Origin of the sequence: Ensifer sp. PDNC004 (assembly GCF_016919405.1) — a bacterium.
Classification (GTDB): Bacteria; Pseudomonadota; Alphaproteobacteria; order Rhizobiales; family Rhizobiaceae; genus Ensifer.
Window position 1 is genome coordinate 1,541,335 of record NZ_CP070352.1, and the last position, 54,963, is coordinate 1,596,297.

Here is a 54,963-nt window from a genome sequence, read left to right on the forward strand (position 1 = left end):
TGGCTATACTCGACCTTGCCGGAGATGTTTTCGGTGAACCCCATCTCGGCGCCGGCGCCATAGGTCCAGCCGGTGTGCCAGCGATCGCCGGAGGTCACGGTGCCCTTGCCCTCGAAGCGCGCGGTGGTGACGCCGACAGTGCCGTAGAGCAAGATGTTGTCGAGTGCGTAGCCGGCCTTGGCCCGGGCGGTGCCGCTCCAGGTTTGCTGCAAGGCGCCGCCCTTGCCGACCTGATACTGCAGGCCGCCGGCGCGCGCCGCCTCGATCTCGCCGCCCACCACGAACTGGCCGATCTGCTGGTTGTAGCCGACCTGGACGCCGCCGTTGATCTTGTTCTTGCTGCCCTTCTGGTTCGAGGAGCCGGTGCCGATGTGGCCACCCGCGTAGGTCCCCGTCCAACGATCCACATTGGCAAAGTCGACGCCCGAATTGTTGAAATCAGCGGCCTGCGCCGTCGGAGCGGCTGCGGCAACGCTCAGAGCAAGCGCGGCCGTCTTGAAGTTGAGTGTCATCGATCGTTTCCTTTATTGTCGCGGACCGGTCCGGCCCGTTCAATGCGATCGGTTTGCCTCATCTGCTTGCAGGTTCCGCGCAGAGTTCATCCGGGTTTCATGGAGAGAGTACGCTTTGCGCGCCTCTGCTTCCGCAGTCGGTCGGCAAGGCGATTTCAAAGGTCATGCCGCCGAACTCGTTTCGCTTCGCGCTGGTCGAACCTCCATGGGCTTCGGCGATCGCACGAACGACCGAGAGGCCGAGGCCGCTGCCGCCGCTCGCACGGGATCGGGAATCGTCCGCGCGCCAGAACCGATCAAACGCGTGTTCGATGTCGAGATCGGACATGCCTGGCCCCGAATCCTGGCATTGGAAGATGGCTTCCGAACCTCTCATCCGCGCCACGATGGAGAGCCGGGTGCCCGGTGCATAGCGAGTGGCATTGTGCATGATTGCCAGCAGGGCCTGTCGAACCTTGGCGCGATCAAGCGTCATCGGCGCCCGGCTGAGGTCGAGCGATACAGGCATCCCCGCCTTGTCGAACTCGCCGAGCATCGCGGCGACGGCAGTCTCGACCTCCTCGCCCATGTCGCCCGGCTCCAGGCGGAGCTCCAGCCGCCCCACATTCGAGAGCGCCAGGATGCGAAGATCCTCGACGATGCTGGTCAGGTGATCGATCTGGCCGATCAAGCCATCGTAAAGTTTGGTGGTTGGCTCGAAGAGGCCGTCGCGCATTCCTTGCAGGCGGCCACGCAGCACCGTTAGCGGCGTTCGCAGTTCATGGGCGATGGCGTTGTTCTGGTACTGCAACTCCTTCTCCGCGCTCTCCAGCAGTTCGGCCATGCGATTGAAATGGTCGATCACGTCGTCGACCTCCCCCAGTCGTCGCGATCGAACCGGCACGCGGGTGGAGAAGTTTCCCATCGCAATCGCCTTTGCGGCATCGCGGATGAGCACCAGTGCGTTCACGATCCGGTGGCTGAGGCGACCGCCGATGATCGCAGCGATGATCAGGCTGACGGCGAGCACCGCGGCCATCACCAGGAGCTCGACCAGGGTCACCGGTTCGAGCACCGCGTCCGAGTGCATCAGGTAGAGGACGTACATGTAAATGAACGATCCCGATGTCAGTACCCCAATGGTGGCTGTCACCGCCAGAAACATGTGCTTCGTCAGAAGCCAGTTGAAGCCTCCGATCGGCCATTCCCTTTTCTTGGGATGGCTGCCCGGGACTGGGCCGACGGCAAGGTCTGTCGTTTGGGGATCGCTCATGGTGGTTCTCGAAGTTTCGCTGCAATCAGCGGTGCAACCGGCAGGCACAGGATTCGTTGAGGCCGTGTGTGGGTTGCGTGGAGAGGGCGCCGAAATCGGAGGAGCAATCGTTGGAGGATCCATGCCATTCCTGCGCAGCCACGGCCGGCTGGATCGGTTTGCGGTGCTTTGCAAAGAATCTGTCGGGTAACCGCAAAGGTTGCGGGTGCGCCTTCCCGAAGCGCGCGAAGGTAGGTTCGTCGGGGCGTGTGGCGGGTGGCCTGCAGGGCAGGGAGCCCATCCGCAACCAGGTAGCATCGGCCATTGCAGACCCTTGCAAAGATTCTTGCACTGCTATTATTGACGGCATGGAAAATTGCAGGAACGATGGATCCTGCAAATGAACTTGCGGGGGCGTCATGACGATACTCGATCGCATTAAGACGCATTCCAGGCGGCTTACCGATGCGGATCAAAAGCTGATCACGACCATGCTGGAAAACCGGGCGGAGGCCGCGTTCCTGTCGGGCCCGCAGATTTCCCAGCGCGCTTCCGTTCATGAGGCCACCGCCACGCGGCTGGCGCAGAAGCTCGGCTACAAGGGCTTTCCGGACCTCCGCGCCCAGTTGCAGCGCGAGGTGCTGGACGACCAAGACGCGGCCAACCGCATGCGCCGCTCGGTCTCGAAGGTCGAGCATGGCGACTACCTGACCGATCTGATCGCAGCCGAGATCAGCGCGCTCGAAACGCTCGCCCGCTCGGTCGAGCAGGCGGATATCGACAGGGCCGCGGACATGATCTTTTCGGCGCGCCGCGTCTTCATCTTCGGGCAGGGGCACGCGCAATCGGTCGCCGGTTTCCTGCAGCGTCGCCTCGACCGCTTCGGCATGACCACGATCCAGCTGACGGGCCGCGGCCGGGACATCGCCGAGCGCCTGGTAGGCATGGAGGCGGGGGACCTCGTGGTGGCGCTTGCCTTTCGCAAGCAGCCGCAAAGCTACGGTCCGCTGGTGCGGCACGCGACGCGGGTCGGTGCGCAATCGATCCTCGTTTCCGATCTGGTCGGGCCGCTGATGGAGCCCGCAGCCGATCTGATGCTCGCAGCGCCGAGGGGGCGCTCGGGCAGCGAATTTCAGACACCGACGATCCCGTTTGCGATCGTCAACGCCATCGTGCTCACGATCGCCGGCCGCCATCAGGGGCAGGTGATCGGCAGGCTGGAGAAGCTGTCGGAGTTGTTCAACGACTTCGACTAGAGCGCTGCGCGTTCATACGCACGAAGGACGCTAATGCTTTGATTCTAGTGCATCTTTACGCCAGAAGGTGATCCCACTTGAAGGCAGGATGCTCTAGCGGGGAAATACAAAGGGAGGAGAACGAAATGCTGAAGAAACTGACCAGTGCCGCGCTTGCCGCATGTTTCGCATTGCCATCCTTGGCGATGGCGTCCGATCTCGACGGCCTGACGCCGCAGCAATTGCTGCCGCTCGCACAGAAGGAGGGGAGCGTCACCGTCTTCTCGCTGTCGAGCCGCATCGCCAAGATCGAAAAGGCCTTCGAGGAAGCCTATCCGGGCATCGACCTCATCGGCCTCGACATGAGCTCGACCAAGCAGATCGCCCGCATCGAGGCGGAACAGCAGGCCGGCGTGCATGCGGTCGACGTGCTCTATATCGCCGATACGCCTGTCGTGTTCACCAAGCTTCTGGAGGGAAAGCGGATCGTGAACTACGTGCCGCCGCGGGTCGCGAACGAACTGGAGGACCGCTACAAGGCGCCGCTTTTGACGCAGCGCCTCTCGACCAAGGTGCTGATGTACAACGAGAAGGCCTTTCCTGACGGTTCGCCCGTCAGCAATCTCTGGCAGCTCACCCAGCCGGAGTGGCAGGGAAGGGTGCTGATGGTCGATCCGAGCCAGCGTGGCGAACTGCTCGACCTCCTGACCGAGATCGCGCTACATCCGGACGAGATGGCAGCCGCCTACAAGGCCCATTTCGGCAAGGATATCGAAGTGGAAGGCGATCTCCAGGGTGCCGGCGAGCAGTTCATCAAGGACCTCTTCGCCAACGACCTGATCCTGGTTCCCAACAGCGACGTGCTCAACAAGTCGGTGGGCGACGTCAACGCCAAGAACCCGCCGGTCGGTTTCGGCACCTATTCCGACCGTCGCGACAACGCGAAGGAAGGCTGGGCGCTGCAGATCGCCAACAATGTCGAGCCGGCCAACGGCATCCTCTTTCCGGCGGTTCTGACGGTCGCCGACAAGGCGCCTCATCCGGCAGCCGCTCGTTTGCTGATCGACTTCATGTTCGGCGACGACACGCCGACCGGCGGGGCGGGCTTCGAGCCCTTCAACGTCCCCGGCGACTACGCAACCCGCAAGACCATCGCCCACCATCCGGACTCGGTGAAACTCGATGACTTGAAGGCCTGGACGATCGATCCGGCAAAGACGGCCGCCGCGCGCGGACGCATCGCCGACCTGATCATCACGCTCCAGTAACGGAAACCGTCTGTCGGCATGCTCTACACCGGGCGTGCCGACAGACGCCGAGGCCCTGACATGACATCCCTATCGATATCCGCACCATCGGGCAGCCGGCTGCTCCGATCGGGCTTCCTCCTGCCGGCACTTCTCGTCGCCATCGTCGCGATCCTGGTCGTCGCTCCGCTCTTGCGCATCCTCTTCACGACGCTGACGCCCGAGGGCATCGCGGCCTGGAAGGCGGTGCTTGCCAGCCCGCTCTCCGCCAATCTCTGGTGGCGACCGCTTCTCAACACCATGATCCTCGGCTTCAGCGTCGGTGCCGGCTGCCTGCTCATCGGCGGCTTCCTCGCCTGGCTCGTGGTTCTGACGGACGTCCCGGGCCGCCGTTTCCTCGGCCTGATGGCGTCGCTGCCCTACATGATCCCGAGCTTTGCCGCAGCCCTTGCCTGGGGCACGCTGTTTCGCAATTCGCGTCTCGGCGGTTCGGCCGGCTTCTTCGAGACCAGCGGCCTGGCCATTCCCGACTGGCTCGCCTGGGGTCTGATCCCGACGGCGATCGTGCTGATCGCGCACTATTATTCGCTCGCCTATACGATCATCGCCGCGGCCCTGAGTTCGGTCGGTGCCGATCTCGTCGAGGCAGGCCAGATGGCCGGCGCCAAGCGCCCGCGCATCTTCTTCGGCATCATCCTGCCGGTCGTCACGCCGGCGCTGATTGCGGCCGCATCGCTGACTTTCGCCGGGGCTGTCGCCAATTTCGCAGCCCCCGCCTTGCTCGGCCTCCCGGTGCGCATGCAGACGCTTTCCACGCGCCTCTTCGGCATGATCGAGACGGGCCAGAACGAACGCGGCTTCGTGCTTGCGCTGCTGCTCATTGCGGTCTCGGCGCTGTTCCTGTGGCTCTCCGATCGCATCGTCTCCGGCCGCAAGGCCTTCATCACCGTGACCGGCAAAGGCGGGCGGACCAAGCGCTTCCCGCTCGGCGCCTGGCGCTGGCCACTCTTTGCCATCGCCGTCGTCATCGGGCTTTTGACCACGGTGCTGCCGGTTCTCGTGCTGGCCGCATCGAGCCTGGCACCGCAAAGCGGCGCGCTGTTCTCCAATTGGACGCTGCATTTCTGGATCGGTGAAGGCGGCGGCGAGATGGCGCAGGGGCAGGCGGGGATCTTCCGCAATCCGGTGCTGATCGACGCCATCTGGAACACGATCCGTCTCGGGCTGGTCGTCGCCTTCACCACGATGCTGCTCGGTCTGGCGCTGGCCTATACCATCGTGCAGCGCCGCGGCAGCCTGCTTGCGACGCTGCTGAGCCAGCTCGCCTTCCTGCCGCTCCTGGTGCCGAGCATCGCCTTTGCCGCCGCGTATATCGCACTCTTCGGCGCGCCGATCGGGCCGTTGCCTTCGCTCTACGGCACTTTTGCGCTGCTGGTCATTGCGGCATCCGCGCACAATCTGCCCTTTGCCGTGCAGTCGGGGCGCTCGGTGCTCGGCCAGATCTCCGCCGACATCGAGGAAAGTGCAAGGCTGACCGGTGCGGGACTGAGCCGTCGCCTGTTCGCGATCATCTTTCCGCTCGCGATCCGGGGCCTCTTTGCCGGCGCGATCCTCGTCTTCGTCAAGATGGTGCGGGACCTCTCGCTGGTCGTGCTGCTGTTCACCGCCACCTCGCCGGTGCTGAGCATGGTCGCCTATCGCTATGCCGCGGAAGGCTTCATGCAGTTCGCCAATGCCATCACCCTCGTCATCCTCGTCGTCTGCCTGGCTGCCTCCTTCGTGGCCCACAGCCTGCAGAACCGTGTCCAGAAATGGAAAGCACCATGAATGCCTTAGCAACCGGCACCGCGGACGCCATCAAGATCCGCAGTCTCGTCAAACGCTTCGGCGCCTTTACCGCCGTCAAGGACGTCAACATCTCGGTACCAGCGGGGTCCTTCCTCGTGCTCGTCGGCCCCTCCGGCTGCGGCAAGTCGACCCTTCTGCGCATGCTGGCCGGGCTTGAAAGCCCGAGCGAGGGCGAAATCGCCTTCGTCGGGCAGACCGTGTCGAGCGGTGCGGGCGGCGTGATTGCCGACGCCGGCAAGCGCAATGCCGGGCTTGTGTTCCAGAGCTACGCACTCTGGCCGCACATGACGGTCGCCGGCAACATCGCCTGGCCGCTGAAGGTCGCCAGATGGCCGCGCGACAAGCGCGAGCAGCGTGTGCGGGAAGTGCTTTCGCTTCTCGGCATCGACATGCTGGCCGAACGGTATCCGGCCGAGATCTCCGGCGGCCAGCAGCAGCGCGTGGCGATCGCCCGCACGATCGCACCGCAGCCGAGCATCCTCCTGTTCGACGAGCCGCTGTCGAACCTCGACGCCAAGCTCCGGATCGAGATGCGCAGCGAGTTGATGCGCATCCACCGGGCGACCGGGGCGACATCGGTCTACGTCACCCACGACCAGGTCGAGGCGATGACCATGGCGACCCATGTCGCTGTGCTCAACAACGGCCGCGTCGAACAGTTTGGCAAACCGATCGACCTCCTGCGCAACCCGCAGACTACGTTCGTTGCGACGTTCCTCGGCACGCCGCCGGCAATCCTGATACCGGTGCACCGCGCCGGCGACGGCCTCGTCTTCGGCGATATGGTGCTCGCTCCGGCTTCCCTGGCCGCCGGCCGCGACGATGCGCAACTGCTCTACCGCGCCGAAGACGTGAGCGTCGGCGCGGTCGCAGGAGCGCCGTCGCTTACGGCCCGCTTTGCCGAAGCGGCCCCGATCGCGGGCCGAACCATGGTGACCGCCATGGTCGGCGAACTGCGCATCACTGCGATGGCCGACAGCTACTTCACCGCCACGCCGGGGGAGCCGATCCCCCTTTCCTTCATTCGCACACCCGATGCGGTTTTCGCCGCCACCGGAGAAAGGATCCAACAATGAGGCTCATCCTCATGCGCCACGGCGAGACCCAGTGGAACGCCGAACAACGCCTCCAGGGACAGGACAACTCGCTTCTGTCCGAGCGCGGGGTCGCGCAGGTCAGGCGCTTTCGCCCCTACGCCAAGGCGTTGAAGCCGGTTCGCATAATTGCCTCGGACCTCGGCCGCACCCGGCAGACGGTCGCCCTCATCGGTCACCCGGACGCACCGACCGACGAGCGCTTCCGTGAGCTGGACATGGGCGAATGGACGGGACGGCGCAAGCCGGACCTGATCGCCGAACGGCCGGAAGAATATGCCGCCTGGCGGGCCGGTACCTTCACGCCGGCCAATGGCGAGACCTGGGGCGCCTTCCGCGGCCGCGTGGCCGAAGGCGTGCACGACTGGATGTCCCGCACCGAAGGGGACCTGCTCGTCGTTGCCCATGGTGGGGTGGTGCGCGCCGCCTGCCACGAATTCCTCGACCTTCCGCCCTCACGCGTCGTTCCGGTGACGCCGGGCACGGCGACCATCCTGCATTTCCCGCGGCGCGGCAGCATGACCGCGCAGCTCGAGGGCTACAACATCGGATCTGTCGCACCCGACGATTTCGTCGCCGACTGAGACTTGCGGCGAGGGGCATGAGATGAACTCCGGAACATTGGTTATCCTGGAACTTCTGGGTGGCGTGGCGCTGCTTCTGTGGGGCGTTCGCATGGTGCGCACCGGCGTTATGCGCGGCTGGGGCGATCGGCTGCAGCGCTTTGTCGAAGAGCGCCTGTCGAACCGGCTTACCGCCTTCGGCGGCGGGGTCCTTGCGACCGCCGTGCTCGGCAGCGCCACGGCGATGGCGCTGATCGTTGCCGGGCTCGCGGGCGCAGGCGCGATTTCGGCCCAGACCGGGCTTGCCGTCCTGCTCGGGGCGGATATCGGCTCGGCGCTCGTCTCCGGCCTCCTTGCCTCCGGCTCGTCGCTGGCGGGCGTGCTCGCTCCGCTGTTTCTCCTGACCGGTTATGTCGCATTCAGCGTGTCCGGCGAATTCCGACCGCGAAACGCCGGCCGTATCCTGATGGGCCTCGGGCTGATGCTGATGGCGCTGAAGGTGATCGTGTCGGCGACGGCACCGCTGCGCGAAGCCACGCTCTTCCACGACGTCCTGGAGGCGGTCGCGACGGAACCGGTGCTCGCTTTCCTCGTCGGTGCGATGCTTGCCTGGCTGTTTCATTCGACGCTTGCCGTCATCCTGCTCGTCGCTTCGCTACTGATGAACGGCAGCCTCGAAGTCGCCGGCGCCGTCCCGCTCATCCTCGGGATCAATTTCGGTGGCGGCCTTCCGGCAGTCAGTGCCACGCTCGACCAACCGCCATCCGCCCGCAAGCTGCCGATCGCCAATCTTTTCTGCCGCGGTCTTCTGGCCGTGTCGCTGCTGCCCTTCGCGCGGCAGATCGTGGACATTGCCGGTCGTCTACCCACGGATCCGTTGCACGTCGCCGTCGGTCTTCACGTTGCCTTCAACCTAGTGGTTGCCGCCTTGTTCCTGCCGCTGTCGTCTTTCGTCGTCAGCCTTGTGGAGCGGTTGGTTCCACAGGCGCCGATCGCCGCCGATCCCCTGGCGTCCCCGCGTTATCTCGACAGCATGTCGCTGGAGACGCCGGCAATCGCGCTCAGCAATGCGACGACCGAAACGATCCGCATGAGCGAATTGCTGGAGCGCATGTTCCGGATGGCGCTTACATCGCTGCAGGCCGGCAGGCTCGAAAACCTGAAGGAACTGTTGCCCGTGGATGCGCGGCTCGGCAACTACATGGCCTCGGTGCACGCCTATCTCGGACATTTGACACAGGACGGTTTGCCGGCCGGAGAGACCAGCCGGGCCCAAGAGATCATGTTGTTTGCGAGCAATCTCGAACATGCGGGCGACGTCATCAAGCTGAGCCTCGCCGATCGCATTCGGGCAACGATAAAACAGGACATCCAGTTTTCGGCGAGCCAGCGCGCGGCGATCGAGGCGCTCTCCGAGGTGATCGTGGCCTCGTTGAGACTGCTGCCGGCGGCTCTCTCGTCCAGGGATGTTGCGGCCGCATCGCGGCTCGCGGCACAAAAGGACCGTTTTCGCGAACTCGAAGACGAAATCGTCCGGCGGCATCTTGGTGGCGAGCACGTGGAGACGGCGGCCGGTGCGAGAGACAATGCCCTCTTCATCGATCTCGTGCGCGACCTCCACCGGATCAATTCCGATATCGCAGCCGCCGGCTATCCGCTGGTGCAGGCGGCCGGCCTATTGAGCAGCAGCCGGATTATGAATGTAGGAGCGGTTGCCGTTGCGAGATAACGGCAACCGGTCGACCTGCTGGATCGATAGGCGACGGGTTCGCCGTCGCCTGCCGCGCGGCGCCGATCGATCCCGCGCCTAGAGCTTGGACGAGACTGCCGTCGCCGCCTCGCGAATGGTCTGTATCAGAAGCGAGAGGGCGAGCGTGGGTGCTGCGTCGGCGCGCATGGTCAGGCCAACAGGACCTTTCGTTTCGCTGGTGTCGATCGGCAGGATTGCGATCGTGCCGTCGTCGACATCGGCGGCGACGACGCCGGCGGAAATGATCCAGATCGCATCGCTCGCCCGCACGAAGGCGCGGCCGAAGGCGTCGGACACGGTCTCGATCTGGTTCGGCAGGCTGGCGATGCCGTTGGTGATCAGGAAGCGTTCGACGAAGGGGCGGATGATCGAGGCCCGTGTCGGCATCAGCACCGGGAAATCCGCAAGCCGCGCGAACGTCGAATGCGCACCGGCAAGCAGCGGATGCCCGGCCCTGACGGCAAAGACCACCTGTTCCGAATAAAGATGCTCGAAGGAAAAGCCGGTCATCTTTTCCGGCGCCGCAAGCCGCCCGACGACCAGATCGAGATCGCCGACGCGCAGCTGCTCGAGGAGGACTGCGTTCTCGCCGGTGACGATCTTGATGCGGGCGCCGGTCTCTTCCTTGAGAAACAGCGTCATGGCGTGCGGCATGATCCGCGTCGAGACCGTCGGCAACGCGCCGATGCGGACCGGGACGCCGTCGCCGGACCGCTCCTGCGAGACGGAATCGAGTCCCTGGCGAAGCGCCGTTAGCGCCGCACCGGCGTGACGCAGGAACACCTCGCCATAGCGGGTTATCTTGATGCCGCGCCCGTCGCGCTCGAAGACCGCGACGCCAAGCACCTCTTCGAGTTCGCGGATCGTCTTGGTCACGGCCGGCTGGCTGACATGCAGCAGCTCGGCCGCCTTCATCACGCTCTTCTGCCGGGAGACCTCGACAAATGTCTGTAGATGGCGAAACTTGACCCGGGCGTCGATCATGGAATTCATAACCCTCAAGTTAATGAAATGCCATGAAATATCATTTTACCTAACCAGATTAAATATCCAGTTTGGTGACGGAGGAGAGAGCCCGTGCAGTTTGCCCGTATCAACGACATCACGATCCACTATCAGGTGATCGGCGCCACCGGCGACCGGCCGGTGCTGGTTTTCGCCAATTCGCTCGGCACGGATTTTCGCATCTGGCGCGACGTCATCGTCCGGCTGGCCGGCGATTACGCCATCGTTCTCTACGACAAACGCGGCCACGGTCTCTCGGACATCGGCCCGGTGCCTTACGCGATCGAGGACCATGCCAACGACCTGGCCGGCCTGCTCGACATGCTCTCGGTCAAACAGGCGATCATCTGCGGCCTTTCGGTCGGCGGCCTGATTGCGCAGTCGCTCTACCAGCGGCGGGCGGATCTGGTGCGGGCGCTCGTCCTCTGCGACACGGCGCACAAGATCGGTACGGCCGAGACCTGGGCGGCACGCATCGCAGCGGTCGAGGAGAAGGGCATCGAGGCGATTGCCGACAGCGTGCTCGAGCGTTGGTTCACGCCCGCCTTTCGCCGCCCGGAAAACACTGACCTTTCCGGCTACCGCAACATGCTCGTCAGACAGCCGGTGACCGGTTACGTCGCCACCTGTGCCGCCATCCGTGATGCCGACTATACCGAGGCGGCTGCGCGCATCGCCGTGCCGACGCTTTGCGTCGTCGGCGATCAGGACGGCTCGACGCCGCCGGATGTCGTGCTGGCGACCGCCCGCCTCATTCCCGGTGCGCGCTACGAAGTCATCCGCGATGCCGGTCATATTCCCTGCGTCGAAAACCCGGAAGCCTTGACTGCGGTGCTTCGCGCCTTCTTCGAAATTGCAATGCATGGAGACAGGACCCATGAGTGACGCTTCTGCGCCCTCCGACCGCTATCGCCAGGGCATGGCCACACGCCGTGCGGTGCTCGGCGACAATCACGTGGATCGGACGCAGTCGGTTTCCACCGAATTCGACCGCCCCTTCCAGGAACTGATTACCGAAGCGGCGTGGGGCCATGTCTGGTCGCGGCCAACCTGGACGAAGCGCGAGCGCTCGATCGTGACGATCGCGTTGCTCGCCGCCCTCGGCCAGGACGACGAGGTCGCCATGCATGTGCGCGCGACCGCCAACACCGGCGCGACGCGCGAGGATATCTGCGAGGCTCTGCTGCACGTGGCGATCTATGCCGGCGTGCCGGCGGCCAATCATGCGATCAAGATCGCCAAGCAGGTCTTTGCCGAGATCGATGCCGGCAAGGCGGCCTGACGGGAGGAAGCGATGTCCGACAGAACCAACGGAAGACCGGAGACGGGCGCCTTTTTCGCGCGCGACCGTGGGTGGCACGCACCGGCGCTGACGCCGGGCTACAAGACCTCGGTGCTGCGCTCGCCGCAGAAGGCGCTGCTTTCGCTCGACGGGACGATTTCGGAAATCACCGGCCCGGTCTTCGGGCATTCGATCATCGGCGAACTCGACAACGACCTCATCCACAATTTCGCCAGGGCCGGTGAGAGTGCTATCGGCGAGCGCATCATCGTGCATGGCCGGGTGCTTGACGAGCGCGGCCGCGCCGTGCCCGGGGCGCTGCTCGAATTCTGGCAGGCCAATGCCGGAGGTCGCTACCGCCACAAGAAGGAAAGCTATCTCGCGCCGCTCGATCCTAATTTCGGCGGTTGTGGCCGCGCGATCACCGATGCGGAAGGGGGCTATGCTTTCCGCACGATCAAGCCCGGCCCCTATCCCTGGCCGAACGGCGTCAACGACTGGCGCCCGGCGCATATCCATTTCTCGGTCTTCGGCCACGGCTTCGCGCAGCGGCTGATCACCCAGATGTATTTCGAGGGCGATCCGATGATCTGGAAGTGTCCGATCGTCAACACCATCCCGGACCGGCAGGCGGTCGAACAATTGATCGCCCCGCTCGACTGGGCAAACACGATCCCCTTCGACGCGCGCGCCTACAAGTTCGACATCGTGCTGCGGGGGCGCCGCTCGACGCTGTTCGAGAACCGGATGGAGGGCAACTGATGGTTCAGCAACTCGGCTACCTCAAGGAGACGCCCTCGCAGACGGCCGGTCCCTATGTGCATATCGGACTCACCCCGAACTTTTGCGGCATTGGCGGCGTCTACGAGGCCGACCTCGGATCGCGGATGGTGAACGGCGAGACGCGTGGCGAGCGCATCACGATCACCGGACGGGTGATCGACGGCGCCGGCGCGCCGCTGAAGGACGCGCTCGTCGAGATCTGGCAGGCGGACGCCGCCGGGCTCTACAATTCGCCGACCGAGATACGCGGTTCTGCCGACGCCAACTTCGCCGGTTGGGGGCGCTGTTCAACCGGTGCCGACGACGGGGTCTTTTCCTTCGAGACGATCAAGCCTGGGCAGGTTCCCTACAGCCACGACCGGCAGATGGCACCCCACATCACCTTCTGGATCGTGGCGCGCGGCATTAATGTGGGGCTTCACACCCGGATGTATTTCCCGGACGAGGCGGAAGCCAACGCCGCCGACCCGCTGCTTGCGCGCATCGAGCATCGCCATCGCGTCGCCACGCTTGTCGCGACCGGAACGGCGCCTAATTATGTCTTCGACATTCACCTGCAGGGTGAGAAGGAAACCGTCTTCCTCGACATCTGAACAGGAATGTCACGCCTGGACACCGAGCGCCGCACGGTTGGCGCTTCGGGCAGCAGGTGGCATTTCGTTCGGCGAGCCGCATCCGCGACCAGAAACGGGGAAATCATGACCTATTCCGCCTTCGACCACCCTTATCTCTCCGGGTTGCTGGGGGATGAGGCGGTTGCCGCCGAGTTCTCGGCCTCCGCCGATATCCATGCGATGCTCGCCTTCGAGGCGGCGCTCGCGCGGGCCGAGGCCGTGCACGGCATCATCCCGGCCAAGGCTGCCGACCGGATCACCGAGGCCTGCCGTGCCTTCTCGCCCGATGTCAGTGCGCTGCGGCGGGCGGTGGCGGCCGATGGGGTGGTGGTTCCGGAACTCGTGCGGCAGTTGCGGGCGATCGTCGGCGGCGAGGCGGCGGACCATGTGCATTATGGCGCCACCAGCCAGGATGTCATCGACACCAGCCTGATGCTGCGGATGAAGGCGGTCGCCGAGCTTTTCGCCGTCCGGCTCGGCAGCATCGTCACGGTGCTCGAGGAGTGCGACAACGAATGGGGCGAGCGCATCCTTATGGGGCGCACCCGTATGCAGGCGGCGATCCCGATCACCGTGTCGGACCGGCTGCGCAGCTGGATCGAGCCGCTGCTCGATCACAAGGACCGGCTGGAAGCCATGGACCGCGATCTCTTCGCCGTTCAGTTCGGCGGTGCCGCCGGCACGCTGGAGAAGCTCGGGGACCGCGCAGACGACGTGCGCGCGACACTTGCCGAGGAGCTCGGCCTTGCCGACTTTCCGCAATGGCACAGCCAGCGCTCGGAGGTGGCGGATTTCGCCAACGCGCTGTCGCTGATCACAGGCAGCCTCGGCAAGTTCGGTCAGGACGTCGCCTTGATGGCGCAGCAGGGCGACGAGATCGAACTTGCGGGCGGCGGCGGCTCGTCGGCCATGCCGCACAAGCAGAACCCGGTGGCAGCCGAGGTTCTGGTGGCGCTCGCGCGGTTCAACGCGACCCAGCTTTCCGGCATGCACCATGCGCTGGTCCACGAGCAGGAACGCTCCGGCGCCGCCTGGACACTGGAATGGCTGGTCATGCCGCAGATGGCCGGTGCGACGGCGGCGGCGCTTCGTCTGGCTGGCGAACTCGTCGGCAATATTCGCAGGCTCGGCCGCGCCTGAGCGGGCTCGCGGCCGGTTCCTTCAGCGGGCCGCGCGCAACATCGAACGGTAGCGCACCTGGCTGTTCTTGAGGTGCTGTCGCATGGCGCTGCGTGCCCCGTCTTCGTCTCCATCCTGGATGGCGATGAGGATGGCCTCGTGCTCCGCGATCAATCGCGACAGTTCAGCCGACGCCAGAACGGTTTCCTCGCCGCTCTCTGAAACCGCGCGCCGGGGGATGAGCGCCGTGCCCAGCATCTGGAGGAACTCGCTGAAGCGCGGGTTGTTCGTTGCCTGGGCGATTGCCAGATGGAAGTTGAAATCGGCCTCCGCCGTTGGCCGTCCCTCCGCTGCACTGGCGCAGAAGCTGTCGAAGGCTTCGGCGATCTTTTCTTCCTGGGCCGGTGAGCGGCGAAGGGCGGCAAGCGCTGCGGCATCGCCCTCGACGGCGGTTCGCAACTCCAGCATCTCAATCAGCGAGGAGACGCGCGCAAGATCGATGCCGTGGAACGGCAGAGGGGTCGAAGGTGCAGGTTCCAGCACGAAAACGCCGATGCCATGCCGCGCTTCGACAAGCCCGCCGGAGCGCAGTGCCGCGATCGCTTCGCGCACCACTGTGCGGCTCACGCCGAACTCCTGGGTCAGTTGCGCTTCCGAAGGCAGGCGGTCCCCCGGCTTGTAATGCCCGGTGCCGATCTGGCCGCTGAGGGCGTCCGTCACCTTGGCCACCAGCGTCTTGCCTTGAGGGGCGGGTGTGTCGGGGGCGGTGACGTTGCTCATGGGTTTGGCCGTTTCTGCGACTTGGATGTTGTGTGTCTGGATACGCCATTGCCGATCGAGGGCGCAATCCATGGCTGGCTGCAATGCGCCGGAACCAGGGGCGATGTCTCAATAAATCGGATCATCGACGAAGGCGCCGCCCTGATAACGCACGAGACTATCTCCTGGCTGCGGTTTGGGGGTGTTTTCAGCGATCTTCTGACGGAACACCTCGGCATTGTCCTTCGGGCGCCAGCCGAGCCAGGAAACATGCGAATTGTCCCACCAGCCGGCGTCGTTGGCCGATGCGCCCCAGATGAGCGGGCAACCGAGAACCGGCACACGGAAGACGGCCTCGACGAGCGATACGAAGTCTTGATGGGAAAGCCAGGTGGAGAGCATGCGGTAGTTGACGGGCTCGGGTAGGCAGGAGCCGATGCGGACCAGGGCAGTCTCCTGGCCGAACTTCTCGAAATACATGCGCGCCAGCGCTTCGCCGAAGCACTTCGATACGCCGTAGAGCCCGTCGGGCCGATAGGGCGCGTTCGGGCCGAGCCGTTCGCCTTGCGGATAGTAGCCGATCGTGTGGTTGGTGCTGGCAAAGAGGATGCGCGGCCTGTTGTGGGCGCGCGCCGCCTCATAGAGATTGTAGAGGCCGAGAATGTTGCCGTCGAGGATTTCCGAGAAGGGGCGTTCGACCGAGATGCCGCCCAGATGCACGATCGCGTCACAGCCGGCGACAAGCTCGTCGACGGCGCCGCGGTCTGCCAGGTCGCACTGAACGCATTCCTCGTTTTCACCCGGCGGATCGAGCGGTGCGCGGTCTGACAGGCGGATCGTCCTTGCCACCGGGGCCAGCATTTGGCGCATGACGCGGCCCAACTGGCCCGCTGCGCCGGTGATCAGAAGTCGTTCCATCGCCTGTCCTCCTTCACGCCGGCGCCAACGCTCTCGGCGAGTGCTAACCTGCATGTCATATGATGACCGCTAACATATAATATATCTATATTGCAACGCTCATCGGGGCAGGTGTTCGCTCGTTCGTTCGAGAGTCACGCGGAATTGCGCGTCGAGCCAAGTTCTTCCTCGGTCAGTGGTCGAGGGAAATCTCGATATCTCATATGATGACTTGTATTATGACATATTGACATGCGTGTGATGACTTGCTTAGTAGGTCTTGTCGAGTTTGAGGGAGGGCCCGCACGAAATGACCCCTGAGCAAATCAAGGCCGCACTTGGATCGGGCCTGCTTTCGTTCCCGGTGACGCATTTCGATGCGGAGGGTCGTTTTGCGCCCGACAGCTACCGGGCGCATGTCGAGTGGCTGGCCGGCTACAAGGCGCCGGTGCTGTTTGCCGCCGGCGGCACGGGCGAGTTCTTCTCGCTGAAGCCGGACGAGATCCCCGGCATCGTCCGGGCGGCCAAGGATGTTGCCGGCGACACGGCGATCGTATCGGGCTGCGGCTATGGCACCGAGATGGCGGTCGAGATCGCCCGCTCGGTCGAGCGCGTCGGCGCCGACGGCATCCTGCTTCTGCCGCATTATCTGATCGATGCGCCGCAGGAAGGGCTTTACGCCCATGTGAAGACGATCTGCCAGTCGGTCGGCATCGGCGTCATGGTCTATAACCGCGACAACGCGGTGTTGCAGGCCGACACGCTGGCGCGGCTCTGCGACGAATGCCCGAACCTGATCGGCTTCAAGGATGGCACCGGCGATATCGGGCTGGTGCGCCAGGTCACCGCCAAGATGGGCGACCGGCTGATGTATCTCGGCGGCATGCCGACGGCGGAACTGTTTGCCGAGGCCTATCTCGGTGCCGGCTTCACCACCTATTCCTCGGCCGTCTTCAACTTCGTGCCGGGCCTTGCCAATGAGTTCTATGCCGCGCTTCGCGCCGGCGAGCGCGCCACCTGCGAGCGCATCCTCAACGAGTTCTTCTATCCGTTCATGGCCATCCGCAACCGCGCCAAGGGCTATGCTGTCTCGGCGATCAAGGCCGGCGTGCGGCTGCAGGGTTTTGATGCCGGTCCGGTGCGTGCGCCGCTGAAAGACCTGACCGAGGAGGAAGTCGCCATGCTCGACGCGCTCATCGGTGCGAACAAGCGTCGGAAATGAGCGTATTGCGAGGATAGCCCATGAAGATCGTCGCCGTCCGTACCCATCTTCTCGAACATCGGCTGGCCGTACCGTTCGAAAGCGCCTCCATGCGTTTTGACCGTCGCGCCCATGTGCTGGTCGAGATCGAATGCGACGACGGCACGATCGGTTGGGGCGAATGCCTCGGGCCGGCGCGGCCGAACGCGGCGGTGGTGGCCGCCTATACGCCCTGGCTGATCGGCCAGGACCCGCGCCAGACGGAAAAGCTCTGGGCGATCCTCTACAATGCGCTGCGCGATCAAGGCCAGCGCGGGCTTGCGATCACGGCGCTGTCCGGCATCGACATCGCGCTCTGGGACATCAAGGGCAAACACTATCGTGCCTCCGTCTCCATGCTGCTTGGCGGGCGCTGGCGCGAGAGCGTGCGGGCCTATGCGACCGGCAGTTTCAAGCGCGACGGCGTCGACCGGGTTTCCGACAATGCGCTGGAGATGGCGGAGCGCCGGGCGCAAGGGTTCCACGCCTGCAAGATCAAGATCGGCTTTGGCATCGACGAAGACCTGCGGGTCATCCGGGCGGTGCGCGAGGCGATCGGCGACGAGATGCGGCTGATGATCGACGCCAATCACGGCTATACCGTCACCGAGGCGATCCGGCTTGGCAGGGCGGCCGCCGACTACGATATCGACTGGTTCGAGGAGCCGGTCGTACCGGAACAGCTTTCCGCCTATCGCGAGGTCAGGGCGGGCCAGCCGATCCCGGTTGCCGGCGGCGAGACCTGGCACACGCGCTACGGCATGTGGCCGGTGATCGAAAGCCGCGCCGTCGATATCCTGCAGCCGGACCTCTGCGGCTGTGGCGGTTTTTCCGAAATGGCGAAGATCGCAAGCCTTGCGACGCTTCACGGCGTGCGCATCGTGCCGCATGTCTGGGGCACCGGCGTGCACATCGCCGCCGCACTACAGTTCATGGCGGCGATGACGCCGGATCCGGTGCGGGTGAGCCCGATCGAGCCGATCCTGGAGTTCGACCGGACGGAAAACCCGTTCCGCCAGGCGGTGCTGAAGACGCCGATCGAGGCGGTGGGCGGTGTCGTTGCCATTCCCGACGCACCCGGCCTTGGCATCGAGATCGACCGCGACGCACTCGCCCAGTTCAAGATGCCCGAGAGCGCACAATGATCGAGCGAACCCTGACCGGCCGCCCGCCTGAACCGCGCCAGCCGAAGGGCACGGTCGACGCGCAGATGCACATGTATCTCCCGGGGTTTCCGTCGCTTGCCGGAGGGCCGCCCTTGCCGGCCGAGCCGTTGCCGGATGCTGCGGCCTACCGCCAGGTCATGGACTGGCTAGGCATAAACAGGGTGATCATCACCCAGGGCAACGCCCATCAGAAGGACAACGCCAACCTGCTCGCTTGCCTCGCCGAAATGGGCGATGTCGCCCGCGGTGTCGCCGTCATCGACGAAACCACGTCGGACGTGGATATGGGCGCGCTTAGCGAAGCGGGTGTTGTCGGCGCCCGTATCATGGATCTGCCTGGTGGGGCGGTGGGGCTCGATGCATTGGAGGCGGTCGATGCGCGGGCATATGCCGCGGACTGGATGATCGCCGTACAGTTCGACGGCAACCGGCTGCTCGACCATCTGCCGCGGCTGGCGCGCATCCGCTCGCGCTGGGTGTTCGATCATCACGGCAAGTTCTTCGCCGGTGTCGATCCGGATGGGCCGGAGATTGCGGCTCTCTTGACGCTGATCGATCGCGGCAATGTCTGGTTCAAGTTCGCCGGCGTCTACGAGAGTTCGCGCGACGGGTGGCCCTATGAGGATGTGGCCGCCGTCTCCAGGAAGATTGCCGCGCATGCGCCGGAGCGGATCGTCTGGGGCTCGAACTGGCCGCACAACATGATCCGCAAGACGGAAGACTATCCCGACGATGCGCGGCTGGCAGACCTCGTGCTCGGCTGGCTTGCCGACGACCGGGCCAGACATCTGGCCCTCGTCGAGAACCCGGAACGCTTGTTCAAGCTGCCGGCCTTCGCCGCGACGTAGTTGCCGCGGGTGCTGGGAGGCGCCCGTGGAACCCATGACATGAGGATTTCGCATGCCGGCCCGGATGGGCGGAAACTCGGTCTTGGGAGAGGCCGAAGCACGACTAGAGGAGGAGGAAAACATGAAGAAAATTGCAAGCATGCTTTGCGTCGCCATGGGGCTGGCGTTTGCCGGCACAGCGGCGCAGGCGCAGGAAATCACCCTGCGTTCGGCCGACATCCATCCGGATGGCTACCCGACCGTCGATGCGGTCAAATACATGGGGCAACTGCTCTCCGAGCGCACCAACGGCCGCATCAAGATCGAGGTCATGAACAACGGCGTGCTCGGCGGCGAAAAGGACACGATCGAGCAGACCCGCTTCGGCGTCATCGACATGAACCGGGTCAACGCGGCACCGTTCAACAACCTCGTCAAGGAGACGATGGTGCTGGGCATGCCGTTCCTGTTCCGCTCGACGGAGCATATGCACAAGACCGTCGACGGTCCGATCGGCGACGAGATCCTGGCCGCCTTCGAGCCGCACGGGCTGATCGGTCTTGCCTTCTACGATAGCGGCGCGCGCTCCTTCTACACGACCAAGAAGCCGATCGAGAAACTCGCCGACCTCAAGGGCCTGAAGATCCGCGTGCAGCAGTCCGATCTCTGGATCGCGATGATGCAGGCCTTCGGCGCCAATCCGACGCCGATGCCGATGGGCGAGGTCTATTCTTCGCTCGAGACGGGCGTCGTCGATGGTGCCGAGAACAATTGGCCGTCCTACGAATCCGCCCGTCATTTCGAAGTGGCCAAGAATTACTCGCTGACCGAACACTCCCTCAATCCGGAAATCCTCGTCATTTCCAAGATGAGCTGGGACAAGCTTTCCCCTGAAGACCAGACACTGCTCCGCCAGGCGGCCAAGGACAGTGTCGGCAAGATGCGCGAGCTTTGGAGCGCGCGCGAAAAGGCTTCCGAGGAGAAGGTTCGCGCTGCCGGTGCGAACGTGATCAAGGTCAACAAGGAGGAGTTCGCAGCCGCCATGGGGCCGGTCTACGACCAGTTCGTCAGCGACCCGAAGCTGAAAGACCTTCTCGAAAGGGTGAAGGCGGTCAAGTGACAGCGGTGAGGCCGGCTCCGGGATCGGGGCCGGCCTTCGCAACTGTTCACCGGATCGCCCTTGCGGAGGAGGAAGACACATGCGTCGTTTCATGCGGACGATACGTCCGTTTCTAGGCGCGCTGAGCCGCGCTTCGCTCTACATCGCCGGCATCGGCATGGTCGCAATGACCCTGATCGTCGGCTGGCAGGTCTTTGCCCGCTATATCCTGAACGACTCGCCGAGTTGGTCGGAGCCCTTGGCTCTCCATCTCATGGCCTGGTTCATCATGCTCGGTGCTGCCGTCGGCGTGCGCGAAAGCGTGCATCTCGGCCTCGATGTCGTCCGACACGTGATGAAGCCCTCGGTGCAGCTGGCCATGGATCTGGCGAGCCTCGGGCTGATCGTCGTCTTCGGGCTGGCGATGGCCTACTACGGCCTGCTCCTTTCGGCCGGCACCTGGACGGCGACCATTCCGGTCCTCGGATGGCCAGGCGGCGTCGACTTTTTCCCGCTCATCGTCGGCGGCGCAATGATCGCCCTTTTTGCGGCGGAGCGCTTTCTCGACCAGTTTCTCGGTGTCGAACTCGCGGCCGATGTCGTCGTGCAGGAGATGGCCTGAATGGCTTACACTATCCTCTTCGGGGTCTTTACCCTCCTGATGCTCATCGGCATGCCGATCGCCTTCTGCCTCGGCATCGCTTCGTTCGCGACCGTGCTCTATCTCGGCCTGCCGCCGGTGGTGGTGTTCCAGCAGCTGAATTCGGGCATGAACGTCTTTGCCATGATGGCAATCCCGTTCTTCATCTTTGCCGGCGACTTGATGGTGCGCGGCGGCATCGCCAACCGGCTGATCCAGTTTGCCGCCGGGCTCGTCGGCCACCTGCGCGGCGGCCTCGGCCAGGTCAACATCGTGGCCTCGACGCTTTTCGGCGGCATTTCCGGCTCGGCGGTCGCCGACGCCTCGGCGGTCGGCGGCCTGATGATCCCGCAGATGGCCAAGCGCGGCTATGACCGCGACTATGCCGTCAACGTCACGGTCAATGCGGCGATCATCGCGCTGATGGTTCCGCCGTCGCACAACATGATCCTCTATTCGATCGCCGCCGGCGGCAATGTTTCGGTCGCCGATCTCTTTACCGCCGGCATCATCCCGGGGCTCTTGCTCGCGCTTGCACTGATGGTGACGGCCTATGTCGTTGCCAGGCGCCGGGGCTATCCGTCCGAACCGTTTCCGGGCTTTGCCAAGGTCTTCTACTACCTGCTCGCCTCGTTCCCCGGCATCGTCTTGATCGGCATCATCTTCGGCGGCGTGCGCTCCGGCGTCTTCACTGCCACGGAAAGCTCGTGCATTGCCGTGCTTTATGCCTTCCTCGTCGCCATGCTGGTCTATCGCGAACTCAACTGGGCCGGCTTCGTCGAAGCGGTGATGGGGGCGGTGCGCACGACGGCCATGGTGCTGCTCGTTATCGGCATGGCGGCGTCCTTCGGCTGGCTGATGGCCTTTCTGCAGGTGCAGGCACTGATGATCAGCGCCATCGGCGCGATCTCGGAAAACCCGATCATCGTGCTGCTCGTCATCAACATCATCCTTTTGATCCTCGGCACCTTCATGGACATGGCGCCGATGGTGATCATCTGCACGCCGGTGCTGTTGCCCGTGGTCAAGGCCTTCGGCATCGATCCGGTGCATTTCGGGGTAGTGATGATCCTGAACGCCGGCATCGGACTCAACACGCCGCCGGTTGGAACCGTGCTCTTCGTCGGCTGCGCTGTCGGCGGGATTACCATTCGCGAAGCGATGCGCACGATCTGGCCGTTCTTCGGCGCCAGCATCGCGGTGCTGATGGCGGTCACCTACATTCCGGCGCTGTCACTCTGGCTGCCCTCGGTCTTCCGGTGAACTGATCGCTGGCGATACCTCTAGGCTCGGCATGGCCTGCCGGGCCTCCATCCTAATCGAGGGCCGGCTATTCGTTTCCGTTGGCGGCGAGACACTGGCGCTCGAGGCGTTTCAGGAAGACGCCGATTTCCTTTGCCGCCTGCAGATCGCCCTTCCGCTCGGCGACCGTACGGCCCTCGCGCCAGACCGCAATCGCCTCCTGGTGGCGGCCGAGCTTGAGGAGGATCGCGCCGCGCAGCTTCCATGCTGCCGAATAGTCCGGATCGAAGGCGAGCGCCCGCTCGACATGGGCCAAGGCCGTATCTAAGTCCGCCTCCTGGAGGCAGATGCTGCCGAGCGTGAAGCGTAAAAGGGCGTCGTCCTTGCCGTCCTGTAAGAGCTTTTCGAGCACTTGCCGCATGGCTTCCTCCTCGGCGATCGCCGGTTCAAGCCGCAGGCTTGCTTGGGCTCAGGGGCGCATGCCCATTGCTCGCCAGCGTCGGCAGCGATCTCGTCCTGTCGAGAGACTGATACCGGCGGCGGCCCCAGATCAAGGGGTCGGCATGGGCAGACGTCTCGGTTGCGACAATTGTTCCCACGAACAGCATATGGTCGCCCACCTCGACCGAAGCGCTGAGCAGGCAGTCGAGCGTAGCAGCCGCGCCGAGCAGCCTTGGCCGTCCGCTCGGCCAGTCCGCCCAGATGCCGACGAGATAGCGCTTCGATGCTTCGATCTTGCCGGCAAAGGCATCTGCGATCAGTTCCTGGCCCTCAGCCAGCATGGCAAGCGAAAACCCCCGCTCGGCGGCAATCAGCGCGGCAAGCGGACTGTCCGCCTTGATCGAAACGACGATCGAGGGCGGGTTGGCGGAGAGCGAGAAGGTTGCCGTCACCGTCCGGCCAAGACTGTCGGCACCCTTGCCGGCGCTCGCCACGCAGACGGTCGCGGCGAGATGCGACAGGGTATCGGCGAACTCCGGTTTCGACACGGCGAGGGCCGCATGGGCGTCGATGGCAAGGGAGGGCGGAGATGTCTGGCGCATGGGGCTTCTTCCAAGATGAAATAGCCCGTGGCGGCGGGGAGACGCCACGGGATTTGCAGAAGCCTGAGCTCAAGGCGGGGGCGAGCGGCTGCTGCAACTCTTCGACCGATCGGCGCGCGAACTCTTTCCAGTCCGCGGCGTGCTTCAGTCGGTCAGGCGGACGTAAGTTCCGCTTCGGCAAACTCGTAGTTGGCAAGCTTGTCGAGGAAGTTCGAGGCGTAGTCCGGGCGACGGTTGCGGTAGTCGATGTAATAGGCGTGTTCCCAGACATCGAGGCCGAGCAGCGCCTTGCCCTCGTTGGTCGCGACCGGGTTGGAGCCATTGGCGGTCTTCGTCACTTTCAACTTGCCGTCCTGGCCGAGTACCAGCCAGGCCCAGCCCGAACCGAACTGGCCGGTGGCGGCTGCCTTGAAGGCATCCTTGAAGGCAGCGACGCTGCCGAAATCTTCGGTGATCTTCTTTTCGAGCGCGCCGGGGATCTGGCCGCCCTTCGGCGAAAGGTTGTTCCAGAACAGGATGTGGTTCCAGTGCTGGCCGGCATTGTTGAAGACCGGTGCGAGTTCCGCCTTGCCATGGCTGAGGCGAATGATCTCTTCCAGCGACAGGCCTGCAAGCGAGGCATCCTTCTCGACGAAGCCGTTCAGCGCCGTGACATAGGCCTGGTGATGCTTGCCGTGGTGAAACTCGATCGTCTCGGCGCTCATGCCGTTTTCCGAGAGTGCTGTGGCGGCGTAGGGAAGGGCGGGAAGTTCGAAGGCCATGGTCAAATCCTTTGCGGGCGGGCACTCTCGGATCACTTGTCTGCGAACGGAGGAGAGTGTATTTAGCAAGACAATTCTTTGTAAATCTGCGCGCGGGAATATGTCAAGCGATCCCTTGTTAAATCCAGAGCAAAGCGCCGGCCGCACCCCGGGCGAGCGCATCATGCTGGCCCTCAAGCTTCACGGGCCGCAGACCGCGGCCGCGCTCGGCAAACGCCTGGCGATCACCGGCGAGGCCGTGCGCCAGCAGTTGGTGCGTCTCGCCGAGGAAGGGCTGGCCACGTCGTGGTCCGAGGCAAAAGGCGTCGGTCGTCCGTCGCAATTCTGGGGGCTGACGGCTGCCGGCCACGCGGAGTTTCCGGATACGCATGCGGAGCTGACCGTCCAGTTGTTGCGCACCATCCGGCAGACGCTTGGCGAAGACGCGATCGACCGGCTGATCGCCGCGCGTGAGGACGAGACGCGCCAGAACTATCGTGCGGCGATGGTAGAGAAAGAGAGCCTGCGCGAACGGGTCGACGTGCTCGTTCGACTGCGGTCGCAGGAAGGTTATATGGCGGCTTGCGAGGATCCGGGCGACGGTACGCTGCTGTTCGTCGAGAACCATTGTCCGATCTGCGCCGCCGCGACCAGCTGCCAGGGCTTTTGCCGGGCAGAACTGAGCGTGTTCCGCGCGGTGCTCGGCCCCGGTGTCGAGGTCGAGCGCGCCGAGCATATCCTGGCCGGCGCGCGACGGTGTGCCTATGTGGTCAAGCCGGCCGCTCGGGCCGCCTGATCCCGTCAGGGCAACGGCCTGGCGCACGCCCGTCGACGGGCGCCGCCATCTCCAATCGTTTCAGCGTGCGCCCATGCGCAGGGCGCCGTCGAGCCGGATGACCTCGCCGTTCAGCATGCGGTTTTCGCAGATGTGCTGGACGAGTGCCGCGAATTCGTCCGGTTTGCCGAGGCGCTGCGGGAAGGGCACGCTCTTGCCGAGCGAATCCTGTACTTCCTGCGGCATGCCGGACATCATCGGCGTTTCGAAGATGCCAGGCGCAATGGCGACGACGCGGATACCGTAGCGCGCGAGTTCGCGGGCAATCGGCAGCGTCATCGAGACGACGCCGCCCTTGGAAGCGGCATAGGCGGCCTGGCCGATCTGTCCGTCGAAGGCGGCAACCGAGGCGGTGTTGACGATCACCCCGCGCTCGCCATCTTCGCCGGGCTCTTCGCGCTGGATCGCTTCGGAGGCGAGCCGCAGCATGTTGAAGGTGCCGACGAGGTTGATCGCGACCGCGCGCGAAAAGCTGTCAAGCCGATGCGGGCCGTCGCGGCCAAGCACTTTTTCGCCAGGCGCGATGCCGGCACAGTTTATCAGCCCGTGCAGATGTCCGAACCGATCGAGAGCCGCTGCCACGGCGGCGGCGCCATCAGCCTCGCTGGTGACATCCGTCTTCTGGAAAAGCGCGTTGCTGCCGAGTTCGCCGGCCATCTGCTGGCCGGCTGCGGCGTTGACGTCGGCGAGAACCACGCGGGCGCCCGCGCTATGCAGCCGCCGGGCGACGGCCGCCCCCAGACCCGAACCGCCACCGGTAACGATAAAGACTTTTCCATCGATCAGCATATGAGGCTCCTCCCGTACCGGATCGTGTCGTTGAACTACCGACATAGCCTTGCTGGCCGTGGAAGCCAAGTTCCGCTGACGATGAGCCGCCTTGCGCCGCGGAGCCTATTGGGCGCCGATCGGGGAGATTTCGATGATCTTGATGCCGATGGCGTTGGTGGCTTCGTCGAAGACGATCTCGCCGCGGCCGATGACCATGCCGTTGACCTTGAGCTCCACCGGTTCGCCGAAGTTGCGATCGAGATGGATCGTGTCGTCCTGGTGGAGTTTCGAGATCTGCGACACCGTCAGCTTGGCGCGTCCGATGACCGCTTCGATTGCGAGCGGAATGCCCTGAACTGCGCGTTCGCTCATGACGGAACGGCCTTCGAACGCAGGGCTTTCGTCGAGCTCGACCAGCTCATCCTGTAGCTTCTTGTTAATCATTCTGCACCATCCAAAGCACTGATTCACGACTCTTTAACAAAGAGTTGCGCCAGTTCGCCCTGGGTGGCAACCGTGGCTAAATGGGGGTTCCCCGTGCCTTGCAAGCGAGCGTTAACAAAGCGTTAACATCCACAATGTGGAGGCGGTGAAAGCTGTCAAAGCGTCACCGCAGCCCAGTTTCCGTCCCGTTTCTGGAATCCGATCATGCGGCGGCCATTCGGCAATTTGTCGCCGAGTCGCACGACATAGACGTAACCCTCGTAGACCATCAGCCCGCGATCGCCGTCGCTGAAGAGGATCTGGAAGTTCGGCGACTGCATCATCGCGGCGTCGACCTCGGCCGTCACAGCCGGGGCGACAGCTGCGATCTCCGACGAAGGCTCTTTCACTCCACGCATGTAGTAGAGCGATGCCGCGGCGGCTGTAACGAAAAGCAGCAGGCCGCCTGCCAAAGGCAACAGGCGGCGCTTGAAACGTGTCGGGTTCGGTTGAGAGGCGGCAACACTCAAGGTCAACTTCCTGATTCGCTGTATTTTCCGAACGGATCCGGTCACAGGTGGAAAGCGACTGATCTCTCCGGCCGATAAAAGTGCCGGATATCTTGCCAAATCTACCTAGTGGAACCGTTCCGTACTTCAAGCCGAGAAGTCACTTGCTTCTCCGACTCGACAGCATGCCCACTCGCCGATTTCAGGGACATATGCGCTTCGGCGTTTCCACATCTTTTGCGTGCCGTGCGACGATAGCATGTCGCTGGATGATTTCTCAGCTCCCGACGCCCGCAACTGACAGGCGCCGAGAGCGAAGACCAATCGCTTAGCTCTTTCTGATGTCGATCAGTTTCAGCCAGGGCTGAAGGTGAAAGGCGCCCATCAGCAGATACATGGCGGTCATTCCGCCGGTCACTGTTTGTCCGGCGTCGCCGCACAGCATCGAATCGGCACCGGCGGTTCCCATGTTCGAAAGAACGGCCATCAAGGCGAAGGTGGGGGCGGCGGCAAGCGCCAACCCCGCCGCTATCAAACGGGCGAGGGAGGGCGCCCGCCCGTCGCGCTCACCGGAGCGGGCGCCGAAGCTCATGGCTTCGCGCTCGTGTCGGAAGCGCGCATAGCGGCCTCGCCGGCGTCCGATACCTCGACCCATCTCTTGTCGGGGGCAGCGCCTTCGACGTAGCTGTCGTTCCAGTTCCACCACTTGTAGGTCGGGGTCTGCGGATAGCCGGCCGGCGAATCCTCCCACACTTCCTGTCGGCCGAGCGGGGTGATGTCGAGATAGTTCCAGGTGCCGCCCATCTGTTCGTCGCCGCGGCTGTTGACGAGGTAGGTGCGAAACAGCTGTTCGCCGTCGCGGAAGAAAACATTGTGGCCGTGCCACTCGCCCACGTCGAAATCGGCATCGAAGCTGTCGGTGATGGTGTACCAGGGCATGGTCCAGCCCATCCGCGCCTTCAGCCTGATAATGTCCGCCTGCGGGGCGCGCGAGGCAAAGACCAGGGTCGTGTCGCGGGCGTTGAGGTGCGACAGATGCGCGACCTGGTCGGCGACCATCGAGCAGCCTCGGCAGCCGTGATCGGGCCAGCCATGCACGCCCGGCTCATAGAAGGCGCGGTAAACGATCAACTGGCGCCTGCCGGCAAAGAGGTCATGCAGGCTCGCCTTGCCGTCGGGGCCCTCGAGCACGTAGTTCTTGGTCACGGCCATCCAGGGCATCCGCCGACGCTCGGCGGCCAACGCATCGCGGGCGCGGGTGTGCGCCTTTTCCTTTACCAGCATTTCCTGCCTGGCTGCTTCCCATTCCTGCGCCGAAACCACCGAAGGCTTCTGCATCGTCGGCTGGGCGTCCGCGCGACCGTTGTCGCGTTTCTCGATTGTCTGGGTCATGGTGCCGTGTCTCCTCGTTTCAGCAAAGCTTCTCAACGCAAGGCCGATGCCTTGCAGTTCTGGAGAGCTTGACACCGCAAGAGGATCGGCGGGAGTAACAAGTGTGGCGGTGTTTTCGAGCCGGAACCGTTGCAACTGGACAGCGGTGCGGGAGTTCGCCGATCAAGCTCCTTTTTAGTTGTCGCTGTTGTAATTCCTCGAAGTTGAGCGAGTATGCTTGTCGCAACCACGCGCGGGAGGACGGCATGCATTTCGTTTCGGATGCGGTTGGCGGGTACAAGGTCTTTGCCGTGTCGGGGGTCAACACGGTTTCGTTCGCGATCGACTATCACAACGCCGACACCAGCGGGCTTCTCGGTTTTGCAGTCGAGCGGCATGATCCCGCGGAAGGCGAGCGGTACTACATGTACGGCTTCAAGGTCTTCGAGACGGTGATCTCCCATCCCAACGAGGATACCGTCGTCCTGACCTACGACCATCCCGTCCAGAGTTTCGTCTGGGACGACTTCACGGCCAAGCCCGGTCGGCGTTACGACTATTACTTCCATCCGCTGACGGGTATGGCGAAGAACATCAGCCGGTCAGCACCTGGCATCAGAATCGGTATCAAAACCGAACCGCTCTTCAGTGAGGAGACGCACGACGTTTTCTTCAACCGCGGTGTCGCGAGCAGCCAGGCCTACCGACGCCGTTTCGGAAACAAGCCGCCGGATAAGCTGGAAACGCCCGAAAAGACGCTCGAGGCGCTGCAATGGTTGAGCCGGGACCTCGACGAAGCGCTGCTGCGTTTCATCGACGAGGCGGAAGCCGGCGACACCCTGCTTGGCTGCTTCTATGAATTCAGGTATCGCCCCGTCGTGGAAATGCTGAAGGCTGCCTTCGAGCGCGGCGTGGACGTGAGGCTCGTGCTCGACGCGAAGGAAAATGCCTATACCGACAAGAAGGGCAAGTTCCACGAGAGCTTTCCGCGCGAGGAAAACAAGGAATTAGTTCGCACCGTAGGGCTTCCGAAGGCGGCGATCGCACGCTGGCGCGAGAACAATCCCGCCGACATACAGCACAACAAGTTCATGGTGCTGCTGCCCAAGGATCAGAGCCGAAAGCCGCAGGTCTGGACCGGCTCGACGAACCTCTCGATGGGCGGGGTGCATGGCCAGACCAATGTTGGGCATTGGGTCCGCGACGCCGATCTCGCCAAGGCGTTCGAAAGCTATTGGAAATTGCTCGCCGGCGATCCCGGCGCGGCAAAGACCGACAATGCTGCCGCGAGCAGGGCAAAGCGAAAAGCCTTCCGCACGGCGGTTTCCGACCTCGCCGAAGTGCCGCAGGCGCGCGCGGATATTCCAGGCGGCGTGACCTCGATCTTCAGTCCGCGTGCCGGAAGCGCTGTCCTTGATATGTATGTGAAGGCGCTGGACGAGGCTCGCTCCTATGGCGGTGTGACGCTCGCCTTCGGGATCAACGATCGCTTCAAGCAGGCGTTTCTCGACAATAGTGCCCAGTCCGGCGTGCATCCGGTGCTCTTCCTACTACTCGAAAAGCGCGACCAGCCGAAGGCCAAGGCCAAGAAGCCGTTCATTCCGCTCACGGCGCGACAGAACGTCTATCAGGCTTGGGGCTCGTATCTGCGCGATCCGGTCTATCAGTGGGCGCGCGAAACCAATGCGCGGGCGCTCGGGCTCAACACTCACGTCGCCTATGTGCATTCGAAGTTTCTGCTGGCCGATCCCCTGGGTGCGGATCCGATGGTCGTTACCGGTTCGGCGAACTTCTCGGATGCGTCAACCAACGACAACGACGAAAACATGCTGCTCATCCGTGGCGATCGGCGCGCCGCCGACATCTACTTCACGGAGTTCAACCGGCTGTTCAACCACTATTATTTCCGCTCTGTCCGCGAGGCGACAGCAAAGAAGAAGTCCGACCGGGACAAGGCAGCGCGCTTCGGGACGTCGGAGGGCGCCGGGGGCAGTCTTTTCCTCGATGAAACGGGCGAGTGGCTGAAGAAGTACGAGCCCGGCAAGTTGCGAGCCAAGCGCGTTCAGGTCTTCATCGACATGGCGCAGCCGGAAAACCTCCCGCCGATCTAGATAGGCAGCATCGATAGGCTGCGAACCCGCGATCGCGCCGCCACGGTGTCGTTTGCTATGCTCCCTGGTGTTGATCGCAATGGGCTGGCGCGCGTGCGGGAACGTGCGTGTCATGCGCTGGGGATTTCGGTAGCCTCGGCTGGTCGAGGGGCGCCACCTGTGTCAAAACATAACCCCTAAATTATGATTGGCACCCCATATTTCATTTTTACATCACCGTTTGGCATGGCAAGCTGACAACCATCAAATTGACAGTCGTTTGCGACGAGGATGCGGGCTCGGGAGTGGCCGGCATCTCAGGGAGGAAATATGAAGCGGATGATTCTGGCTGCGGTTGCGGCTTTGGCGATGAGCGGTGCTGCCTATGCCGACACGATCAAGATCGGTGTCGTCGGACCGTTCTCCGGCCCCTTCGCGCTGCAGGGCAAGAACTTCAAGGCTGGCATCGACGCCTATATGGCGCTGAACGGCAGCAAGGTCGGCGACGACGATATCGAGATCATCTACCGCGACGTGCCACAGGCCGATCCCGCCCAGTCGAAGGCGCTGGCGCAGGAGCTGGTGGTCAAGGAAGGCGTGCAGTATCTCGCCGGCTTCTACTTCACCCCGGATGCGATGGCGGTCACACCGCTGCTCACCCAGGCGAATGTCCCGCTCGTCATCATGAACGCAGCGACTTCGGCGATCGTCACCAAGAGCCCGCTTGTCGTGCGCACCTCGTTCACCACCTGGCAGACCTCGACGCCGATCGCCAAGGTTGCCAAGGATGCCGGCGTTTCCAAGGTCATTTCCGTCGTCAGCGACTACGGCCCCGGCGTCGATGCCGAAAACGCCTTCAAGGCAGGCTTCGAAGCGGCCGGCGGGCAAGTGGTCGAAGCGATCCGCATGCCGCTTGCGACCAACGACTTCTCGCCGATCATGCAGCGCATCAAGGATTCCGGTGCCGAGGGCGTCTTTGCCTTCCTGCCGTCCGGTCCGACGACGCTGGGCTTCGTCAAGGCCTTCAAGGAAAACGGCCTGAAAGACGGCGGCATCAAGTTCTTCGCCCCCGGCGACCTGACGCAGGAATCCGATTTGCCTGCTCTCGGCGAGGCCGCGCTCGGCATCCAGACGACGTTTCACTATGCGGTGTCGCACGACTCGCCGGAGAACAAGGCTTTCGTCGAGGCTGCGAGCAAGGCGATCGGCAACCCGGCCGAACTCTCCTTCCCGTCTGTTGGCGCCTATGACGGCATGCATGTGATCTACAAGATGATCGAGGCGACTGGCGGCGAGCAGGATGCGGCAAAGGCCGTGGAAGCCGTCAAAGGCCTTTCCTGGGTAAGCCCGCGCGGTCCGGTGACGATCGATCCGGAATCGCGCCACATCACCCAGAACATCTATCTGCGCGAGGTCGCGAAGGCCGATGACGGCACCTATTACAACAAGGAAATCCAGACCTTCGAGAAGCAGGGAGACCCCGGCCTCGCTGCGCTGAAGTAGTCGACTTCGGCGGGTGCTGAGCGCCCACCGACACCGATGACGCGTTGACCGGTTGCTCTTGAGCGGCCGGCGCGCCTGCGGCGCCGCGAATGCTGGCGCCTGACTGCCGCTCCGCGCATAGTATGCGCACCGAACCCGGCGCAGCCAAATTTGGAAGAAAGGGCAACGGATAGCCCCATGCAAACCGTCCTCAGCATTGCGATCGACGCCCTTGCCTACGGCATGGTGCTCTTCGTCATCTCCATCGGCCTTTCGGTCACCATGGGCTTGATGCGCGTGGTCAATCTGGCGCACGGCGCCTTTGCCATGATCGGCGGCTACATTGCCTCCTACGCGGCACGCGATCTCGGCCTTGCCTATGGCTTTGCCGTGCTGCTCGCGATCGTCGGCACCATCATCATCGCCGTGCCGATCGAGCGGCTGCTCTACCGGCGGATCTACGGCGCACCGGAACTGACGCAGGTGCTGATGACCATCGGCATTACGTTCTGCATCATCGGCATTGCCAATTATGTCTTCGGCCCGACGCTGAAGACGGTGCCGCTGCCTGGCGAACTGCAGGGCTCGGTCGATCTCGGTTTCCGGGCGATCGCCACGCATCGCATCTTTGCGATCGTCTGCGGCCTCGCGGTTGCAGCCGGCCTCTGGTACGCGATCGAAAAGACCGCCTTCGGCGTCAAGCTGCGGGCCTCCGTCGATAATGCGGCAATGGCGGCTGCCCTCGGGGTGCGCACGGAAATCGTCTATGCGGTGAGCTTTGCTGTCGCCGTCGGACTTGCCGCCTTCGGCGGCGTGGTCGGCGCCGAACTTCTGCCGGTCGAACCCTATTATGCGCTGCGCTACATGGTGACGTTCCTCGTGGTCGTCTCCGTCGGCGGTGCCGGCTCGATCCCGGGCGCGCTCGTCGCCTGCCTGCTGCTCGGCGCGATCGATACGACCGGCCGTTATCTCATGCCGGAATTCGGCGAATTCTTCTTCTATCTGGCCGTGATCGCGATCATCTGCGTCTTCCCGCGCGGGCTCGCCGGGAGGGCCAAGGGATGACCATGACGACGACGAACGACTTGCTCGCGACCGCTCCCGTGCGCCGACGGTTCGGCGGCGGCGACCTCATCGGACTGGCGGTGATCCTGCTGGTCGCGGTGATCGGGTACTTCCTCTTCCCCAACAATCTGGCGCTCCTGACCCGGATCATCGCCGCCGCGCTTCTGGTGTTGTCGCTGGACCTTGTCACCGGTTACTGCGGTGTCGCGACGCTCGGGCACGCGGCCCTCTTCGGCGCCGGCGCCTATGCGGCCGGCATCGCCTCGGCGCATTACGGCATCAACGATCCGCTGGCGATGCTCTCTTTCGGCATCGTCGCCGGAGCGGTCGCCGGGCTTGTCTGCGGGGTCGTCATCCTGCGCGCCCACGGGCTACCGCAATTGGTGCTGTCGATCGCGCTCATCCATCTCTTCCACGAATTCGCCAACAAGGCTTCGTCGTGGACCGGCGGCAGCGACGGGCTTTCCGGCATTGCGCCGACGGCGCTTCTCGGCCTCTACGAGTTCGACCTCTGGGGCCGCACGGCCTATCTCTTCGGCGTCGCTCTGCTTGCTATTGTCTTCGTCGTGCTGCGGCTGATCGTGCGCTCGCCCTTCGGCATGCTGTGCCGCGGCATCAAGGAAGATCCGATCCGCATCCGCTCGATGGGGGCGTCGCCGAAGATCGCGCTGACCAAGATGTACGTCATATCCGGTGCCGTTGCCGGCGTCGGCGGCGCGCTGAATGCGATCTCCACCCAGGTCGTCGGGCTCGACAGCCTCTCCTTCACCATGTCGGCCGAAAGCTTGGTCATGCTGGTGCTCGGCGGTACCGGCTCGCTCTTCGGCGCGCTCACGGGCACTGTCGTCTTCATGTTCTTTGAGGACGTCGTCTCGGCCGCCAATCCCTTCCACTGGCTGACGATGGTCGGCGCGCTTTTGATCGCCGTCGTACTCTTCGCGCCGAAGGGCATCTATGGCACCGCGGCTGCGTTCTTCGCCCGCCGCAAGGAGGCACGGTGATGCAGCCGATCTTTGAAGTCCGCAATCTGAAACGCGCCTTCGGTGGGCTTGCGGTCACCAATGACGTCAGCCTCAGCATGGCGCCGGGCGACCGGGTCGCGCTGATCGGGCCGAACGGCGCCGGCAAGACGACCTTCGTCAATCTCGTGACCGGCAATCTCAAACCGGATTCAGGCGAGGTGCGCATTGACGGTGAGGCCGTGACCGGTGTCGACGCCATCGGCCGGGTGCGGCGCGGGCTTGTGCGCTCGTTCCAGGTGACGCGGCTTTTTGCCGACATGACGCCTTGCGAGCATGTCGCGCTTGCCGTCCTGCAACGCACCGGCCGCGCCGGTCGCCTGTTCGGCAATTTTCTCGGCATGCCCGATGTCATGGCCGAGGTGGAAGACCTTCTCGGCAAGCTCGGGCTTCGGGAACTGATGCACCGCAAGGTGAGCGAGATCGCCTACGGTCAGCAACGCTTGCTGGAAATCGCCGTTGCGCTGGCGCTGAAGCCGCGGGTGCTGCTGCTCGACGAGCCCGCCGCCGGCGTGCCGCAGAGCGACACCGGTCGCATCGAACAGGCGCTCGCCGACCTGCCGGCCGATCTCGCCGTTTTGATGATCGAGCACGACATGGATCTCGTCTTTCGCTTTGCCAAGCGCGTGGTCGTACTGGCCGCCGGCGCGATCATCTTCGACGGTTCGCCGTCCGACGTGACGAAGGATCCGCGCGTGCGGGAAGCCTATCTGGGGAGCTATGCCAATGCCAGCCACGCCGCTTGAGGTGGAAAACCTATCCGCCGGCTATGGGCCGACGCGGGTGCTCGAAGGCTTATCCTTTGCCGTCCCGGCGGGCGCCCGCCTAGCCGTGCTCGGCCGCAATGGCATGGGCAAGACGACGTTGCTTGCGACGCTTGCCGGCCAGACGCGGCGCTATGACGGCCGCATCCGCATGGGCGGGACGGACGTAACCGCGTTGCCAAGCGCTGCGCGCGCCATGCAGGGCCTCGGCTTCGTGCCGCAGGCGCGCTGCGTCTTCCCAACGTTGACCGTCGAGGAGAACCTGTTCGTCGGCCTCAAAAGCCGACCGAAAAGCGCGATCCAGGAAGCCTACGACATGTTCCCGCGTCTCTTCGAGCGCCGGCGCAATCTCGGCAGCCAGCTTTCCGGCGGCGAACAGCAGATGCTGTCAACGGCACGCTCCATCCTCGGCCGTCCGTCGATCCTGCTGCTCGACGAACCTTTGGAGGGCCTGGCGCCCGTCATCTGCGAGGAACTGATGGAGGCGTTTGCCGAACTGGCAAAGACCGGCGACATGACGATCGTGCTCGTCGAACAACGGATCCAGAGCGCGCTCGACTTTGCCGACCGGGTGATCGTGCTCGAACGCGGCCGGATCGCATGGTCCGGAACGCCGGACGCGCTGGCGGGAGATCACGACGCCGTCGAACGGTTGCTCGGCGTCGGCGGGCTCCACTGACCGCGCGACTGATTTCGCCCGGTCACTTTCGCTCGTTCACTTGGGTTCCCGCCTTGACGTATCGATGCGGGAGCGTTCCCTTTCGTAGTAGCGCGCGAGCGGCGGCAGGGCGCTCTTCAACTGGTCGAACACCACGTCATGCACCCGAAGTGTGCCGTCATACTTGGCCTGCACGAAGGCCCGATGGCGTTCGAGCGCTTCTTTCTTCGCACCGATGGCAACGGTGAAGACCGGCGATACGGCGCTGCGGCCCTTGACGGTGATGCGATCGAGTTCGGCGACCGGGAACGTCTTCTCGACAAGACGCGCGGTCTCCTCACCGAGGAGCAGTGAGATGCCGTAGTCCTTCGATGCGCCTTCGAGGCGGGATGCAAGATTGACGGCGTCGCCAAGGGCGGAATAGTCGAAGCGCTGGTGTGAACCCATGTTGCCGACGACGCATTCGCCGGTATTGATGCCGATGCCGATCCTCAGGGTTTGGGCCGATCGGCGGTCCCGTTTCGCCTCATCCTCGAGTTCCCGGTTCACCCGTTCCAGCCGCGCAAGCATGTCGAGCGCCGCCCCGACGGCGTGCACGGCATGGTCGGGATCGTCGAGCGGTGCGTTCCAGAAGGCCATGAGGCAATCGCCGATATATTTGTCGATGGTGCCGCCCTGTTCGAGCACGGCTTCCGAAAGCGGCGTCAGCAGCCGGTTGACCAGCGCAGTCAATCGCTCCGGATCCTCCTTCATTTCCTCGGCAATGGTCGTAAAGCCCCGGATGTCGCAAAAGAGGATCGACAGCGTGCGCCGTTCGCCGCCGAGCCTGAGGTGCGACGGGTCCTTCGCCAAACGCTCGACAAGGGCAGGGGAGAGGTACTGCTGGAAGGCGCGGGTGATTTCTCGGCGCTTCCTGCGCTCCTCCGCATAGTCGAGCCCGGCCTGGCCGGCAGTCACGGCAAGGAACGCAAGCCCGGGCCCTAGCGGCGACAGGAAGACATGGCCGAGGCGCATTGCGGCATAGCTGGCGGCGACGATGAGGCCGATGGCGACGGCGCCGTAGGCAAGAGTGCGCCAGCCGGTCGTGCGTAGCACCGAGAAGGCCGCCAGCATCGCAGCCAGCGCAATGGCTGCAACCACATAGGGCCTCGCGGCGCGCTGGATGAAAAGCTCATGGGCCAGATTGTCGTAGATGGTCGCCTGCATCTCGACGCCCGAAACGAGCTTGTTCGAATGCACGGTGTCCGATGTGGTGAAGGCATCGGCCCCGCCTTCGGCGATCGATGGCGCATTCTGCAGGCTGAAACCGACGAGCACGACGCGGTCCTCGAACATGCCTTCGGGAAGGAAATTGTCGGGGTCGAGTGCCTGGTAATAGGAGACGGTGGGATAGGTCCGCGCCGGTCCGAAGACCTGGATCAGCGCGTCCTTTGGCGGTGCGTGCGATTTCGCACCTGCAATTGCCGCGAGCACCGCGGCAAAGCCGTCCGGGTAGTCGGGAACGGCACGCAACGTTCCGTCACCGCTGAGGCTGACGGAGGCGATCCCGGTCCAAGCGCCCTTTGCGATGAAGCGGGCGAGCGGCTCGGTGCGCACGAACTGGTCGGCCTGAGGCGCCTCCACCAGCGTCTGGTCGCCGGCAAGAACCACGTCCGCGCCGAGCGCCTTTTCCAACGCCTCGTCGTTGGCGGGATCGGCCGAAGGCTCGGCAAAAATTACGTCGATGCCGATCGCGCGGGCGCCGGCCTTGCGCAGCGCCTCGATGAGGCGCGCATGCAGGGCGCGCGGCCAGGGCCACTGGCGACCGATTTCGGCCATCGACGGTTCGTCGATGGCAACGATGATCGGGCTGTCCTCGGGCAGCGGCGGGCCGTCGATGGTCGACAGGTAGTCGAAGCTGCGCAACTCGTTCAGCCGCCAGGCATTGGTCAAGGTCGCCAGCGACAGCGCAATGGCGACGAACACCGCGAGCGCGAGAAGCTTCAGCCGCCGTTGCAGGAAGCGGGGGCTGTCCCATTGTCCAGACCGACCACTCGATGCCTGCACCGTGACGCGCTCCTCCATCAGAACCGCACTTTGATCGTGCCCTTGAACGTTCGTCCCCAGCCGGGCAGGCCATTGCCCACTTCGAAGTCTTCATCGAGCAGATTGAAGGCCGCCAGATCGACCTCGATCTGCTTGTCGAACGGCTCCCACTGCAAGGCCGCGTCGAGTGTCCAGAAATCGTCGAGGTCTTTTCCACCACCGGGTCGCGCGCCGACATAGTTGGCAGCAACGGTCGTCTTGACGTTCGCCGTGCTGACCCATGTCAGCGCCGCCTGAGCGGTGTTTTCGGGCACGAACAGCAGTTCTCCCGGCTGGTTGCCGGTGTGCTCCTTGACGTCGGCTTCCGTGTGGGCCGCAGTCAGCGAGAGGCCGAAGCCGTGGCCGATGGCAAAGTTCGCCGTTGCCGCAACCCGGTCGAGCCCGACCTTGGCATAGGCCAGGCTGGTGGTGGAAAGCGGAATGTCGAGCGCGAGCTGCCGCACCTCCTGGTGCTGGTAGTCGAGTGCGGTGAAAAACCAGCTGTTCCATTCCGCGTCCCAACGCAATGCCAGCGTATCGGCATAGCCTTCGGCGCCGAAGCGCAACTGGTTCGGCTGCAGCCCGACGATGCCGATCGGCGCAAGGGTGGCGACGTCGAAGTTGAGGCCGTCGCGCATGGCGGCCGCGCGCAGCCAATGCCCTTCAGCCGGCGCCCAGGCGATGCCAATTTTCGGCTCTAGCCTGACATCGCCATCGTTGACGCCTTCGATGTAGCGCGCAAAGAGGGCGCCTTCCGTCTTCAGGTCGGGCGTGATTTCGTAGATCGTGTCGATATAGGCCTTCGCGACGGTCTGTGTCGCGGACGTCGAACCCGATGCGATGACGGGCACATTGCTGCTGCCGGTGCTGACGCCCAGCGGGTCAAAAATGTCGAACGCGCTCGATGACTTTACCACGCCGCCTTCGACACCGTAGCGCCAGGTGAAATCGCCGTCACCGTAAAGGTGATTGATGGCGGCGATATAGGTTCTCTGCTTGTCCTCGCTCCGGCTGGTGGCAAGGTCGGGAAATCTGATGTCCGAAAAGCGAACCCGCTCGTTGTCCGTGCTGTTCTCATCGGAGAAGAAGAACGCGGCATTGGCGATGTTGCGGTAGCCGAAGGTGTGGCTCCATGCCACCCCCGACAAAAGGCGCGTCGAGTCGTTGTCGTTTATCCCATCGAGATTGAAGGGGATGAAAGGCGGAGGCGGGATATCGAAAATGCTGCGTTTATCATCAAGATCGCCGTAGTTGGCATAGGCCACGACCCTATCATCCGGCGTCGGGGAGGCCGTCACATAGCCATTGCCGCCAAGCAGGCGTGCTTCACGCTCGACCGCCAGGCCATTGCCGATATCGATCGTATCGCGCGGCTTCTCCCAATGCAGATTGCCGTAGACGCTGATCGGGAAGGGCGAGAACGTCAGTCCGCGCAGTTCCGCTTCGCCGATTCCGCCCTCATGGTCGCTGTCGGCGATGATGCCGCCTGCGACCGCGGCCTCGAAAAACGGCCGCTGGACGAGGTTCGCCGTGCGCTCGCGGCTTGCCAGCATATGCGGCTCGATCAGCAGCCCCTGGAAGAAGGCGGAGAAGCTTTGCGGATTGGCGGTGTTGACGACGGGGCTGCCATCGAAATCATAGGTGTTGAACAGCGGATTGACGCTGCCGCGGATCGCCTGGTCGACATAGCTCGATCCCGTGAACGGATCGAAGACCACATCGCCGTAATATTGCCCCCAGGCGTTCAACCCCTGCAGGCGGAAGGCGTCGTTGAGCGTCGATCCGGCATCCTGATTGGCGCCGAGCGGCGCGCTTTCGCCGCCGCGTGCCCGGGTGCGTCGCATGATTTCTTGCGCATAGCGGATCGCCGCATCGGAATCGTATTCGTCGATCGCAATCGCGGTGCGCACGGTTGAGACAACGGGATCGTTCGGGTCGAGCCGGTCGGCATTGTCGAGAGCCTGCGCCGCCGGGATACGGTCGCCCTTTTCATAGTGCGCCGCCGACAGCAGCAATTGCGCGTTGGAATAGGCGGGGTTGGCGGTGGAACCGGCCAAGAGGTCGTCGAGCGCCTTATCCAGGTCGCCGTTCTGCAAATGGTATCGCCCGCGTGCGACCAGCACGAGGTCGAAGGAGGGGTCGATCGCGAGCGCGGCATCGATCTCGCGCTTTGCTTCCGCAAGCCGCATTTCGTCCAGGTATTGATAGGCCAGGTTGGCATGGTAGAGCGGATCGGCCGGATCGAGTTCCACGGCCTTCCGGAATGCTCTCTCGGCGCCGCGATTGTCGCCCCGCTCGCTTTTTGACAGGCCCACCCAGTTCCAGAGGGAGGGGTCGCCCGGCGTGATTTCCAGGGCCCGCTCGAGATCCGTCAGCGCGCCCTCCCGGTCGTTTTCAATGAGCAAACGATACTTGGCGCGCGATTCCAGCGCGGTCGGATCATCAGGGTCGTTCGCAAGCGCCTTTTCGATACCAGCGCGCGTTTCGTCTCGATCGTCGAGCAGCATTGCAAATTGCGCCCGGGCCGCCGGAAGGAACGGATCGTCCGGATATCGCCTTTCCGCCTTCTTGATCGTTTCGATCGCTGCGCGGATATCGGTGCGAAAGCCCGCGGTCCAGGCCGCAGCGAAGGCCCCATAGGCACCCGTTGCCTGAGACGGTGGCTCCTCGATCCGGTCCGGGTCGGCGAGAGCGCGTGCAAAATAGCCGCCGAAGGCCGCAACGGAGCGGCGGTCGGCGTCAAGCCCCGGGGCTGCCTTTTCGAACAGCTGTGCCGCATCGCCGTAGCGGCTTTCGGAACCGGCAATCAGCGCTTCGACGAGGTAGGCGCGTGCGGCTTGAGACCGGTTGAGGCTGAGGCGTCGGGCCTGTTGAAGGGCGGCCGTGGCCTGGGACCGCCCGTCGAACCGCAGCTGGATTTCGGCCAGCGTCAGCCAGTCTTCGGCCGAGCGCGACGATTCCGGCCGGGCTTCGATCCGGTCGCGCGCATTGCGCATGTCGCGCACCTTGAGCGGGGTTGACGGCATCAGGGCAAAGGCGTCGCGCAAGGACAGATGGAAGAGCATCTGCTCGCGGTCCTTCGGCGTCACGATCACGATCTTGGTCGGCGCCTTCCCGATCGCGGCAACGGCGCCTTCGCCCTGTTTCACGGTGACGCTGCCGAGGTCGTTGCTGAGCTCGACCACGCCTTCAAGCACGGTCAGGGAGGTCGTGTCGCCGGCAACCGTCAGCGTCCAGTCGGTGCCGCGTATGGCAGCCGTTGCCGCCGGCGTATCGATCGTGAGGCCCTGGCCGCCCCGTTCCGCCCGTGCCCAGATCGTACCCGACTGCAATTCGAGATTGGTATCGCTGCCCGCGCCCGTATTCGTACCCATGCGCTTGACGCGCAGCGCCGTGTTGCGGCCGAGCCGGATCTGGGTGTGGTCGGAGAAAAGCACCGCCAGCGCCCCGGTCGCATTGGTGCGCAAGATATCGCCGGACAAGAGGTCCTGTGCGAGATCGACGAAGCGCCAGCTCGAAACGTCGACGAAGCGAACCTCCTCGCCGGATTTGCGGGCAATTACCGATCCGGCTACGGGTGGGGTTCTTTGAACCGGCTCTGCCAAGCCTGCGCCTGGACAGAGGATCGCCACTGTCGCAAGCAGTCCCCGAAGCTGTCGCCGCCCCATCTTCGTTCCCGTCTCCGCCCCACCGTGGATTCAGTGAATTTCGATCAGGGTAAAGTCAATAGAATTCGAATATTCTTAATTGCGCTCCAAGTAATATGGCCTGTTCGCGAGGCAAATCTGTAACGCTAGGGCGACGGTCGTTCCTTCCAATCTCTCACTGCTGGACGCAACCATCGCATGGCAAAATCAGGCGGCGCGAGAAATGCCGCGGCCGTTATCAACGGCTATGCAAAGTTCTAACAGAAGGCGCGACCGGGCGAGCCCGCGGGGGCTCACTTGCGCTGAAGCTGGAGCGTCGCCTACACCGCGGCGCGCACCCGTTCCCAGGCATTCATAAGGTGCCGACCGAGAACTTCGGAGAGCCTTGCCTTGTCGCGGGCTTCGAGCGCGACGATCATTTCCTCATGCTCGGCAACGGCCGCTGCCCATTTTTCAGGTCCCTCGTGGCCGATGAAGCGAATGCGCTTCAGCCGCGTCTGCAAGATCGCATGCATATCCGCCAAGGCGGCGTTTGCCGCCAGTTGGGCGATGGCCGAATGGATCTGCTGGTTGAGCTTGTAGTATTGCAGCCGGTCCCCGGCCTTGTATCGCGCGACCATCTCGTCGTGGAGCGCGCGAACTTCGGCGATGCCGGCGTCGCTGGCGGCTTCACAAGCGAGCTTGCCGGCAAGCTCTTCCAGCGTCTGCAAAACCGTCAGCATGTCTTGTACGTCCTTGGCGCTGAAGCGCTTGACGACGGCGCCGCGGCTCGGAACGAGCTCCACGAGCCCTTCGCTTGCCAGATACTTGATGGCTTCGCGCAGCGGCGTGCGCGAGACGCCGAGCTGCTCGCCGAGCTGACCTTCATGAAGCCGCGTGCCGGGCGAGAGATCACCCTCGATGATCATGTCGCGCAGATGCGTGACAAGCGTGTCGTGCAGCGCAGTGCGGCGGATCGGGCCGGGACCGCCCTCGGGGCGTTTCTCCAGAGAGGTAATTTCGTTCATCGTTTCGCTTCTGCATCTGGCGACTGAAGTGTCGGCCGTCTGTTCCCGTTCGCGCCAATTGAATCAGCGCTGTCTCATTAAAGCATGGAGACGGCCCCCGATATCGTCAACAGAAAATGCTGCATACAGAATACAAAAGACTTGATGCAGAATTTTGAATAACGTATGACGGCTGTCGAAAGATTGAAGTGGAGGACATCTCTCATGACGACCAACGGTGTAGCCGCTACCGGCGCGCGTCCTGTCATCGCGCTCGCTATGGGCGATCCGGCCGGCATCAGCCCGGAGCTCACGGCAAAGCTGCTGGCGCTTTCCGATATTCGTGAGGCTGCCCACATCATCACGATCGGCGATCGTCGCATCCTCGATGAAGGCGCCCGCATTGCCGGCGTCACGCTCGACCTTGCATCCTCGACCCTGGAGGGCCTCGACGCCGTCGGGACCGAGCGCCACGTGTTCGTCGACCTTGGGCATCTCGATCCGGCCGACGTCGTTCGCGGCGAGGCGACGCTTGCGGGCGGCACCTTTGCGACCCGCAACTTTCGCGTAGCGCTCGAGCTGGCGCATGCCGGCAAGGCGGAAGCAGTCTGCTTCACGCCCTTCAACAAGAAGGCGATGCGCTTTGCCTATCCGGGCTACGACGACGAGATCCGTTTCGTCTCCGACGTTCTCAACTTCACGGGCAAGGTCCGGGAATTCAACGTTCTCGAGAAGGTCTGGAACGCCCGCGTCACCTCGCACATTCCGATCAAGGAAGTGGCCGACAACCTGTCGGTCGAGGCGATCCTTGCCGAGCTCGAGCTGACCCAGAGCTGCCTCAAGGAAGCCGGTTACAGCGAGGCGAAGATTGCTGTTGCCGGGCTCAACCCGCACGCCGGAGACGGCGGCAGCTTCGGCATGGAAGAGATCGACATCATCGAGCCGGCCGTCGAAAAGGCTAAGGCGCGCGGCTTCAACGTCGACGGCCCGTTCCCGGCTGACACAGTCTTCGGCCGCGCCCTGAAGGAAGGCTACAACGCCGTCATGACCATGTACCACGACCAGGGCCAGATCGCGATGAAGCTGATCGGCTTCGACAAGGGCGTGACCATGATGGGCGGCCTGCCGTTCCCGCTGTGCACGCCGGCTCACGGCACTGCCTACGACATCGCCGGCAAGGGCATCGCCGACGTTGGCGCCAGCCGCGAAGCGCTGCTTCTGGCGGTGCGCATGGCGAAGAAAAAGGCGGCTCTCAAGGCTGCTGCCTGATTTCGCACGCTTTCAAGCAATAACGGCGCAGGAGGAGGTCTTGCGCCGCAGAACCACAAAAACGGGAGGACCCGCATGAAAAATACCGTATCCATCGCATGCATCATGGCAGCCGTTTTCGGCGTTGCCGCTCCGGCCGCCGCTTTCGAGCCCGACCGTCCGGTTGAATTCGTCGTCACTGCAGGCCCGGGCGGCGGCACCGACATCTTCGCCCGCACGATCCAGGCGATTATCGGCAAGTACGAGCTGATGAAGGCTCCGGTCGTCGTCACCAACAAGGGCAGCGCCGGCGGCGCCGAAGGCTTCGTCTACACGGCGACCAACAAGGGCGATGCCTACAAGCTGGCATTCGGCACCAACAACGCCTACCTGCTGCCGGTCCGCGCCAAGGTTCCCTACAAGGCTGAAGACCTGACGCCGGTTGCGGCGCTTGCTTCCGACGAGTTCGTTCTCTGGGTCAACGGCAAGGCCTCCTACAACACCGCTGCCGACTTTGCCGCCAAGGCGAAGGAAGGCGGCCTGAAGATCGGCGGCAGCCAGTCGAAGGACGTTGACCAGATCTTGACCTCGATGATCAACGAGGCGACCGGCGCGACGATCAACTACATCCCGTTCAAGAGCGGCGGCGAAGCAGCCGTCCAGCTCGCCGGCGAGCACCTCGACGCCAACGTCAACAACCCGAGCGAAAACCTCGGTCAGTGGCAGGCCGGCATGGTCAAGCCGCTTTGCGTCTTCAAAAGCGTCAAGCTCACCAACGACGCCAAGGTTGCTGGCGACAAGGGCTGGAGCGACATTCCGACCTGCAAGGAATCGGGCATCGCCATCGACAACTACTCCATGCCGCGCACCGTCTGGCTGCCGGCTGGCGTTGACCAGGATGTGGTCAAGTTCTATGCCGACCTGATGCGCAAGGTTTCGGAAACGCCGGAATGGGCGAAGTACCTGACCGACACGTCGCAGTCGCCCGCCTACATCGCCGGCGAAGACTTCAAGGCCGCCATCGAGATGGATGGCGCTGCTGTCGGCGAAGTGCTGAAGCGCGAAGGTTGGCTCGCCAACTAACAGGCGACGATCGGGACGGGTGCCATCCGGCGCCCGTCATTCGCTTTGAAAGGTCACGATCATGAGCGAGAACGGTGCGAATGGGGTCTCCCGCTTCGCGGTTGAGCTTGGTGTTGCCGCGCTGACCGGCGCCTTTGGCGCTGCGGTCTGCTACGGATCTCTCGATATCGGCGCGGGCTGGACGGAATTCGGTCCCGAAGCCGGCTATTTTCCCTTCTATGTCGGCCTTCTGATCCTTCTCGGAAGCGTCGCCAATGCGATCCACGCCCTTGTCAAACATCGCGGTTCCGGCGAGATCTTCATCGACGGCCACCGCGCCAAGGTGGTGACGTCGTTCCTGCTGCCGCTGGTCGCCTTTGCCGGCGTATCCGCCTGGCTCGGCCTCTATGTCGGCACGGCGCTCTATATCGCCGGAACCATGCGCTTCCAGGGGCGCTACAAATGGTGGATCGCGTTGCCGTCGGGTATCGCCGTTTCGCTGTTTTTCTTCATCATTTTCGAGTTCGGTTTCAAGGTTCCGCTGCTCAAGGGACCGATCGAGGCCTGGTTCGGGATCTATTGATCCCGACCGCCCAAGGGCATGTCGCGCAAGCGCGCACGGCGCTCTTGCGCTAACGACAAGCAAAAAAATCACAGACTTAAAGCGCAGGCAGCGAGCCTCAAGGATCGTGACGCGCTTTAAGCCCCGGGAGGAATGACATGGAAAATATCGGTCTTTTGATCGATGGCTTCGGACACATCCTCAGCTGGAACCATATCCTGCTGATGATGATCGGCGTCACGCTCGGCATTCTGGTCGGCGTGCTGCCCGGCCTCGGCGCGCCGAACGGCGTTTCGCTGCTCTTGCCGCTGACGTTCTCGATGGATCCCATCTCCGCCATCATCCTGCTCTCCTGCATGTACTGGGGCGCGCTCTTTGGCGGATCGACCACATCGATCCTGTTCAACATTCCCGGCGAACCCTCGTCGGTGGCGACCACGTTCGACGGCTACCCGATGGCGAAAGCCGGGCAGGCGAGCCGGGCACTGACGCTCGCCTTCGTTTCCGCCGGCATCGGTGCGCTCGCCGGCGTCGTGATGATCACGCTGCTTTCCGGATGGGTTGCGAACTTCGCGCTGCGCTTCTCGTCGCCGGAATATTTCGCCGTCTATTTCCTGGCTTTTGCAAGCTTCATATCGATGGGCGCGCAATCGCCCTTCAAGACGCTCGTCTCGATGATGCTCGGCTTTGCCCTTGCATCCGTGGGCATGGACACGATCTCCGGCGACCTGCGCCTGACCTTCGATATCCCGACCCTGATCAAGGGCGTCAGTTTCCTGATCGCGGTCATGGGCCTCTTCGGTATCGGCGAACTGCTGCTGACGACGGAAGAAGGTCTGCGCTTCGAAGGCATCAAGGCGCGCGTCAAGCTCGTCGAGATCGGTCGCACGCTGGTCGAGATCCCGCGCTACTGGTTCACGATCCTGCGCTCGACGATCATCGGCATCTGGATGGGGATCACGCCCGCCGGCCCGACCGCCGCGTCGTTCATGAGCTACGGCGTTGCCCGCCGCTCGGCCCGTGACAAGTCGAAGTTCGGCAAGGGCGACCCGCGCGGCGTCGTCGCACCCGAAACCGCCGACCATTCGGCCGGCACCTCGGCGCTTCTGCCGATGCTGGCGCTCGGCGTTCCCGGCTCGGCAACCGCGGCCGTCATGATGGGCGGCCTGATGATCTGGGGTCTTACCCCCGGCCCGATGCTCTTTACCGAGCGGCCGGACTTCGTCTGGGGCCTGATCGCGTCCATGTATCTCGGTAACGTCGTCGCCGTGTTCCTGGTGATCGCCACCGTGCCGCTCTACGCCTCGATCCTGCGCGTGCCCTTTGCGATCATCGGCCCGATCATCGTCGCCGTCATCTTCTCCGGCGCCTATCAGGTGGCAAACTCGGTCTCCGACATCTTCATGGTTATCGGCTTTGGCGTGCTTGGCTATGTCTTCAAGAAGCTCGACTACCCGCTGGCGCCGCTGGTTCTGGCCATGGTGCTCGGCGACAAGGCTGAGGACGCCTTCCGCCAGTCGATGCTTCTTTCCGGCGGTACCCTGAACATCTTCTGGTCAAATCCGCTGGTTTCCTCTCTGATGGCGCTTGCTCTTGCCCTTCTGCTGTCGCCGCTTGTCTTCGGGCTGATCGGCCTGGTCCGCAAGCGCAGCCAAGATGCGGCTCCCCCGCATGGCGACGGCAGCGCGGCGGCTTGACGGAGCCGCCGCACCCCAAACGAGCGCATCGGAAAAACGCGGCGCGGCCCCCCTTCGGGACTGCGTCGCAAGAATGAGTGAGGAAAACCATGGCGAACCCATCGCGCAAATGGACCCGTGAAACCTGGCCGATCGCGGCCGCGATGATCCAGTACCCGAACTTGGCTGCCGATGGCAGCTCCGTTCAGGATCAGTCGGTCGAACAATGGGCAGAAACGCTCGCCGATGTCGTCGACGCCGGCTTCACCGAACTCGACCCGACCGACAGCTGGATCCGGCTCGCCGATCTGTCGGCCTCGCGCCGGGATGACTTCGTCAAGCTGACGCGAGACCTCGGCCTTTCCATGCCGGCGATCTCGACGGCGCGTCGTAGCGTCATCGATCCCGAGCATGGCGACGAATATCTCGCCTATGGGCATCGGGTCATCGACACGGCTGCGGCGATCGGCGCGGGCTCGGTCTCCTTCGGCTTCTTCGGACCCTTGACCGACGCCCAGAAGAAGGCGCTCTGGTTCTGGACCGTCGATGGCGTCAAGAACCCGGAAGAACCGGCAATCTGGCAGAAGGCGGTTCAGCGCATCCGCGAACTCGGTCGCCATGCCGAGGAACTCGGCATCGAGCTCGCGCTCGAAATGTACGAGGACACCTATATCGGCTCGGCCGACAGCGCCGTGCGATTCGTTACCGATGTCGGCCTGCCGAACGTCGGCATCAATGCCGATCTCGGCAATCTCGTGCGGCTTCACCGCCCGGTCGAGCACTGGCAGCCAATGATGGCAAAGGTTGCACCCTTCGCCAAATACTGGCACGTCAAGAATTACTACCGCACCGAGGATGAGACCTCGGGTCTGGTGGTTACTCATCCGGCGCCGCTGGAATTCGGCGTCATCAACTATCGGGCGGCGATCCGCATGGCCTTGGCGCATGGCTTCGACAGCCCGTTCCTCTGCGAGCATTACGGTGGCGACGGGCTCTCCGTCAGCGCCGCCAATCGAGACTATCTGAGGCGTATTCTGCCTCGCGACTAAGGGAAGAGACGCGATGACCACAATCTTTGACGCACCGGAAGAATTTGCGACGACCGCGCTTGCCGGATTCAGCTCGATCTACGCGCGCAACGTCCGTCTCGTGAAGGGCGGGGTCGTGCGCTCGACCAAGGTGCCGAAGGGCAAGGTCGCCGTCGTCGTTGGCGGCGGCTCCGGCCACTATCCGGCCTTTGCCGGCTATGTCGGCCCGGGCATGGCGGATGCGGCCGTGGCAGGCGATGTCTTTGCCTCGCCGTCAACCGCGGCCGTTGCCCGCGTCTGCCGAGTGGCCGACCAGGGCGGCGGCGTGTTGCTCGGCTTCGGCAACTATGCCGGCGACGTCTTGAATTTCGGCGTTGCCGCCGAGCGCCTGCGCGCCGAAGGCATCGACGTGCGCATCGTGCCGGTGGCGGACGACGTTGCCAGCGCGTCGGCTGAAACGCCTGCCAAGCGCCGCGGCATCGCCGGCGACCTCTTGGTCTTCAAGGTTGCTGGAGCTGCTGCCGAAGCGGGCCTCAATCTCGATGAGGTCGAGCGCGTCACCCGTCTTGCCAACGACCGCACCATCTCCTTCGGCGTTGCTTTCGGCGGCTGCACGCTTCCGGGCGCCAAGGGACCGCTCTTCACCGTTCCGAAGGGCGAGATGGCGCTTGGTCTCGGCATCCACGGCGAGCCGGGCATCCGCGAAGAAAAGATGGTTTCGGCGACAGAATTCGCCAAGCTGCTCGTCGGCAAGCTGCTTGCCGAGCGGCCGGCTGATGTGCGCAAGGTCGCACCGCTTCTGAACGGCCTCGGCTCGACCAAATATGAAGAACTCTTCGTGCTTTGGGTCGCGATCGAAAAGGAACTGAAGGCAGCCGGCCTCGAGATCGTCGATCCGGAATGCGGTGAATTCGTCACCAGCCTCGACATGCAGGGTTGCTCGCTGACGCTGATGTGGCTGAATGACGAACTCGAGACCTACTGGCGCGCGGCCTGCGATGCGCCGGCGCTGCGCAAGGGGGCGATCATTGCCACCGAGCCCGCGACGGACACGCTGAAGGATGACGAGGACGCGATCTCCTTCGCGCCGGCTTCCGAGGCTTCCCGTCGGAGCGGCGTGTGCATTGCGCGGCTGATCGGCGAAATGGCCGAAGCGCTGAAGCAGGCGGAAGACGAGCTCGGTCGCATCGACGCATTTGCCGGTGACGGCGACCACGGACAGGGTATGCGCCGCGGTTCGGCGGCGGCGGACGAAGCGGCAAAGGCCGCTGTGGCTGCCGGCGCAGGTGCCGCCAGCGTGCTGGCGGTGGCGGGCGATGCCTGGGCGGACCGGGCCGGCGGCACGTCGGGTGCGATCTGGGGCCTGCTGCTGCGCGCCTGGAGCAATGCCTTCAACGATGATGCAGCCCCGAGCGATGCCGCTGTTGTCGACGGCGCCCGCCGTGCGCTCGATGGCGTGACCCGCCTCGGCCGCGCCCGTATCGGCGACAAGACGCTGGTCGATGCGCTGGTGCCTTTCGTCGAGACCCTCGAGCGCGAGTTTGCCGCCGGAAGGCCGCTGATCGAGGCATGGCAGGCGGCGGCAAAGGCTGCGACCGAAGCGGCCGAAGCCACGTCCAGCCTGACGCCGAAGCTTGGCCGTGCACGGCCGCTCGCCGAAAAGAGCATCGGCCATCCGGACGCTGGCGCCGTTTCGCTGGCGCTGACGGCTCGCGTTGCCGCCGGTGTGCTGGCGCAGGCAGCAAAGGCCTGAGATTAATTGTCTCCTCCGATCGGGCGGCGTCGCCGCCCGACCGGAAACCTCTCCCGAGGTGACCGCCTCCCTCTGCGCCGTTCGGCGCCGCCGTCACACGATGCCGCGCCAACACGTGTCGGCAGAAGGCTCAAATCCCGCCTTTCGTGGCTTTTTCAACACTATCTGCAGTCATTGTTGGGGAAACCCGGCCAATTTTATCATCTGCTAAAAGCTTGCCACGGAATTGCCCGATCGCGGGCTATGGCTTTGTTTTCCTGCAGCGTGCGCTATGTTTTTGAGTTCGTGTGCCGCCGGTCAAATGACAATCATTTCTGACGTTCCGAGAAGGAGACAAGAATGAAAAAGAGTTTTGCCGTGAAGGTGTCCGCAGCGTCTCTGGTTCTCGCTGGCGCGATCGCCGCAAACGCAGCCGATCTCGCGACAGTTCAACCGCAGCCTGAGCCCGACACCAGCAATGGCGTGAAGATCGGCTACCTCGACTGCAACATTGCCGGCGGTGTCGGCTACGTGCTCGGGTCGGCCAAGGAAGTCGATTGCGTCTTCCGCTCGACCATGGGTGCTGAAGCCTCCGACCACTATTCCGGCGCCATCCGCAAGATGGGCGTCGATGTCGGCTTCACGACGCAGAGCCGCCTGATCTGGGCCGTGTTCGCACCGACCGCCGGCTACCACCGCGGCTCGCTCGGCGGCCTCTATCAGGGTGCAACCGCGGAAGCGACCGTCGGCGCCGGTATCGGTGCCAACATCCTCGTCGGCGGCACGTCCGGGTCCATCCACCTGCAGACGATCAGCGTGACCGGCCAGATTGGCCTCAACCTGGCCGCAACCGGCACGTCGATGACGCTGACGGCCGTCAACTAACGTCCGGCGTCGGGCCGCTGCTCCTCCCATGGGTGGCTCGGCAGGGACACATATGACAACAAAGGCACCGCACACTCAGACGAGCGTGCGGTGCCTTCGCACTTTGCGCTGTTGCCATCCTCCGATTCGCGGTTAAGGAAGGCCGGCAGGAGTTGGCGCCGTAAGAGCGAATGTCGAGGGACCGGATTGAACAGAAGCCTATGCTTTGGGTTGATTGCCCTTTGTTTCGCAAGCGCGCCGCACACCGCCTCGGCGGAATGGCAGCCGGTCGAAAAGGAAGCGCTCTACACCGTTAACGGACAGACGGGCGCGGAACTCTATGCCTCGATCGGCGAGCGCGGCCCCAAGGCTGGTATCGGCAGGGCGATTGCCCACACCAATTTCAAGCTGACCTGGACGCGGAAGTATGAGCAGCAGAGCGGCGCCTGTGTGCTGGCGGTGGCAAAGCCGAAGCTGATCATCACCTACACCCTGCCGAAACCGGCAAAGCCGCTGCCTTCAGGCACGCGCGAGAACTGGGACGTCTTCATCGACGGCGTACGCAAGCACGAGCTCGTACATGGTGACTTCATCAAGGAGATGGTGCGCGCGATCGAGCAGGCAACGTTGGGGCTGACCGTTCCCGACGATCCGAAGTGCCGCAAGATCAGAACAGTCATGACCGAGCGCCTCGGTGCGCTCTCGCAGGTGCAACGCCAGCGCAGCCGCGACTTCGACCAGGTCGAACTGACAGACGGCGGCAACATTCATCAGTTGATCCTGAAGCTGGTGAACGGGCCGTAACGGCGCCGAACCTGTGCCCGGCGCCGTATCACTCAGGCGTAGCGCACCAAAAATTCCTCGGCCGTCAGTTCGCGGAAATCGTCGAGTGCGCGGCGCAGGCGCTGGTGGTCCCAGTCCCACCAGGAGAGCGCGTCCATGCGTTCGCCGATGCCTTCGTTGAAGCGGGCACGGATGAGCTTGGCCGGCACGCCGCCGACGATGGTGTAGGGCTCGACGTCCTTCGAGACGACGGCGCCGGCGCCGATCACCGCGCCATTGCCGACAGTGACGCCCGGCAGGATGGTGGCGCCGTGGCCGATCCACACATCATGGCCGATCGTCACCCGGTTCGAGCGCCGCCAGGCGAAAAGGTCGTGGTCGAGTTGGGTATCGTCCCAATAGTTCGGCGCGCGATAGGTGAAGTGATGCAGCGTCGCCCGCCAGGTCGGGTGGTTGGTGGCGTTGATGCGCACGGCGGCTGCGATGTTGACGAACTTGCCGATCGTTGCGCACCAGATCGAGCCGTCCTGCATGATGTAGGAGTAGTCGCCGAACTCGACCTCGTCGAGCCTTGAGCGCTCCTGCACTTCGGTGTAGCGGCCGAGCGTCGAATTGTTGACGCTCGCCGTCGGGTGGATAAAGGGCTCGAGCCCGAGCTTCTGGCTCATGCGGCAGCCTTTCGCGGGGAAAACGCGGAGACGTCGAGGATGCGGTCGGCAACCGCGTCACGGACTTCCTCGTCATGGAAGATGCCGATCAGCGCGGTGCCCTTGGTCTTCTTCTCGGCGATCAGTTCGACGACGACCGCCCGGTTCTTCGCGTCGAGCGAAGCGGTGGGCTCGTCGAGCAGCAGGATCTTGTGGTCGGTGATGAAACCACGGGCGATGTTGACGCGCTGCTGCTCGCCACCGGAGAAGGTTGCCGGTGGCAGGCTCCAGAGTTCGCGCGGCAAGTTGAGCTTGTTCAGCAGTTCGGCCGCATGGGTGCGGGCCTCTTCGAGCGGCATGCCACGGGCCTGCAGCGGCTCGGCGACGATGTCGAGCGAGGAGACGCGCGGCACGACCCGCAGGAACTGGCTGACATAGCCGAGCGTGGTGCGTCGGACTTCAAGCACGGTGCGCGGCTCGGCGGTTGCGAGGTTCACCAGCTTGCCGTCGTGATCCATCAGAATCTGGCCTTCATCGACGCCATAATTGCCGTAGAGCATTTTCAGGATCGAGCTTTTGCCAACGCCGGAGGGGCCGCCGAGAACGACGCATTCGCCCGCCTTCACCGAGAAGGAGACGTTGGCGACGACCGGCCGGCGAATACCGTCGCGCAGGTGCATGGTGAAGCTTTTGGCGACTTCGGAAACAACAAGTGGCGTAGCCATGATTAGACCTGCAAAATCGAGGAGACGAGGAGCTGGGTATAGGGCTCGCGCGGATCGTCGAGCACGCGGTCGGTCAAACCCTGCTCGATCACGGCGCCATCCTTCATCACCATCATTCGGTGGGAAAGAAGACGCGCGACGGCGAGGTCGTGGGTGACGATGATGGCGGCAAGGCCGAGGTCGTGCACGAGGCCGCGCACCAGGTCGAGCAGGCGCGCCTGTACCGAAACGTCGAGGCCGCCGGTGGGCTCATCCATGAAGACGAGGCGGGGTGAGGTGACGAGGTTGCGGGCGATCTGCAGGCGCTGGCGCATGCCGCCCGAAAAGGCGCGCGGCTGGTCGTCGATACGGTCGATGCCGATTTCCACCCGCTCCAGCCAGTCGCTGGCAGTGGCGCGGATGTTGCCGTAGTGGCGATCGCCGACGGCCATCAGCCGTTCGCCGACATTGGCGCCGGCAGACACGGTCATGCGCAGGCCATCGGCCGGGTTCTGGTGCACGAAGCCCCAGTCGGTGCGCATCAGGAAGCGGCGCTCGGCCTCGCCCATGCGGGCAAGGTCGCGGTACTGGCCGTCGCGCATGTGATATTCGACGATGCCCGACGTCGGCATCAGGCGCGTCGACAGGCAGGACAGAAGCGTCGTCTTGCCGGAGCCGGACTCGCCGACGATGGCGAGCACTTCGCCGGCATAGAGCTCGAAGGAGACATTGCGGCAGCCGATGCGGCTTCCGTAGAACTTCGAGACGTCGTTCACTTTCAGAAGCGGGAGCGTACTCATTCTGCGGCCTCCTGGCGTGCGAGCATGTGACCTGCATGGCCACAGGCGCGGCGGTCTTCGCAATGATCGGTATCGGAGCAGACGAACATTCGTCCGCCCTTGTCGTCGAGGATCACCTCGTCGAGATAGACGTCCTCTGCGCCGCAGAGCGCGCAGGGCTTGTCGAAGCTCTGGATCTCGAAGGGATGGTCGTCGAAATCGAGGCTGACGACTTCGGTATAGGGCGGCACGGCATAGATCCGCTTTTCGCGGCCAGCGCCGAAGAGCTGGAGGGCTTCCGACATGTGCATCTTCGGATTGTCGAACTTCGGCGTCGGCGACGGGTCCATCACGTAGCGACCCTCGACCTTCACCGGATAGGCATAGGTCGTGGCGATATGGCCGTTGCGGGCGATGTCCTCGTAGAGCTTCACATGCATCAGCCCGTATTCCTCGAGCGCATGCATCTTGCGCGTTTCGGTCTCGCGCGGCTCAAGGAAACGCAGTGGTTCCGGGATCGGCACCTGGTAGACGAGCGTCTGACCCTCGGAGAGCTTTTCCTCAGGGATGCGGTGGCGCGTCTGGATTATCGTCGCCTCTTTCGTCCGGGTGGTGACGGCGACGTCAGCGACCTTCTGGAAGAAGGCGCGGATCGAGACCGCGTTGGTTGTGTCGTCGGCGCCCTGGTCGATGACCTTCAAGACGTCCTGCGGACCGAGGATCGAGGCGGTGACCTGCACGCCGCCGGTGCCCCAGCCGTAGGGCATCGGCATTTCGCGCGACGCAAATGGAACCTGGTAGCCGGGAATGGCGATCGCCTTCAGGATCGCGCGGCGGATCATGCGCTTGGTTTGTTCGTCCAGATAGGCGAAATTATAGGTAGCAAGGTCGTTCACCGCTGATTACCCTTGAGTGTGTAGACCGCTGATGAGGCCAGGATTTGAGCGAGATTTTCGTCTGGGTGATTGGGATCTTCTTGGTGTGTTCCGCGGTTGCCGGCCTGTTCGGCATTGCCCGCCGGCCGCAGCGCGAGCCGGAGAGCAGGGCGCGTAAGAACGACGGAGGTGGCGACGCCGGTGGCGTCTATGCCGGTGATGGCGGCGATTGCGGCGGCGGGGACGGTGGCGGCGACTGAGCCGTTAAGACTGGAGGAAAATCCGATCATTCGGCCGCCTCCCTCTGTTCCTTTGCCGTCTCGCCGGAATTGGCGGCGTCGTAGTCGCGGCGCATGCGCCGGACGAGGTCGAGTTCGGCCTGGAAGTCGACATAGTGCGGCAGCTTCAGATGCTCGACGAAGCCCGTCGCCTGAACGTTGTCGGCGTGTGAGATGACGAATTCCTGGTCCTGGGCGGGGGCGACGATGTCCTCATTGAATTCGTCGGTCCTGAGCGCCCGGTCGACCAGCGACATCGACATCGCCTTGCGTTCGCTCTGGCCGAAGACGAGGCCATAACCGCGGGTGAACTGCGGCGGCTGCTTGGCCGAGCCCATGAACTGGTTGACCATCTGGCATTCGGTGACGCGGATCGAGCCGAGCGAGACGGCAAAGCCGAGTTCCGGCAGGTCGAGTTCGACCTCCACTTCGCCGATACGCACTTCGCCGACGAAGGGATGGGTCCGGCCGTAGCCACGCTGGGTGGAATAGGCGAGGGCCAGCAGGAAGCCTTCGTCGCCGCGGGCGAGTGCCTGCAGGCGCAGGTCCCGGGCCATTGGAAACTCCATCGGCTCGCGGGTGAGGTCGCCCATGACGTGGCCCTCGGGCATCTCACCGTCGCCCTCGATCAGGCCTTCGCCGTCGAGAATGTCGGAAACGCGCATCACGTGTTCGCCGGGCTCCTTGACCGCCGGTTCTTCGACAGCCTCGTCAGCGATCAGCGACGGGTCGAGCAGGCGGTGGGTGTAATCGAAGGTCGGGCCCAGAAGCTGTCCGCCCGGCAGATCCTTGTAGGTCGCAGACACGCGGCGCTCGACCTTCATGTTGGCGGTGTCGACCGGTTCGGAGTAACCGAAGCGCGGCAGCGTCGTGCGGTATGCGCGCAGGATGAAAATCGCTTCGATCATGTCGCCGCGCGCCTGGCGCACGGCAAGCGCCGCGAGCGCGCGGTCGTAGAGCGAGGCTTCCGCCATCACCCGGTCGACGGCAAGGCCGAGCTGCTCGACTACCTGGTCGATAGTGATGGAGGGAAGGCTACGGTCGCCACGGCGGCGATCGGCGAGAAGGCGGTGGGCATTGGCAATGGCGGCTTCCCCGCCCTTGA

At 63.8% G+C, this 54,963-nt stretch carries 54 protein-coding genes (2 of these 54 cut by a window edge); 32 read left to right on the plus strand and 22 right to left on the minus strand.

Annotated features, from left to right (window positions below; genetic code table 11):
* On the minus strand, positions 1-512 hold the 5' portion of the coding sequence (locus tag JVX98_RS06785) for an outer membrane protein (protein WP_205236252.1). The gene continues 100 nt to the left of window position 1, outside the view; 512 of the gene's 612 nt are visible here — the first part of the coding sequence; it begins with the start codon at positions 510-512; its stop codon lies beyond the left edge, outside the window.
* A 97-nt stretch (positions 513-609) separates the two neighbouring features.
* The gene (locus tag JVX98_RS06790) at positions 610-1,764 is read right to left on the minus strand and encodes an ATP-binding protein (protein WP_205236253.1); all 1,155 of its coding nucleotides are present in this window, start codon (positions 1,762-1,764) and stop codon (positions 610-612) included.
* Between the two features lie 398 nt (positions 1,765-2,162).
* Between JVX98_RS06790 and JVX98_RS06795 the strand changes: the two genes are divergently transcribed.
* The 6 genes from JVX98_RS06795 to JVX98_RS06820 all read left to right on the plus strand — a co-directional run bounded on the left by JVX98_RS06795 (position 2,163) and on the right by JVX98_RS06820 (position 9,459).
* A complete protein-coding gene (locus JVX98_RS06795; RefSeq protein WP_192450461.1) occupies positions 2,163-2,999 on the plus strand; it encodes a MurR/RpiR family transcriptional regulator in 837 nt (278 codons plus the stop codon).
* A 125-nt stretch (positions 3,000-3,124) separates the two neighbouring features.
* Positions 3,125-4,246 (plus strand): ABC transporter substrate-binding protein, encoded by a 1,122-nt coding sequence (locus tag JVX98_RS06800; protein ID WP_205236254.1) that lies wholly within the window; start codon positions 3,125-3,127, stop codon positions 4,244-4,246.
* Between the two features lie 60 nt (positions 4,247-4,306).
* Positions 4,307-6,052 (plus strand): iron ABC transporter permease, encoded by a 1,746-nt coding sequence (locus JVX98_RS06805; protein WP_205236255.1) that lies wholly within the window; start codon positions 4,307-4,309, stop codon positions 6,050-6,052.
* A complete protein-coding gene (locus tag JVX98_RS06810; protein WP_205236256.1) occupies positions 6,049-7,149 on the plus strand; it encodes an ABC transporter ATP-binding protein in 1,101 nt (366 codons plus the stop codon). Before JVX98_RS06805 ends, JVX98_RS06810 begins: the two co-directional genes overlap by 4 nt.
* Positions 7,146-7,751, plus strand: a complete 606-nt coding sequence (locus tag JVX98_RS06815; RefSeq protein ID WP_034801808.1) for a histidine phosphatase family protein — start codon at positions 7,146-7,148, stop codon at positions 7,749-7,751. The genes JVX98_RS06810 and JVX98_RS06815 overlap by 4 nt, the downstream gene beginning before the upstream one ends.
* A gap of 22 nt (positions 7,752-7,773) precedes the next feature.
* Positions 7,774-9,459: a Na/Pi cotransporter family protein gene (locus JVX98_RS06820; protein ID WP_205236257.1), complete on the plus strand. Its 1,686-nt coding sequence runs from the start codon at positions 7,774-7,776 to the stop codon at positions 9,457-9,459.
* Positions 9,460-9,537: 78 nt separating this feature from the next.
* Here JVX98_RS06820 and pcaQ read toward each other — a convergent pair whose 3' ends face one another.
* Complete coding sequence (pcaQ, locus tag JVX98_RS06825) at positions 9,538-10,464, minus strand: pca operon transcription factor PcaQ (protein WP_205236258.1); 927 nt, start codon at positions 10,462-10,464, stop codon at positions 9,538-9,540.
* Positions 10,465-10,557: 93 nt separating this feature from the next.
* Between pcaQ and pcaD the strand changes: the two genes are divergently transcribed.
* The 5 genes from pcaD (at position 10,558) to JVX98_RS06850 (ending at position 14,304) form a co-directional block, all read left to right on the plus strand.
* Positions 10,558-11,370, plus strand: a complete 813-nt coding sequence (gene pcaD, locus JVX98_RS06830; protein WP_205236259.1) for a 3-oxoadipate enol-lactonase — start codon at positions 10,558-10,560, stop codon at positions 11,368-11,370.
* A complete protein-coding gene (gene pcaC, locus JVX98_RS06835; protein WP_205236260.1) occupies positions 11,363-11,767 on the plus strand; it encodes a 4-carboxymuconolactone decarboxylase in 405 nt (134 codons plus the stop codon). Before pcaD ends, pcaC begins: the two co-directional genes overlap by 8 nt.
* A gap of 12 nt (positions 11,768-11,779) precedes the next feature.
* On the plus strand, positions 11,780-12,529 hold the full coding sequence (gene pcaH / locus JVX98_RS06840) for a protocatechuate 3,4-dioxygenase subunit beta (protein WP_205236261.1): 750 nt from the start codon (positions 11,780-11,782) through the stop codon (positions 12,527-12,529).
* Positions 12,529-13,143, plus strand: coding sequence for a protocatechuate 3,4-dioxygenase subunit alpha (pcaG, locus tag JVX98_RS06845; RefSeq protein WP_192450468.1), 615 nt, complete (start codon positions 12,529-12,531; stop codon positions 13,141-13,143). Before pcaH ends, pcaG begins: the two co-directional genes overlap by 1 nt.
* A 105-nt stretch (positions 13,144-13,248) precedes the next feature.
* Complete coding sequence (locus JVX98_RS06850; protein ID WP_205236262.1) at positions 13,249-14,304, plus strand: 3-carboxy-cis,cis-muconate cycloisomerase; 1,056 nt, start codon at positions 13,249-13,251, stop codon at positions 14,302-14,304.
* A gap of 21 nt (positions 14,305-14,325) precedes the next feature.
* Here JVX98_RS06850 and JVX98_RS06855 read toward each other — a convergent pair whose 3' ends face one another.
* A complete protein-coding gene (locus JVX98_RS06855) occupies positions 14,326-15,063 on the minus strand; it encodes a FadR/GntR family transcriptional regulator (RefSeq protein WP_043614941.1) in 738 nt (245 codons plus the stop codon).
* Between the two features lie 108 nt (positions 15,064-15,171).
* The gene (locus JVX98_RS06860; protein WP_205236263.1) at positions 15,172-15,960 is read right to left on the minus strand and encodes an NAD(P)-dependent oxidoreductase; all 789 of its coding nucleotides are present in this window, start codon (positions 15,958-15,960) and stop codon (positions 15,172-15,174) included.
* Between the two features lie 289 nt (positions 15,961-16,249).
* On the opposite strand from JVX98_RS06860, the gene kdgD reads away from it, so the two are divergent.
* From kdgD to JVX98_RS06890, 6 genes are all read left to right on the plus strand, one after another.
* Positions 16,250-17,161 carry a 5-dehydro-4-deoxyglucarate dehydratase gene (gene kdgD, locus JVX98_RS06865; RefSeq protein WP_205236264.1) on the plus strand — a complete coding sequence of 304 codons (912 nt, stop codon included), beginning with the start codon at positions 16,250-16,252 and terminating at the stop codon, positions 17,159-17,161.
* Between the two features lie 20 nt (positions 17,162-17,181).
* Positions 17,182-18,324 carry a mandelate racemase/muconate lactonizing enzyme family protein gene (locus tag JVX98_RS06870; protein ID WP_205236265.1) on the plus strand — a complete coding sequence of 381 codons (1,143 nt, stop codon included), beginning with the start codon at positions 17,182-17,184 and terminating at the stop codon, positions 18,322-18,324.
* A complete protein-coding gene (locus JVX98_RS06875) occupies positions 18,321-19,193 on the plus strand; it encodes an amidohydrolase family protein (protein WP_246764820.1) in 873 nt (290 codons plus the stop codon). The genes JVX98_RS06870 and JVX98_RS06875 overlap by 4 nt, the downstream gene beginning before the upstream one ends.
* A gap of 121 nt (positions 19,194-19,314) precedes the next feature.
* On the plus strand, positions 19,315-20,292 hold the full coding sequence (locus JVX98_RS06880) for a TRAP transporter substrate-binding protein (RefSeq protein ID WP_043614729.1): 978 nt from the start codon (positions 19,315-19,317) through the stop codon (positions 20,290-20,292).
* A gap of 79 nt (positions 20,293-20,371) precedes the next feature.
* Entirely contained in the window at positions 20,372-20,893 is a 522-nt protein-coding gene (locus tag JVX98_RS06885; protein WP_192450474.1) for a TRAP transporter small permease, read from the plus strand.
* Positions 20,894-22,174 (plus strand): TRAP transporter large permease, encoded by a 1,281-nt coding sequence (locus JVX98_RS06890; protein WP_205236266.1) that lies wholly within the window; start codon positions 20,894-20,896, stop codon positions 22,172-22,174.
* Positions 22,175-22,241: 67 nt separating this feature from the next.
* Here the strand turns inward: JVX98_RS06890 and JVX98_RS06895 are convergent, their stop codons facing one another.
* The 3 genes from JVX98_RS06895 to JVX98_RS06905 all read right to left on the minus strand — a co-directional run bounded on the left by JVX98_RS06895 (position 22,242) and on the right by JVX98_RS06905 (position 23,957).
* Positions 22,242-22,574, minus strand: coding sequence for a tetratricopeptide repeat protein (locus tag JVX98_RS06895; RefSeq protein ID WP_192450476.1), 333 nt, complete (start codon positions 22,572-22,574; stop codon positions 22,242-22,244).
* Positions 22,575-22,599: 25 nt separating this feature from the next.
* Positions 22,600-23,196, minus strand: a complete 597-nt coding sequence (locus tag JVX98_RS06900) for a flavin reductase family protein (protein ID WP_205236267.1) — start codon at positions 23,194-23,196, stop codon at positions 22,600-22,602.
* Positions 23,197-23,348: 152 nt separating this feature from the next.
* Positions 23,349-23,957, minus strand: coding sequence for a superoxide dismutase (locus tag JVX98_RS06905; RefSeq protein ID WP_192450478.1), 609 nt, complete (start codon positions 23,955-23,957; stop codon positions 23,349-23,351).
* Between the two features lie 163 nt (positions 23,958-24,120).
* Here JVX98_RS06905 and JVX98_RS06910 point away from each other — a divergent pair, with 163 nt between their 5' ends.
* The gene (locus JVX98_RS06910; protein WP_246764821.1) at positions 24,121-24,732 is read left to right on the plus strand and encodes a metalloregulator ArsR/SmtB family transcription factor; all 612 of its coding nucleotides are present in this window, start codon (positions 24,121-24,123) and stop codon (positions 24,730-24,732) included.
* A 60-nt stretch (positions 24,733-24,792) separates the two neighbouring features.
* Here the strand turns inward: JVX98_RS06910 and JVX98_RS06915 are convergent, their stop codons facing one another.
* The 5 genes from JVX98_RS06915 to JVX98_RS06935 all read right to left on the minus strand — a co-directional run bounded on the left by JVX98_RS06915 (position 24,793) and on the right by JVX98_RS06935 (position 27,866).
* Positions 24,793-25,560, minus strand: coding sequence for a 3-hydroxyacyl-CoA dehydrogenase (locus JVX98_RS06915; protein ID WP_205236268.1), 768 nt, complete (start codon positions 25,558-25,560; stop codon positions 24,793-24,795).
* Positions 25,561-25,665: 105 nt separating this feature from the next.
* A complete protein-coding gene (locus JVX98_RS06920; protein ID WP_051659531.1) occupies positions 25,666-25,986 on the minus strand; it encodes a FliM/FliN family flagellar motor switch protein in 321 nt (106 codons plus the stop codon).
* A gap of 155 nt (positions 25,987-26,141) precedes the next feature.
* Positions 26,142-26,495 carry a hypothetical protein gene (locus JVX98_RS06925; protein ID WP_205236269.1) on the minus strand — a complete coding sequence of 118 codons (354 nt, stop codon included), beginning with the start codon at positions 26,493-26,495 and terminating at the stop codon, positions 26,142-26,144.
* Between the two features lie 307 nt (positions 26,496-26,802).
* The gene (locus JVX98_RS06930; RefSeq protein ID WP_205236270.1) at positions 26,803-27,066 is read right to left on the minus strand and encodes a hypothetical protein; all 264 of its coding nucleotides are present in this window, start codon (positions 27,064-27,066) and stop codon (positions 26,803-26,805) included.
* Positions 27,063-27,866, minus strand: a complete 804-nt coding sequence (locus JVX98_RS06935; RefSeq protein ID WP_205236271.1) for a DUF899 domain-containing protein — start codon at positions 27,864-27,866, stop codon at positions 27,063-27,065. Before JVX98_RS06935 ends, JVX98_RS06930 begins: the two co-directional genes overlap by 4 nt.
* Before the next feature lie 245 nt (positions 27,867-28,111).
* Here JVX98_RS06935 and JVX98_RS06940 point away from each other — a divergent pair, with 245 nt between their 5' ends.
* The 6 genes from JVX98_RS06940 (at position 28,112) to JVX98_RS06965 (ending at position 34,944) form a co-directional block, all read left to right on the plus strand.
* Positions 28,112-29,956, plus strand: a complete 1,845-nt coding sequence (locus JVX98_RS06940; protein ID WP_205236272.1) for a phospholipase D-like domain-containing protein — start codon at positions 28,112-28,114, stop codon at positions 29,954-29,956.
* Between the two features lie 309 nt (positions 29,957-30,265).
* Complete coding sequence (locus JVX98_RS06945; RefSeq protein WP_043614704.1) at positions 30,266-31,438, plus strand: ABC transporter substrate-binding protein; 1,173 nt, start codon at positions 30,266-30,268, stop codon at positions 31,436-31,438.
* 177 nt (positions 31,439-31,615) lie between these two features.
* Positions 31,616-32,482 (plus strand): branched-chain amino acid ABC transporter permease, encoded by an 867-nt coding sequence (locus JVX98_RS06950; RefSeq protein ID WP_205236273.1) that lies wholly within the window; start codon positions 31,616-31,618, stop codon positions 32,480-32,482.
* The gene (locus JVX98_RS06955) at positions 32,479-33,483 is read left to right on the plus strand and encodes a branched-chain amino acid ABC transporter permease (protein ID WP_205236274.1); all 1,005 of its coding nucleotides are present in this window, start codon (positions 32,479-32,481) and stop codon (positions 33,481-33,483) included. Before JVX98_RS06950 ends, JVX98_RS06955 begins: the two co-directional genes overlap by 4 nt.
* The gene (locus JVX98_RS06960; RefSeq protein WP_205236275.1) at positions 33,483-34,247 is read left to right on the plus strand and encodes an ABC transporter ATP-binding protein; all 765 of its coding nucleotides are present in this window, start codon (positions 33,483-33,485) and stop codon (positions 34,245-34,247) included. Before JVX98_RS06955 ends, JVX98_RS06960 begins: the two co-directional genes overlap by 1 nt.
* Entirely contained in the window at positions 34,228-34,944 is a 717-nt protein-coding gene (locus JVX98_RS06965) for an ABC transporter ATP-binding protein (protein WP_205236276.1), read from the plus strand. Before JVX98_RS06960 ends, JVX98_RS06965 begins: the two co-directional genes overlap by 20 nt.
* A gap of 36 nt (positions 34,945-34,980) precedes the next feature.
* Here the strand turns inward: JVX98_RS06965 and JVX98_RS06970 are convergent, their stop codons facing one another.
* The 3 genes from JVX98_RS06970 to JVX98_RS06980 all read right to left on the minus strand — a co-directional run bounded on the left by JVX98_RS06970 (position 34,981) and on the right by JVX98_RS06980 (position 41,641).
* Positions 34,981-36,987: a CHASE2 domain-containing protein gene (locus JVX98_RS06970; RefSeq protein ID WP_205236277.1), complete on the minus strand. Its 2,007-nt coding sequence runs from the start codon at positions 36,985-36,987 to the stop codon at positions 34,981-34,983.
* Complete coding sequence (locus JVX98_RS06975; protein ID WP_205236278.1) at positions 36,987-40,655, minus strand: FecR domain-containing protein; 3,669 nt, start codon at positions 40,653-40,655, stop codon at positions 36,987-36,989. Before JVX98_RS06975 ends, JVX98_RS06970 begins: the two co-directional genes overlap by 1 nt.
* A 299-nt stretch (positions 40,656-40,954) precedes the next feature.
* Positions 40,955-41,641: a GntR family transcriptional regulator gene (locus tag JVX98_RS06980; protein WP_205236279.1), complete on the minus strand. Its 687-nt coding sequence runs from the start codon at positions 41,639-41,641 to the stop codon at positions 40,955-40,957.
* A gap of 204 nt (positions 41,642-41,845) precedes the next feature.
* Here JVX98_RS06980 and JVX98_RS06985 point away from each other — a divergent pair, with 204 nt between their 5' ends.
* The 8 genes from JVX98_RS06985 (at position 41,846) to JVX98_RS07020 (ending at position 50,596) form a co-directional block, all read left to right on the plus strand.
* Positions 41,846-42,889 (plus strand): 4-hydroxythreonine-4-phosphate dehydrogenase PdxA, encoded by a 1,044-nt coding sequence (locus tag JVX98_RS06985; RefSeq protein ID WP_127890821.1) that lies wholly within the window; start codon positions 41,846-41,848, stop codon positions 42,887-42,889.
* Between the two features lie 75 nt (positions 42,890-42,964).
* Complete coding sequence (locus tag JVX98_RS06990) at positions 42,965-43,951, plus strand: tripartite tricarboxylate transporter substrate binding protein (RefSeq protein WP_205236280.1); 987 nt, start codon at positions 42,965-42,967, stop codon at positions 43,949-43,951.
* Between the two features lie 61 nt (positions 43,952-44,012).
* A complete protein-coding gene (locus JVX98_RS06995) occupies positions 44,013-44,513 on the plus strand; it encodes a tripartite tricarboxylate transporter TctB family protein (RefSeq protein WP_205236281.1) in 501 nt (166 codons plus the stop codon).
* A gap of 137 nt (positions 44,514-44,650) precedes the next feature.
* The gene (locus tag JVX98_RS07000; protein ID WP_205236282.1) at positions 44,651-46,189 is read left to right on the plus strand and encodes a tripartite tricarboxylate transporter permease; all 1,539 of its coding nucleotides are present in this window, start codon (positions 44,651-44,653) and stop codon (positions 46,187-46,189) included.
* Positions 46,190-46,278: 89 nt separating this feature from the next.
* The gene (locus JVX98_RS07005) at positions 46,279-47,217 is read left to right on the plus strand and encodes a sugar phosphate isomerase/epimerase (RefSeq protein ID WP_205236283.1); all 939 of its coding nucleotides are present in this window, start codon (positions 46,279-46,281) and stop codon (positions 47,215-47,217) included.
* 13 nt (positions 47,218-47,230) lie between these two features.
* Positions 47,231-48,949 (plus strand): dihydroxyacetone kinase family protein, encoded by a 1,719-nt coding sequence (locus JVX98_RS07010; protein ID WP_205236284.1) that lies wholly within the window; start codon positions 47,231-47,233, stop codon positions 48,947-48,949.
* A 339-nt stretch (positions 48,950-49,288) separates the two neighbouring features.
* Positions 49,289-49,813 carry a DUF992 domain-containing protein gene (locus JVX98_RS07015; RefSeq protein ID WP_034800084.1) on the plus strand — a complete coding sequence of 175 codons (525 nt, stop codon included), beginning with the start codon at positions 49,289-49,291 and terminating at the stop codon, positions 49,811-49,813.
* Between the two features lie 186 nt (positions 49,814-49,999).
* Positions 50,000-50,596: a DUF922 domain-containing Zn-dependent protease gene (locus JVX98_RS07020; protein WP_205236285.1), complete on the plus strand. Its 597-nt coding sequence runs from the start codon at positions 50,000-50,002 to the stop codon at positions 50,594-50,596.
* A 32-nt stretch (positions 50,597-50,628) separates the two neighbouring features.
* Here the strand turns inward: JVX98_RS07020 and JVX98_RS07025 are convergent, their stop codons facing one another.
* The 6 genes in view from JVX98_RS07025 to JVX98_RS07050 are tightly spaced (at most 2 nt apart) and all read right to left on the minus strand, a layout consistent with a single transcriptional unit that may run on beyond the window.
* Positions 50,629-51,243: a DapH/DapD/GlmU-related protein gene (locus JVX98_RS07025; RefSeq protein WP_205236286.1), complete on the minus strand. Its 615-nt coding sequence runs from the start codon at positions 51,241-51,243 to the stop codon at positions 50,629-50,631.
* Positions 51,240-51,947, minus strand: a complete 708-nt coding sequence (gene phnL / locus JVX98_RS07030; protein ID WP_205236287.1) for a phosphonate C-P lyase system protein PhnL — start codon at positions 51,945-51,947, stop codon at positions 51,240-51,242. The genes JVX98_RS07025 and phnL overlap by 4 nt, the downstream gene beginning before the upstream one ends.
* A 2-nt stretch (positions 51,948-51,949) precedes the next feature.
* On the minus strand, positions 51,950-52,726 hold the full coding sequence (gene phnK / locus JVX98_RS07035) for a phosphonate C-P lyase system protein PhnK (RefSeq protein ID WP_043623284.1): 777 nt from the start codon (positions 52,724-52,726) through the stop codon (positions 51,950-51,952).
* Entirely contained in the window at positions 52,723-53,601 is an 879-nt protein-coding gene (locus JVX98_RS07040) for an alpha-D-ribose 1-methylphosphonate 5-phosphate C-P-lyase PhnJ (RefSeq protein WP_205236288.1), read from the minus strand. The genes phnK and JVX98_RS07040 overlap by 4 nt, the downstream gene beginning before the upstream one ends.
* On the minus strand, positions 53,598-53,870 hold the full coding sequence (locus JVX98_RS07045) for a hypothetical protein (protein WP_205236289.1): 273 nt from the start codon (positions 53,868-53,870) through the stop codon (positions 53,598-53,600). Before JVX98_RS07045 ends, JVX98_RS07040 begins: the two co-directional genes overlap by 4 nt.
* On the minus strand, positions 53,867-54,963 hold the 3' portion of the coding sequence (locus JVX98_RS07050) for a carbon-phosphorus lyase complex subunit PhnI (RefSeq protein ID WP_205236290.1). Its footprint extends 13 nt past the window's final position; the window shows 1,097 of its 1,110 coding nt (coding positions 14-1,110); the start codon falls outside the window, past its right edge; its stop codon occupies positions 53,867-53,869. The genes JVX98_RS07045 and JVX98_RS07050 overlap by 4 nt, the downstream gene beginning before the upstream one ends.

What these genes read in the sequence shown, in the direction of transcription:
- kdgD (WP_205236264.1), top strand. Translation starts at nt 16,250, where the DNA reads ATGACCCCTGAGCAAATCAAGGCCGCACTTGGATCGGGCCTGCTTTCG.
- JVX98_RS06915 (WP_205236268.1), bottom strand. Translation starts at nt 25,560, where the DNA reads ATGCTGATCGATGGAAAAGTCTTTATCGTTACCGGTGGCGGTTCGGGT.
- JVX98_RS06875 (WP_246764820.1), top strand. Translation starts at nt 18,321, where the DNA reads ATGATCGAGCGAACCCTGACCGGCCGCCCGCCTGAACCGCGCCAGCCG.
- JVX98_RS06815 (WP_034801808.1), top strand. Translation starts at nt 7,146, where the DNA reads ATGAGGCTCATCCTCATGCGCCACGGCGAGACCCAGTGGAACGCCGAA.
- JVX98_RS07000 (WP_205236282.1), top strand. Translation starts at nt 44,651, where the DNA reads ATGGAAAATATCGGTCTTTTGATCGATGGCTTCGGACACATCCTCAGC.
- JVX98_RS06985 (WP_127890821.1), top strand. Translation starts at nt 41,846, where the DNA reads ATGACGACCAACGGTGTAGCCGCTACCGGCGCGCGTCCTGTCATCGCG.
- pcaC (WP_205236260.1), top strand. Translation starts at nt 11,363, where the DNA reads ATGAGTGACGCTTCTGCGCCCTCCGACCGCTATCGCCAGGGCATGGCC.
- JVX98_RS06995 (WP_205236281.1), top strand. Translation starts at nt 44,013, where the DNA reads ATGAGCGAGAACGGTGCGAATGGGGTCTCCCGCTTCGCGGTTGAGCTT.
- JVX98_RS06930 (WP_205236270.1), bottom strand. Translation starts at nt 27,066, where the DNA reads ATGAGCTTCGGCGCCCGCTCCGGTGAGCGCGACGGGCGGGCGCCCTCC.
- phnK (WP_043623284.1), bottom strand. Translation starts at nt 52,726, where the DNA reads ATGAGTACGCTCCCGCTTCTGAAAGTGAACGACGTCTCGAAGTTCTAC.
- JVX98_RS07005 (WP_205236283.1), top strand. Translation starts at nt 46,279, where the DNA reads ATGGCGAACCCATCGCGCAAATGGACCCGTGAAACCTGGCCGATCGCG.
- JVX98_RS07010 (WP_205236284.1), top strand. Translation starts at nt 47,231, where the DNA reads ATGACCACAATCTTTGACGCACCGGAAGAATTTGCGACGACCGCGCTT.
- JVX98_RS06900 (WP_205236267.1), bottom strand. Translation starts at nt 23,196, where the DNA reads ATGCGCCAGACATCTCCGCCCTCCCTTGCCATCGACGCCCATGCGGCC.
- pcaG (WP_192450468.1), top strand. Translation starts at nt 12,529, where the DNA reads ATGGTTCAGCAACTCGGCTACCTCAAGGAGACGCCCTCGCAGACGGCC.
- JVX98_RS06910 (WP_246764821.1), top strand. Translation starts at nt 24,121, where the DNA reads ATGCTGGCCCTCAAGCTTCACGGGCCGCAGACCGCGGCCGCGCTCGGC.
- JVX98_RS06905 (WP_192450478.1), bottom strand. Translation starts at nt 23,957, where the DNA reads ATGGCCTTCGAACTTCCCGCCCTTCCCTACGCCGCCACAGCACTCTCG.
- JVX98_RS06790 (WP_205236253.1), bottom strand. Translation starts at nt 1,764, where the DNA reads ATGAGCGATCCCCAAACGACAGACCTTGCCGTCGGCCCAGTCCCGGGC.
- JVX98_RS06805 (WP_205236255.1), top strand. Translation starts at nt 4,307, where the DNA reads ATGACATCCCTATCGATATCCGCACCATCGGGCAGCCGGCTGCTCCGA.
- JVX98_RS06990 (WP_205236280.1), top strand. Translation starts at nt 42,965, where the DNA reads ATGAAAAATACCGTATCCATCGCATGCATCATGGCAGCCGTTTTCGGC.
- JVX98_RS06890 (WP_205236266.1), top strand. Translation starts at nt 20,894, where the DNA reads ATGGCTTACACTATCCTCTTCGGGGTCTTTACCCTCCTGATGCTCATC.
- JVX98_RS06820 (WP_205236257.1), top strand. Translation starts at nt 7,774, where the DNA reads ATGAACTCCGGAACATTGGTTATCCTGGAACTTCTGGGTGGCGTGGCG.
- JVX98_RS06860 (WP_205236263.1), bottom strand. Translation starts at nt 15,960, where the DNA reads ATGGAACGACTTCTGATCACCGGCGCAGCGGGCCAGTTGGGCCGCGTC.
- JVX98_RS06935 (WP_205236271.1), bottom strand. Translation starts at nt 27,866, where the DNA reads ATGACCCAGACAATCGAGAAACGCGACAACGGTCGCGCGGACGCCCAG.
- JVX98_RS06940 (WP_205236272.1), top strand. Translation starts at nt 28,112, where the DNA reads ATGCATTTCGTTTCGGATGCGGTTGGCGGGTACAAGGTCTTTGCCGTG.
- JVX98_RS06885 (WP_192450474.1), top strand. Translation starts at nt 20,372, where the DNA reads ATGCGTCGTTTCATGCGGACGATACGTCCGTTTCTAGGCGCGCTGAGC.
- JVX98_RS06810 (WP_205236256.1), top strand. Translation starts at nt 6,049, where the DNA reads ATGAATGCCTTAGCAACCGGCACCGCGGACGCCATCAAGATCCGCAGT.
- JVX98_RS06850 (WP_205236262.1), top strand. Translation starts at nt 13,249, where the DNA reads ATGACCTATTCCGCCTTCGACCACCCTTATCTCTCCGGGTTGCTGGGG.
- phnL (WP_205236287.1), bottom strand. Translation starts at nt 51,947, where the DNA reads ATGGCTACGCCACTTGTTGTTTCCGAAGTCGCCAAAAGCTTCACCATG.
- JVX98_RS07015 (WP_034800084.1), top strand. Translation starts at nt 49,289, where the DNA reads ATGAAAAAGAGTTTTGCCGTGAAGGTGTCCGCAGCGTCTCTGGTTCTC.
- pcaH (WP_205236261.1), top strand. Translation starts at nt 11,780, where the DNA reads ATGTCCGACAGAACCAACGGAAGACCGGAGACGGGCGCCTTTTTCGCG.
- JVX98_RS06965 (WP_205236276.1), top strand. Translation starts at nt 34,228, where the DNA reads ATGCCAGCCACGCCGCTTGAGGTGGAAAACCTATCCGCCGGCTATGGG.
- JVX98_RS06855 (WP_043614941.1), bottom strand. Translation starts at nt 15,063, where the DNA reads ATGAGCAACGTCACCGCCCCCGACACACCCGCCCCTCAAGGCAAGACG.
- JVX98_RS06955 (WP_205236274.1), top strand. Translation starts at nt 32,479, where the DNA reads ATGACCATGACGACGACGAACGACTTGCTCGCGACCGCTCCCGTGCGC.
- JVX98_RS07025 (WP_205236286.1), bottom strand. Translation starts at nt 51,243, where the DNA reads ATGAGCCAGAAGCTCGGGCTCGAGCCCTTTATCCACCCGACGGCGAGC.
- pcaQ (WP_205236258.1), bottom strand. Translation starts at nt 10,464, where the DNA reads ATGATCGACGCCCGGGTCAAGTTTCGCCATCTACAGACATTTGTCGAG.
- JVX98_RS06980 (WP_205236279.1), bottom strand. Translation starts at nt 41,641, where the DNA reads ATGAACGAAATTACCTCTCTGGAGAAACGCCCCGAGGGCGGTCCCGGC.
- JVX98_RS06950 (WP_205236273.1), top strand. Translation starts at nt 31,616, where the DNA reads ATGCAAACCGTCCTCAGCATTGCGATCGACGCCCTTGCCTACGGCATG.
- JVX98_RS06880 (WP_043614729.1), top strand. Translation starts at nt 19,315, where the DNA reads ATGAAGAAAATTGCAAGCATGCTTTGCGTCGCCATGGGGCTGGCGTTT.
- JVX98_RS06795 (WP_192450461.1), top strand. Translation starts at nt 2,163, where the DNA reads ATGACGATACTCGATCGCATTAAGACGCATTCCAGGCGGCTTACCGAT.
- JVX98_RS07045 (WP_205236289.1), bottom strand. Translation starts at nt 53,870, where the DNA reads ATGATCGGATTTTCCTCCAGTCTTAACGGCTCAGTCGCCGCCACCGTC.
- JVX98_RS06970 (WP_205236277.1), bottom strand. Translation starts at nt 36,987, where the DNA reads ATGGAGGAGCGCGTCACGGTGCAGGCATCGAGTGGTCGGTCTGGACAA.
- JVX98_RS06945 (WP_043614704.1), top strand. Translation starts at nt 30,266, where the DNA reads ATGAAGCGGATGATTCTGGCTGCGGTTGCGGCTTTGGCGATGAGCGGT.
- JVX98_RS06960 (WP_205236275.1), top strand. Translation starts at nt 33,483, where the DNA reads ATGCAGCCGATCTTTGAAGTCCGCAATCTGAAACGCGCCTTCGGTGGG.
- JVX98_RS06870 (WP_205236265.1), top strand. Translation starts at nt 17,182, where the DNA reads ATGAAGATCGTCGCCGTCCGTACCCATCTTCTCGAACATCGGCTGGCC.
- JVX98_RS06975 (WP_205236278.1), bottom strand. Translation starts at nt 40,655, where the DNA reads ATGGGGCGGCGACAGCTTCGGGGACTGCTTGCGACAGTGGCGATCCTC.
- JVX98_RS06800 (WP_205236254.1), top strand. Translation starts at nt 3,125, where the DNA reads ATGCTGAAGAAACTGACCAGTGCCGCGCTTGCCGCATGTTTCGCATTG.
- JVX98_RS06895 (WP_192450476.1), bottom strand. Translation starts at nt 22,574, where the DNA reads ATGCGGCAAGTGCTCGAAAAGCTCTTACAGGACGGCAAGGACGACGCC.
- JVX98_RS06920 (WP_051659531.1), bottom strand. Translation starts at nt 25,986, where the DNA reads ATGATTAACAAGAAGCTACAGGATGAGCTGGTCGAGCTCGACGAAAGC.